A 42460-nucleotide genomic window follows, 5' to 3' on the forward strand; every position below is an offset into this window, starting at 1 on the left:
CCGGTGATACCGGAGCAACTGGCTCGACCGGATCGACAGGTTCGACCGGCTCTACTGGGGCAACAGGTTCGACCGGAGCAACCGGCTCGACCGGCGCCACAGGAGCAACCGGTGATACCGGAGCAACTGGCTCGACCGGATCGACAGGTTCGACCGGTTCGACTGGAGCAACAGGCTCTACAGGTTCGACTGGCTCGACCGGAGCCACCGGTTCGACAGGTCCGACAGGTGCGACTGGCTCGGGCGGCGGGACCGGTGACCGCGACCATGGCAACAACGGTGGCGGCAACGATCCTGATGGAAGCGACAGCAGCAACCCAGGCAAGGGGCATGGCAATGACGGGTCCGACAACGATGGTTCGCCAGGTAACGGCAACCACGCCAAGGTCTCGGCCGATACGATCGGACTCAAGGACTCCAAGCAGTTCTTGCAATCGGGCCCGGCCGCCAGCAGCGACACCGATAGCCAAGCCTCGTTCCGGCAGCTCGTTGGCCTGGCTGGGGGTTCGGTGACGAGCGATCTCTTGAACGTTCTCAATACGATCAAGGGCCTTAGTCCGAACCAGAACAAGACATCCGGTGCAACGTCCGACTTGACTTCTGACAAGGGCAAGCAAGGCGCCGGATACACTAACACCGACGACACGCTGAAGAAGGCAATGAAGGATATTCTGAAACCTAATGACTGAGTCCAGGTTGAAGAAAGAACGCGCGGCCCTTGCGGGAACGCAAGTGCCGCGCGTTCACCATTTCCAGGCGGGCAAAGGGCCCGTGCGGCTGGCCTATTTGGAATATAGTGGGTTTTGTCAGCAGTCCCGGCTGGGACGGCTTGCCCGGAGCATCCTTGAACCCTCGCTTGTGGGCCGGAGGGGAAGTGCATGGTGAGCATACCTCTGAACGCCGATGCACGGCCAACCTCGATCCGCGTGGACGCGGAGGCGACTGGCAAGGTTGGCAGCCAGAGCGAGGCGGGGAGGGCACCCGGCGGACCCGCCGAGTTCGACCGGATTGCCCCGCGCCTCGAGGCGGTGCTACGCGTCGCCCGCTATCATGGCGTCGAACTCGACCCGAACGAGTTCAAGGTGGCGAGCGCAAGCCCGGTTCCAAACGCGACCGATCTCTCGCAATGGGCCCAGAACGGCGGCATGTGGTCGCGTGCGCTTCGCATCCGCTGGTCGCATCTTCTGCGCTTCGAGCACACGGGACCGGTCGTCCTGCTGTTCAATGACGGTGGCGCAGGTCTCCTGACCGGGGCCAGTCCAGAGCGGAATGTCGTCTTCCTCAAAAGTGCGGACGCGCCCGAGGATGCCGAAGCCATCGCCATCGACGAGTTGCGGCTGTCGCAGGTGTGGGCGGGTGAGGCCGTGCTGTTGCGTCCAGCGCGATCCTATATCGCGGCCGATGCGCCTTTCACCCTCGGTTGGTTGATCGACCTGGTACGGTTCGAAAGCCGTTCTATGCGTGACATCGGTATCGCCTCGTTCACGCTCAGCCTCCTTACCGTTCTGCCGCCTCTCATGGTCATGACGCTGGTCAACAAGGTGCTGCAGTTCAACAGCGTTTCAACCCTCGTGCTCCTGTCGGCCACAATTGCCGTCCTGTTCGTTTACGAGACGCTCCTCGGTCACGCCCGACGGCTGATCATCAACGTCGTCGGCGCCCGCCTGGATGCCAAACTGAACTTGCATGTTTTCAGCAGGCTCCTGCGTCTGCCACTTGATTATTTCGAGCGTCATCCGGCCGGCGAGACGATGTACCATCTCGCGCAGATCTATCGCATCCGCGAATTCCTCACCGGAAAACTCCTCAGCACGTTCCTGGATCTGATCACGCTCTGCGTGCTGATCCCGGTGATGTTCTATATCAACGCCACGCTGGGCTGGATGGTGCTTGCCTGCGCGGGCGTGATTATGTTGATCATCTTCGCCTTTCTCGCGCCGTTGCGCCGCCGCTACCAGCAAGTGGTCGATGCCGAGACCTGGAAGGCGGCGGCGCTCGGCGAAACCGTCGTCGGCATCAAGACGGTGAAGGCGCTCGGTCTCGAACCGCAACGCAGGGCGCTTTGGGACGAGCGGGTGGCGGAAGCGGGCAGGGCGCGCCTTGCCTTCGGGCAGCTTGCCAACTGGCCGCAGACGCTTGTCACGCCAATCGAGCGTGCGATGGTCCTCGGCACCATGCTGATCGGAGCTTATCTGGCGATGAGCGACACGTCTGGCTACATGGTCGGCAGCTTGTTCGCATTCATGATGATCGCCCAACGCGTCGCACAGCCTCTCGTCGGTCTTGCTCGACTGGTCGAGGACTTCGAGGAGGTAGGGGCGGCAATCAGCGAGGCAGGATCCGTCCTCAACCGACCCCTGGAAAGCAGTTCGAATTCCACAGGCCTGAGGCCGAAGCTCGTTGGCGAGATCAGTTTCCGTGATCTGACCTTCACCTACATCGGCACCAACACGCCAGCGCTTGACCGGGTCAACTTCGACATTCCAGCAGGGACGATGTTCGGCATCGTCGGGCGCAGCGGTTCAGGGAAATCGACAATTGCGCGGCTTCTGCAGGGGATCAATCGCGATTACAGCGGTTTTCTCAAGCTGGATGGCGTCGACCTCAAGGAAATCAACCTGCGTCACCTTCGCCAGGGGCTCGGCGTGGTCCTCCAGGACAATTTCCTTTTCCGCGGGTCGATTCGAGACAACATCATCGCCGGGCGCCCCGGCCTGACCCTTTCCGACGCCATGCGAGCCGCTCACCTTGCCGGCGCCGAAGAATTCATCGAACGCATGCCCAACGGCTATGACACCTATATTGAGGAAGGTTCGCCCAACCTGTCGGGTGGTCAAAAGCAGCGGCTGGCGATTGCGCGCGCGCTCATCCACGATCCGACCGTCATGATCCTTGACGAGGCGACCAGCGCGCTTGACCCGGAGAGCGAGGCGGTGGTCAGCGCCAATCTCATGCGCATCGCCAGGGGCCGCACGATGATTATTGTTTCGCACCGGCTTTCCTCGCTGACCGAATGCGACCAGATCCTGGTCATGGATCAGGGCCAGGTCCTCGATGTCGCGCCGCATGCGACCCTGCTCGAACGATGTGCGCTCTACCGCCAGCTTTGGATGCAGCAGAACCGGCATCTTGACAACCGCCAAGCTCGTCTGGCCGCTGTGCCGCCGAGACTTGTGTGAGCATCGGCTTCGGGGCGCCCATGAGCAGCATCACCCATTCCAGTCTTCCCGTCCGGCGCCGGACAGAGCCGAGCGATCCGACGATGCCCGTCATCCTGGAATTCCAATGGCCGTCGACGGCCATCGCCAATGCGCCCGTCCCACGAATGGCGCGCGGCATGGTCTGGATCATCTCAAGCATGGTCGTTGCCCTGATAACACTCTCAGGGCTCATACCGGTCGATCAGGTCGTCTCCACCAGAGGGCTCGTGGTGTCGCAATCGCCAAATATTCTGGTGCAGCCGCTCGAGACGGCGATCGTCCGCTCGATCGAGGTGCGCGAAGGACAGCGCGTGCGAGCCGGTCAAACGCTTGCTCGCCTCGACGCGACCTTCGCCTCCGCTGACCTTGCTGCGCTGACGACACAGGTCTCGACACTTGAAGCCGAAGTGGCCCGTTTGAAAGCGGAAGCCGACGGAAAGCCCTTCAGCTATGACGGTCTGGACCCGAGTTGGACCCTGCAGGCATCGATCTTCGATCGTCGAAAAGCCGTCTACGACGCCAAGCTGTCGAGTTTTGACCGGCAGAGCGATGAACTCAGTTCCGTGATCTCGCGTTCCCGGTCCGATGCTGACGGCTACCGCCAGCGACTGGCCGTCGCGGCTTCGATCGAACGGATGCGCAAGCAACTGGAAGCAAGACAGGTGGGCAGCCGCCTCAATACGCTTCTGGCCGAGGACAACTGGGCAGAGATGTCCCGGGCGCTCGGCAACGCCGAGCAGACATCGGAAGCTGCCAAGCGACAACAGGCGACGGTGGCCGCCGACCGCGATGGCTACATCCAGAGCTGGCGCGCGGAAGTCTCGCAAGGCCTGTCGGAGGCGGGCTCGCGTATGTCCGATGCCCGTGAGCTTCTCAACAAGGCAAAGCTGCGTAAGCAGTTGGTCGAGCTGAAAAGCGATGCAAACGCCATCGTTCAGTCAGTGGCGAAGGTTTCCGTCGGGTCTATCCTGCAATCGGGTGACCGGCTGATGACCCTGGTGCCGGACGACGCGGTGCTTGAAATCGAAACGAACATTGTCGGCCGTAGCAGTGGGTTCGTCCACGTCGGTGACCCCGTGGCCATCAAGTTCGACACCTTTCCATATTCGCAATATGGCCTCGCGCATGGCACTGTGCGCACGGTGAGCCCGGATTCCTTCTCGGCCCGGGAACAGGCGCGCGACCCGAACAGCTCGTTGGCCATGCTGCCCCCGGACGCTGACCTGTTTTACCGCACGCAGATTTCCATCGACGAGGTCGCCCTCCATGGCGTGCCCGCAAGTTTCACGATCGTCCCTGGCATGCCGGTAACCGCTGACGTCAAGGTCGGCCGCCGTACCGTGCTCAAGTATATTCTCGGCGCCATACTCCCCCTAGGCCAAGAAGCGATGAGGGAGCCATAGGCTCGGGCGCCGTGCGCGACAAACGGAGGTATGCGTTCTCGCATCGATGGCAATCCTTGACCGCCTGACTGCTTACGGTCCACCAGCGCTGGTATTGCGCCGGGCGATCCAGCTTTCTGACAGCGGCAAGCCTTTAGAAGCCTTTCCGCTGCTGGCAATTGCGGCACGCGCCGGGATTGTCGAGGCCGAATACCGCGTCGCTCGTTGCTATCTCGAAGGTTTGGGTGTGCCGCCAAGCCGGTCGGAAGGCGCGCGTTGGCTGCGGCGAGCGGCCGATCACGGCAGCCCCGATGCCCAGTCGCTCCTCGCCGCGCTTTACGTGGCTGGACTGGCGGCGCAGGAGCCCGACGGCAATGGCTTGGAATCGCAAAGCTTGTTCGAACGGGATTCCTCGCGGGAGCCGGAATTCGCGGCAGCGTTCGGGCTCGCGAAAAAGGCAGCCGAAGCTGGCTCCGCAACCGGGCAGGCAATTCTCGCCTATATCCTTAGCAGAGGCCCCGAAGCGATGCGGGACCTGGATGCGGCGCATGGCTGGTATGAGAAGTCTGCGGCAGCCGGCTGCCCTGAGGGATGCCTGGGCCTTGCTCTTTCCCTCGCCCGGCGCGGGCAGCCTGCGCAGACGGCCAAAGTTGCCGCCGAGGTTCGACGCGCTGCCGACGCCGGTCTGCCAACCGCAATCTACCTTCTTGGGGTCCTGACTGAGCATGGACGCGGCATGCCAGCTGATCGACCGGCAGCCGCGCGACTGTATCAGCTTGCCGCGGAGAAAGGCTTGCCCTCAGCCCAATTCCGGTTGGGATTGGCGCTCATCGAGGGTGGCCTTGCAGGTCAAGATATCGCCGCCGGCGAGGCGTGGATGCGGCGGGCCGCATTGGCAGGAAATATTGAGGCAGCCTATCGTCTGGGCGATCGGCATGTGAAGAGTTCGCCGCCAGACTATGCGGACGCCGCAACATGGTACCGACGGGCGGCAAATGCCGGCCATCAGGCTGCTGCCCGTGCGTTGGCATCGCTTTATCTTTCCGGAAACGGAGTCGCACGGGACGTCGAAGAGGGAGCGCGTTGGCTGCGTACGTCCGCAAATGCGGGAAATCAGCAAGCGCAGGTCGACTTTGCCAATCTGGTTATCGAAGGAGCAGGCGAGCCTGGCGACCGCGCCAGCATCGCTGGATGGTTCGAGGCGACCGCCTCATCGGGCGATCTGATTGCAGCGTTCAACCTCGGCCTCTGCTTTGCCGAGGGCGTCGGCGTGCGAAAGGACGAGGAGCAAGCTGCCCGATGGGTGAGGCGGGCAGCCGAAGGCGTGGCCGAAGCGCAATATGCCTACGCGCGAATGCTTCAGGATGGGCGCGGCGTGGCTGCCGATCTGAAACAAGCCCGTTGCTGGTTTGAGCGGGCGGCCAATGCTGGCATGGTCGACGCGCAGGTGGCGTTTGCCGAAATGCTTCTCAACGGACGTGGCGGCGCCTGTTTGCCTCAGGCTGCCGCGCAGTGGTTCAAGCGGGCAGCCGCAGCCGGGCACGCCGGGGCTATGTTTGCGATCGGTGCCCAGTACGCGAATGGCCAAGGTCTGTCCTTCGACCCGGTCGCAGCGCAGAAATGGTTCGCCGCCGCCGCCGAGCGGGGACATGGCTATGCCCAACTCATGCTCGGGGGCTATCTCTGCAATGGTCGTGCCGGGGAACACAACCCGGTAGCAGGCCGCCTTTGGCTCGAGCGAGCATTTGCGCAGGGTGTTCAGGAAGCGGCGAATGAACTCTCATAGTTTGCCTCGAAAGCTGGCTCTGCGGGGGCCATAGGTCTGGTGGAAGAGCTACGCTCTGTTTAGGATCCGAGCACCGAGCACCAATTATCGCTCCTGATTGTGGTCCTCAAATTGGGCCGAGCGGACTCGCCGCTGCAGCGGGACGCCAAGGACGGTGTCGCTTAGGCAACCGCGAGAGATCGCGCCAAGAAACCGAGATTGAATTGGCCGGCGCCTGGCCAGCGGACGCCAGTCGGAATAGGGAGCGGGCCACACGGAACAGATCCGCCGCCGGAAAGTGGATGCTGCCCGGAAAAGCCCGTTCTCGATCTTGCCCGATGGCCGCTACTGGGGAACAAGATTGCTTGCCATCGCATGCCGGGACGTCTCAACCGTCGACATATTCCTGCTCGAATCCAGCAAATTTAGTCAGGCCCTGCTGATCGAGCACACGAACGTGGCCCTGCCGAAATTCGAGAAACTTGCGCTCGCGCAGTTCCCGCAGCATCCGGTTGACATGAATGGGAGTGAGTCCCAGTGCGTCCGCCAGATCGTACTGGGTGAGAGGGCATTCATAGCTGTTGCGCGTGACAGAGCCGATTCGTTCCAGACGCGTCATCAGTTCGAGGAAGAGATGCGCCGTCCGCGCCAAGGCGCTGCGTCGTCCCACATTGGTGAGATGTTGAGCGACAACCGCTGCATTGTGCACGAGGGTTTCGAGAACAAGGGAGAACAGATGGGGCGACTGCATGGCCGCAACGGCAAATGTCTTGGTCGAAGCCACCAGAACTGAAATTTCGGTTTGAGCCACAAACGTTTCAAGAGCCCTGCCCGAGTAGGACTGAGGTAGGACGATGTCGCCTTTCAGTGCAAAATCTAGAATCTGTCGCTGCCCGCCGGCAAGTTCATGAGAAATGCACCCCCAGCCCGACTCGACAATGAACATGCGATCGCAATCCTCGCCCTGATTGACGATGACCGTCTCCGCCAGATAGCGCTTCGGCGTGAATCCCAGCCTTTTGATCAGCGCCGTATCGTCCTCATACGACAGGCGTTTTTCATTCCCGCGCAAAAATGGATGTGGCGTCATTCAGAAGCAACCCCGCCCAACTACTGCCCGAACTACCTCCCTCGCATACACCGTACATTAAAATTGATGTGAAGAATATGCTCCAATGCACTATCGATGACGTGGCAACGGCAGTTTTGGTTGAAGATAACAAGTTTTTCCCGGTCGGCCGATGGCGACAGGTTAAGTCTTATTTCTCTTGAAATTTTCCCGCATGGAATCGACTATTTCGCTGGCGACGAGGCAGCTGCGATTGTCCGCTTGCTCGGCGGCATTTCGTAACGTCATCGACGCGTCCTTAAGTAGCCCTCTAATCTCTGCTGCTGACAAAAGCTCGGACGCTTCGAGTTCCAGCAGCACGGATTCACTCACGTGCAGCGCAGCAAGCGCCACCGCTCTAGGCCTTGTGGCAAGCAGTTTCAGAAGGTCACTGCTGGGTCTCGCACGGACTTTTTTTTTGGCCATCGTTGCGTCTCAACCGTTCGGACAAGATGGTTCACGTCTCAAAGTTACAACGCCTTGACGAATTAACCGCATTTCCATGATCGGGAGAGGTCGTTCAATGTGGCGTCAGGCATCTTCCCAAAGCATACTATCCCGCTTTGAGGCAGCGACACAGAGGCAAGTGCTACCGAATTTGCCGTAGCTACGACGTCGCTATCACCTTGCGGTACCTTGCTGATAAGCGGCGCAGGAAGCATGCCTACGACCGAACCGGGGAGGGCATGATGGCAGGAATATGCATGCGGGGGGTGTGTGCGGGCAATTTGCTTCGGTGGCGAGCCGGCCTGGCTACTCCCTAAGGGTGTATGGAGATTGGCACATCCTCAGGTGATACTGCGACGATGAACCGGACGTTCTACGCCAAGCTCTATCACATTGACGGGCTCGCGCGCGCCATCGGCTGGAGGAAACTGGTCTCAGTACTCCTTCGCCGCGCACTCGGGATCGGCTCGGCGATGAAAGTTCGCTGTGGCGATCATGAATTGCTGATCAGGCCTACCGACAGCGACTTGTTTGTCATGTCACAAATTTTTGGGCACGGCGAATATGAAATTGGAAAGGGTGGACAGAGCGCGCTCAACCGGCTCGCGGCAGGATGGAGACGGAGGGGGATCATACCCGTTATCGTGGATGCCGGCGCTAACGTTGGCTACTCGTCGATTTTCCTCAGAGACCAGTATCCTGATGCTGTGGTGATGGCCATCGAACCGGATCGCCAAACGCATGAAGTCTTACTCTCGAACTGCGCCGGTCTAGAGCGGATCATGTCTGTTTACGGCGCACTCTGGTGCCACGAGGGCGAAGTTGCACTTGTCAACAGCGAGCGCCCATCGTGGGCACGGGGCGTGGCAGACGGAGAAGGCGTGCCGTCGGTCACCTTACGGGGCCTTCTTGCCAGACTGCCCAAGGCGAAATTGCTGATGCTTAAGATGGACATTGAAGGCGCGGAGCTGGAGGCAACGCGAGACTGCGGCAAGGTCCTCAAGCATGTGCCGTGCATCATCGTGGAACCACACGACTTTATGTTTCCCGGCCGAGGCTGCCTCACTTTCGTCTACTCGCTTTTGAGCGGAAGGAAGATCGACAGCCTCGTCAACGGCGAGAACCTCATATTCATTGCCTCGGAACTCCTGGCAGCACCGGCAGCCTCACGGCGGCCGACGACCGGGGGAAAGCGAGCGTTGCCGGTGCGCGCGGCCAAGGCTGTGCCTTAGCGGCCGCGCCAGGAGCCGATATCTGCGGTCGTCAAGGTTCGGTGCAGACGACCTTCGCCAACCACGGTTCGGCACGAACACCGTATCTCAGGATCGTCGCATCAGGAGCGACCCAGTACCTGCCTCAAACCCGTCTTGCTCACGTCCGAAGCAGGAAGCGGGAAAGGTTCGACTTGGCCCGCGGTCTTGTCCAGATACTGCATCAATGCCGTCACCAGATGGTAGAAGATGCTCGCCGGCACCTCCGTTGCCAGTGACCTTCCGCGCTCGTCAATCCTGTCGATCCACAAGCCAAGCGGCGCGGGATCGATGTGCCATCTGAACAGGCGCGCGACACGGGCTTCGATCTCAGCTTTCAGGTCAGGCCCGCCAATGCCATCCAAGGCTACGGCTGCCTTGACGGCTTCGCATTGCGGCCAGCTGCGGGAGAGCCGGTCGAGAGGAATTCCCTGCCGCGATACGGCAGCAAAAGCCAGACCTGTTGCCCGGTTCAATCCACTGGCGACCGCCGATGAATAGAGCTTCCTTGCGTAGGCTACCAAGTCTTTCTGGCCGCTCGCTCGTGCGAAATCGACAAGGAGCGAAGCCCATTCGAAGTGATGCCCCGGTTCGGTCCACTGTCCTTCATCTCCCTGCAACGGCAACCAATCGGCGTCGAAACGTTCCCCAACCGTCCAGCTTTCCTGGTCGAAGAAATGGCTTCGGAAGAGATCGATGATGCGTGCTGCCCGACGCAGATATTCACGGTCGCCCGTGGCGCCATACCAGGCAAGAAATGATTCCAGCATGTGCATGTGTGGGTTCGAAGACCGCGCACCGTTCCAGCCGGGGCTCTCGAGGAACCCGGTCAGACTGTCGTGCTCGAGATGGGCGTCGATGAAATGAAACGTCTGTTGTGCCAGTTCCAGGGCATCGTGATGTCCGCATCGGTGAGCTTGAGCCAGCGCCAGGAGCACGCAGGCATGGTCGTAGGCGTCCTCGGTCGGGTCGGCCACGCTGCCGTTGGCATTGAGAGTTCGCACCCACCCGCCGCGGTTCGTGCGGCCGAATCTTGCGATGAAGTCGATACCGTGTTTGATGAGTTTGTCCGCCGGACCAGTCCAGCCACGTTCCTTGGCGACTGCGAAAGCGTAAATCTGGCGAGCCGCAGTGCGCATGCGCTTGGGTTTGCCCAATGGCCTCGCATCGAAGCCCAGGGCCTCATGGAAGCCGCCGTAAACATCGTCGACGCCAGCGGTGGACCACAGCGGCAGGGTTTCTTCGAAGAGCCAGTGCTCCACGCGCTTGCGCCATGAGCCACTGATGATGATCCGGTCTTCGGAGGCAGTAAATTTCGTTTCGAGGCGTCCGCTCTTCTCCAGCTGTTCGACGATTTTTTTCACGTTCTGGCTGTGGCTGACGGGTGCGACGAATACCGCATCTGGCGTCGCCACGATCGCAACATCCTTCATCCCGACGACGGTCAGCAGTCTGCCCTGGCTTCTGAAGTAAGAGTCCTGGCAATCGATGGTGACGATATCGCCCATTGTGACATTGCCGTTGCTGTCCGTGGGGCTGGCCTCCATTAGGGATTGCCATGAGCCAAGGTCGGTCCAGTGGAACGAGGCCCTAACCATTGCGATGTCGCGCGCATGCTCCATGATTGCGTAGTCGATCGAGGTCGAGGGGACGGCCAAGTAGAAGCCTTGTGTCAAATAAAGGCCCGAGACGTCGGTCCGCGCTCCCTTGTAAGCCCGTTCCGCGGCGTCCCAGATGTCGGGCTGGAACTGGAGAAAAGCCTCCCGCATGGTGTCGGCTCGAAAGAGGAAAATGCCGGCGTTCCAGTAGAATTGTCCCGAAGACATGTATTTGCGAGCCGACTTGGCGTTCGGCTTTTCGACAAAGCGCGAAACCGAGGCTACTGCGTCAGCATCTGCCGTGGTCTCGATGTAACCATATCCGGTTTCGGGATGCGTCGGCTTGATCCCGAACACGATGATCTTTCCTGAATCGGCGGCAGGCACGCCGGCCTTGACGGTTTCCCAGAATTGCGTTGTCGTCGATATCTGATGGTCGGAGGGGACCACGAGCACAAGGGCGTCGGCTCCATATTCGGAGATCGTTTGCAGGGTGGCTATGGCGACGGCGGCCGCGGTATTGCGGCCGACCGGCTCGAAGATCGGTCTGCCGCCGTTCAGGCCGAGCGGTACTAGGTCCGAGATAACGCGCTCGGCATGCCGTTCGGAGGCTATCAGGTAGATCGGCGTCTCTCCGTCCGGCCGCGCCTTAAGGCGACGAACAGTCTTGGCAAGCATAGAGCCATCCCCCGAAAGATCGTGGAATTGCTTGGGGTTGTCTTCGCGCGAGAGCGGCCACAGCCGTGAGCCGACCCCCCCGCTCATGACAAAACTTACGATCCGGTCAGACATGGTCCAATTCCTCTCAGAATGTCTGGTTGTAGGCTCCGAACTCTGGATTGCCGCCCAGCACGCCATCGAGAGCCTCGAGTATCTCTCGGCGCCGCTCTGGCGACACAGGCTTTCCACAACCAGGACGATCTCCGCTTTGTTCGACGACGCCCAGGCCCCAGGTGCCGTCCTGAAAGCCCGTGGCTTTGATCGGGGCACTGGTTTTGAAGGCGAATGTGTTTGGACTCGCGTGTCCGACTATGTTCACGGTCACGATTTCCGCTCCGCAGTTTAGCGCAAACAGTCGTAGCACGCGCCGCACGTGGCCGCCTTCATGAATTCGAGTAGCCCTATCGCCCTAGCTGCCACCCCTCATCCAATATGAGCATGCCCGCCGATGACCGAAAGGATGTCTCGTGCAAGCATGAGAGTCTTGTATTCTGCAAGGTGCGTCCCCTCTCGGGTGCAACGAGAAAGATGGCTGCAACATGCCGCTGACCGCACTCAGGTTCCCATTCGGCCAGAATGTCGACCAACGGCGGTTCGGTCGCCTGACCCGTCTTCTGGAGGTCATTCAGATGGACATCGAGAAGGAAATCGCGGCACTGCGCCCTTGCGTGGAAAGGGTCACGGACTGTGCTGCGTTCGCCCTGGAAGCGATGGAAAATGGCGAGAGTCCCGAACGCATGTCCGCGCAGATCGGTACTCTCGAGCAGAACCTGGCGATCATCCGCGGACGGCAGGCCTTGCTGGAACAGCAGACGTCATTTGTCGACGCCGCGAGAGCAGCGCTGCCGCGCGTTCTACCGCCCCACGGGTCCTAAGTTTCGCATACGCCAATTGGCGGCATTTACCTTCCGGATCACGGGAGTAATCTTCCGCAGCAGTCTGGGATCGCGGGGCCTCGGCTTTCAATGCAAAGACCGGCCGCATGCAACGGCCGCCTGCATGGAGCGGGCTGCTCTGGGTGTCTGCGTATGCCTGCAGGAGAAGCTGAATGAATCGCATGTTCACCAATCAATGGCCCTCGATGACGGACCAGCAGGCTTCCGCCGGCCAAGAGTTCATTGGGCTCTCCGACATTACCGAATTTCTGCGCCGCTACGCTGGAACTATCATTGCCTGCCTTGCCATGGCTCTCTTGTTGGCGGGGTTTTACAATTCGAGCACCGACCCAACTTTCATCGCCAGCGCGCAGATTCTGATCGAGCCGAAATTGCCGCAACACCTGCAGGAGGGCGGCGAAGTGGATCTGTCACTGGATACTGCCCAGGTGGAAAGCCAGATCGCTGTAATGCAGTCGGAAAAAATCGCAGCGATGGTGCTCGACCAGTTGAAACTCGTCGACGATGCGCAGTTCAATCGTTCCCAGTCTCCGACTTTGCGGGACAGATTGACGAAGACCGGAGCTGTCCTGCTTGACGCCTTGGGGCTGCGGAAAAGCGCCTGGCTGCAGCATTTCGCTCTTAGCGAGCCTGCCGCACCCCCCATGCTGACCGATTTTCAGAAGTTCCGTCGGAGCATGTTGGTTTTCCGCAACGGCCTCGACGTCCGCCGAGTCGGCGTTTCCTACGCGATTGACATATCCTTCACCTCTCCTGATCCCGAGGGCGCAGCCAGGATTGCGAACGCCACGGCCGATGCCTTCGTACGTGAGCAGATCGAAACCAAGACTGACGCAGCCAAGGAAGGAGGCGCGTGGCTGGAAATGCGGCTTCAGCAGCTGCGAACTCAAATGAATGAGGCCATGGCAAAAGCGCAGCAGTTCCGGTCACGGCACGACTACAGCGTCGGCATTGAAGCCAAAGCAGACGGGACGAGTGCTGAGCCGACGCTCGAAGAACTTGAGGTGACGGCTGAAACCTACCAGAAGATGTACGAGAGCTTCTTGCAGGCCTACACCAACTCGGTAAGCCAACAGTCGTATCCGGTTGCCGATGCAAGGGTCATCACAGCTGCGACGGCGCCGCTCAATCCGAGCGCTCCAAGGCCGAAGTTGATGCTGGCCTTCGCGGTGGTTGCCGGTCTCATTTTCGGTATTGGACTTGCGTTTGTAAGGCACGCGTTTGACTGGACCATAAGGTCGCCACGACAGATCCGCGACAATCTGGGCGTCGAATGCCTCGGAGAACTGCCGCCGATCGGCAGAAGATCGGGCCTTGTCGACCAAGTGGCAAGATCTCCGCAATCCCGATACAGCCATAGCCTGAGAAAAGTGCGAACCGAGATAAGCCTTGCGGAAACCAGCCGCCCGATCAGGTTTCTTGGGTTGACTGCCGTATCCAACGACGGTTCGAAGAGTTCGGTGGCCAGCAATCTCGCTACGCTCTACTCGATGTCGGGCCTGAAGACGCTGGTGATTGACGCCGACATCCGGCGCCCGACCATGACCCCCTCGCGGCTTCTGAGCCAGTCGGGAGCCCTCGACCTACCGTGCCAGGACCCTGTCCGTCTCAACATCGTTCGTGCTGCGGGGCGGCCGTTCGACATCCTTTCCAGTTCGACCGTGGACGCCAGACACCTCCTGGCGCCTAGCAAGATGGAGGCGTTCCTCTCGGAGCTAGCCGCTAGTGACCTTGCCGCCAACGGACTTCCTGCCTACGACATTGTCATACTCGACCTGCCGACGCTTGCCTCGGGTGCCGACGAACTGATTGTCGGATCTGTCCTGGACGGCGTGGTGATCGTTGCCGAGTGGGGCAAGACACAGGTCCAGACGCTGCAGGAACTTGTCAAGACGTTGCAGGCCTGCAGGACCCCGATACTAGGCGTACTCTTGGCCAGGGTCCGCGCGCCCAAGCGCCGTAAAGCATGAAACCGTAGCGAGACATTCTCCTTCGGAAGTTGCAAAAAGTCTAGGAGGATCATTCCTTGGGATTAGGGGGATAGCCCCTGAGCGTCACGCTACCTCCTTTGCCCTTCTTGTCGACAACCTCCGACCTTGGAAGAGTGCAACAACAAGTCGAAACAGCGATTGTTCCATGACAACGAACGCCTTCGAGTCACATCAGGCAGCCCCGATCTGGGTTCAGCCATCTCTGCCTATCCCGTCCGACAGCCGAACGGCAGTCCTGCACGTCCTTCCCGCATCCGACAACAACGGTGCCGGGGCAGTGTTGACGGACCTTTCGCCTGCGCTCAGGTTGGGAACGACGAACCCTCCTGTGGGCGGTCTCCTGAAGCGCATCATGGATCTGGTAGTAGCATTCACGGCGCTTATGGTTGCCGCGCCGGTAATGATTGTCGTTGCTCTGCTGATCAGGATGACGGCAGGAGGCCCGGCAGTGTTCTCGCATAGCCGCATCGGCTTTGGCGGAAAGCCATTCGATTGCTACAAGTTCCGCTCGATGGTCACCAATTCGGACGAAGTTCTGAAGTCATTTCTCGACAGCAACCCTCAAGTCAGGTTGGAATGGGAGGAGACCCGCAAGATCAGGAACGACCCCCGCGTCACGGTGCTTGGGTGGATGCTGCGTAAGTCGAGCCTCGACGAACTCCCGCAATTGTTCAACATCATCCGCGGCGACATGAGTTGTGTGGGTCCAAGGCCCATCGTCAAGGACGAACTAAAATGCTACGGCGACCACTTAGGGGAATACCTTCGGGCAAAGCCCGGGCTCACCGGTCTGTGGCAGGTGAACGGAAGAAGCAGCATGGACTACGCCAACCGCGTGAAGCTGGACTGCCAGTATGTGCGGAACTGGTCGGTTTGGCTCGATATCGTGATCCTGTTCAGGACGGTTTTCGCAGTCATACGTTTCGACCGGGCTTCCTGAAGTCCCGCCGTGTCACCTTTCCTTGCGCTTCCGGTGGACGGACAGGGACAGACCGATGATATAGGCGCCAGCCAAGACGAATGACAGTATCAGGAACTTAGTGACGGTCACGTAGCCCGGCAACCCGAGCCCATTCCAGGCAAAGCTTCCGACCACAAGCAGCGCAGTCGCCGCGATCAGCGCAGGAGCCTTGAAGCGCAGTCCCATCAGAACGCCTGCCGCCGATATAGCGATTACACTCATGAGCACCGACATCTCCAGTGATACCCGCAGGAACTGATCGCCTCACTGCGGCAGGGAAGGCATCGTCAGCGTGCCCACTGATATGCGGCCTCAAAGTGCAAGGCAAGTGCCGCCGGAAATTGCTAGCATGGTCGGCCAGATCATTGAACTTGAAGCGAACCAGTTCAAAGAAAGGTGCGCGGCGGTTTTCCGTGTGGAACAGCAGAAAAACAAGCACCTGCAGCGAGCTGGCAGCTCCGCCCACTCTGAACCGCTCTGGCCATGACGCCGGCGCGTTCTTTACCCGTCCAGGCGGCCACCAACGGTCTCGGGTTCGGAGGTCATGTCGAAGGCGTTGCGAGCCGGCACCCGCGCCAATCATGAAGCCTGTCAATTGGTACCTTGAACAGAAACCGTCCCTGCCTGGACGTCGTCCTCTACAGGTAGAGCAGCCAAGCCGGACGGCGGGGCGGGGATATCGATCTTCACGGTATCGCCTGGCTCGATCGGCGTCGTTTCCTCAGCCGTGAGTTCTTGCGAGCCGCTGTCCGTCGTCCTCACGATCTTGAAGATCGGCTTGGCCCTTTCGGCGCGCTCTCTAAGGGCGAGCAGAGCAGGGGCCGTGACCTCGGTATCGTGCAACAACTGCACCGCGGTGTTGGCCTTGCTGGTCACTTCATTGAGCTGCAGTTGCGTCTCGCGCAAGGCAGCAGCGACTTCGCTGGCTTGGCTATTGCCGAGGTTGAGGATCTCGATGTCGGTCTTGCTTATCTCCTGCCTGACTCGCAAGAGCGAGGTCTCGGCAACCAACCTGTCGCTCTGCATCTGTGCGACCGTTCCCTGTAGAGAGAGTTCCCGCGGTGCAACCGCCAGCCCCTTCTGGACAAGGGCCGAAACACCCGCGAGTTCCTTCTGGATAAGTTCGATCTGTTGGTCGTGGAAGGCCATCTGCTGGCCGAGCGAGGTCAGTTCCTTTTCGAGGAAATCCTTGAGTTCGCGCAGGGCACGGAGTTGCGTCGCCATGGCGTCCTTGCGGACGGCGAAGATCTTGCGCTCCTGCTCCATCGCCACCGCGACCGTCTCGTTCGAAGCTCTGTCCTTCAGTTGCGCAGGGAAGGCGATGTCGTCGCTGCCAGCTAGTTCTGATTCCAGCCGTGCTTTGCGAGCGAGCAGACTGACGTTGCTCAGCGCCAACAAACCCACATCGCCCTGACCCACGATGACTTCACGCTCGAGCCTCGACATGTCTTCCTCGCGTGTTCGCAGGCCGCCGGCGATTCCCAGCGCCTGCAGCACCGTCAGCCCGGGCCTGTAGGGGAACTCGCCTGGCTGCGTGACGTAGCCGACAATGTAGAACGGCCTGTACTGGACAATCTCGACAGCGACATCCGGCTGGCGGCCGAGGCCCATGTGCTGCATCAGGCGGTCGCCGATCGCGCGGGCGAGGTCGCCGGGGGCGGTGCCCTGCGCGCGTATCTGGCCGACAAATGGAAGGAAGAGCGTGCCGTCGGCACCGACGACGAAACTGTCGTTGAGAGCCGTCCATTCGAAAATCACGTCGCGTGATGCGCGCCATTCGTAGACCTTGAGCCTGACCTTGTCCTGAGGTCCGAGGAGGTACTCGGCAGCCACCGTCGGCAAGGGGCAGGCAGCCGCCGCCAATGAAGCCGCCGCCACTGTCACAAGCCATTTCCGCATTGTCTTCCCACCTTCAGATTTTCAGGATGTATTCGGGTTCGATTCGTCCCATGGCGATGTGCCGGATCGCCAGCATGTTACCCCTGAGCCTGCCCCTGCGATCGATATACGGCTCAGGCCGCAGGCTCTTTGCGAGATTCGCGGCGATATTCCTGAACATCAGCGGAAGAGCGAAAGAGGCCGGAACGGAGCCCTTCCTGATCAGATAGATCGCATTCGCAACCTGGGAGTAGCCGAACCGCTCGCCGCTGACCCGCCCTGTCTTGATACCGAGATGGACGCCCGTGATCGCGGTCACGCAGACCACGCGGCCTTTGGATCTCATTTGGCTGGTGAAGTCGATGTCTTCCTGCCAGCCGTACAAGACGAGGCGCTCGTCGAAGCGCAAATCGCCCACAAGCGAGGAACGCAAGGACATGTTGCATCCGTATGCTCCGACATGGTCGACCACCGGCGGTCCATCATGTTTTTTGCCCTCGTTTTCCCGCAAGGCGGCTTCGGCATTTTCCCAGGTGAGGCCAGCATTCGTGGCACCGTCCCTGACGACCGTGCCCATCACCACCGCCCATCCATCATTTTCCACGAAAGCTTTCTCGACCTGCTGCAGATATTCGGCGGACGGAACGAAATCATCGTCGAAGAATGTGATGATGTCGAAGCGCCCCAGGGAAGGTACGAGAGCCCTGTTCCGCTGGGCAGCCAGTCCTTTCGGTCCGAAAACGAGTGACACCTGGAAAGGACAGCTTTCCGGCAGGCCGACATGCGAGGCGTCGGGCGCCGACACTATGACCTCATCAGGAAGCCTCGTCTGGCCGCCCAAATATCCAAGCAAACGCCCGACCTGTCCGCTGCGGCCAAGCGTCGGGATGATCACTATGAGTCTCATGCTCGATCCAGCTTCGGTTCCGCCGAAACCTAGACCGACGAGTGGACCGACACAGCCTGCATAAAAGGAGACGGGAGGAGCCTGGCCTACCGCCGGACACAGGCTTTCGGAGTATCCCGGTGACGGACCACATCCGCAAGTATTAGATGGCCATGCGCCCGTAGCGGTGTGTAGCCGATCGGACAGCTTGCCGGAGCAACGACATGGAATGGAGACTGCCAGCCTTATGAGGCTAGGGGGAACCATGCTCCACGAACGCTCTTCCGATTTGGCCGTCGCTGCCAAGATCGATGTATCCATCGAAGAATTGCCGGCCGCGCCGGGGCCCGGCTTCGACAGCAATGCCAGGATAGCGATCGTTCATGACTGGTGCCCGAATTTCCGGGGAGGGGAAAGGGTTCTTGCGCAAATCTGCAAGCAGTTCCCCAACGCCGAGGTCTTCACGCTTTTCGATTTCCTGCCACAAGAGGTGAAGGAGCAATATTTCCACGACGTGGAATTCCATACGTCTGCGGCCAACCGGATACCGATGGTCCATAAATTCTATCGATCCCTCTTCTTTTTCTGTCCCTTTCTGATCGAGCAATTCGACGTGACGGGCTACGACGCGGTGATCTCGTCGTCGGCCGCCTTCTCGCGCGGCGTCATCACCAGGCCGGACCAGCCGCATCTGTGTTATGTGCACAGTCCCGTCCGCTACGCCTGGGATGAACAATTTTCCTATCTTCAGCAGGGACGGCTTGGTTTCGGCCCCAAGGGAATGCTCTATCGCTACATGCTCCATCGCCTGAGGACATGGGATACGAGAACCGCGCACGGTCCGGACCTGATGCTGGCGAACTCGAATTATGTCCGCTCCCGTATCCAGCACATTTACGGGCGCCAGGCGCGCGTCGTTTTCCCCCCGGTCACACTGGGCGAATTGCCTTGTGTGGAGGATAAGGACGATTACTACGTTTCAGCGTCCTTCCTCGCCCCCTACAAGCGCACCGACCTTGTCATCCGGGCCTTCAACGAAATGCCGTCGCGGCGACTGGTCATCGTTGGCGAAGGGCAGCAATCAGCCTGCTTGCGGGCGCTTGCCGGTCCCAACGTCACCTTCTCGGGCTACCTGCCCCGGAAAGACTATGTGGACACCCTGGCGCGGGCGAAGGCGATGGTGTTTGCGGGCTGCGAGGATTTCGGCATAGCGCTGGCCGAGGCACAGGCCTGCGGGACGCCGCTGGTCGCCTTCGGTCGCGGCGGCGCCGTCGACATCGTACAGCGGCTAGGATCATCCTCCGAGCCGACAGGAGTGCTGTTCAAGGCTCAAACGGTCGATCACCTCAAGCAGGCAGTGGAACGGTTCGAAGAGAATAGCCATGCCATTGCGCCGCGCGCTTGCGCCAGAAATGCAGGACGTTTTTCAGAAGAGAACTTCGACCGCGCGATCCTGGAATCGCTAGACGCCGTCCAGGCACTTCACGAGATCATGTGAATTCGGGAGCCCTGACGATCTTCGTTTCCGTATCGACGCCGTCTGCGGCCGCCATCGCCTGGAGATAACGCAGGCCCGTCGCCCTCCAGCTGTATTCCGCGGCTCTCGCCTTTCCTTTGCCCATCATCTGAGCGCGCAGGGCCTGAGAAGTGCGAAGCTGCACGAAACTGTCGAACCATGCGTCCTGGTCGTCTGGGGATGCAAACAGCGCTGCATTGCCGCAGACTTCAGGCAGGCTGGCGCGGTCTGAAACCACGACAGGACAGCCGACGGCCATCGCCTCGAGGGCTGGGAGACCGAAGCCCTCCGTGAGCGAGGGGAAAGCCAGGCATAGCGAGTCCCCGAGGAGGGCCGCCAACTCGCCATCCGAAATGCGGCCGAGCCAGTGGATGTTTCGCGCTTCGGTCCTGGCGGATCCTGACCTAAAGACGCGCGAATCCGACATGCCGACAATCGCGATTCTGAGTCCGGCTTCGCCAAGACGATCAGCCATGTTCAGGAGGAGATCCAGATTCTTGTGAGGTGCGGCACTGCCGATCAGGACAACGGTTTCCCGCGAGGCCGCCAGCCGCGTCTGTGCTGAGTGTTCAGGCTCCCACCGCAAGGCATGCTCATGGCCGTTCGGCGCCACGAAAGCCCGCTCTGCCGGGATGACGTCGCGGCGAACCAGTTCATCCAAGGAGTAGTTGGAAACGGTCGAAATACCGCACGCCGTCTTGCCGAGGGCGGGCAACAGATTCCTGTAAAGAAGTCTAAAGGCAAATGAATAGCTCTGCGGGGCATTCCAGACGTTTGCATCATGGACGCAGACGATATGCTTGCGGGAAAGCAGCGGCCCTGTGTTGCAGAGGCTGAGCAGTCCGCTGCCATCCAGGGATGAGGGGAGCTGCACCTGTTCCCAGGCATGCCCGTTCATGCCGCCGATCTCTCGACGCTCGATGCAAGCCAGGGGGAAGTCTCCGGACCCTGGAGGGTGGAGCAGTGCAAGCTCGAGGCCGCGGGTCAGCGGGTTCTGCTCGGCCAACAAGGTGTCGAGAGCGCGCACGACCTCGCGCGCGTAACGCTGAACGCCTGTTGTCGGCTGCGAAAGAAACCGCCCATTGATCGTCCAACGTCGCGCCATGTCGTCCACCCCTTGGAACTTTCAGTGTGGAACCGTCAAGACGCCAGGTCACCATGGCCATCGGGTCATTCGGCTAAGTTGCAATCATCCGGATTGGCGACGTCGGACAGCGTACCTACCTCGAACGTTTAAGGGCCTTGGTGTTCCTGGGAATGCTAGTCTGCCTAGGGTGCCGGAAGGTCGGGGAAGCTGGACATGGCCAAGCTCGGGTTCGATACGAGGGAGTCGCCGCAACCAAGATCGGCCTGGCCGGCGAACAGACACCGTGCCGACACGCCCTTGGCCAGATCCGCTGTCGCCGGCGCCGACTTCCTGATCGGCCATCCCGCTGCGGTGTGCGCGGACCGGGAAGCGCCGAGACGGCGCTGGACGATAAATGGAGACTTCACGACGCTTCGGCCAACCGGTGTGGCCCGTTACGCCCGCGAGGTCACCTTGGCTCTCGACGCCCTCATTTCAGAAGGGCATCCGCTCGGTCGCGACCTGGAGATTGATCTCGTGGTGCCGCGTCCGCTTTCGGAACCTTTGCGCCTCGATGCCATCCCCGTCCGGGTCGTTCCTGAATTCAGCAGGCCGCGACTGCCGCAATTTTGGGTGCAGGCGCAGTTGCCCTGGCATGTGCCTGGAGGATTGCTGAGCTTCTGCAATCTCGCTCCCGTCGCGCTGAGGCGCCAGATCGCGTGTATCCATGACATGCACACAAGGCTCATGCCGTCGAGCTACGCGCGAGGATTCCGCTGGGCGCACCGCTTGATCCTGCCGGCACTTGGCAGGCAGGCCGCCCGCATCACGACCGTCTCGCAACTCTCACGCAGCCATCTGATCAAGTTCGGAATCGCGCCAGAAGAAAACATCGTCGTCACCTACAACGGCAGCGACCATGCGAACCGGTGGGATGCGGCGAGATCAACTCTGGCCGTCGACCGGAGCAGGCCGTATGTCCTCTGCTTGGGGAGGCGGGACCAGGAATATAAGAACATGGGGCTTCTCGCCAGGCTGGCCCCACACCTCGACGCGATGGGTCTTGACCTGTGGATGCCAGGCGATGTCGACGAGGCCACGCTCCTGAGGTACATCCCGCAAATGCCCGGAAACATCGTCCTTCCTGGCCGCATAGGGGACGACGACTTCAAGAAGGCGCTCGAAGGCGCCCTGTGCTTCCTGTTCCCGTCACGGATCGAGGGCTTCGGGCTGCCGGCGGTCGAGGCGATGGCTTCGGGCTGCCCGGTCGTGGCCTCGACCTCGCCATGTCTTCCCGAAATCTGCGGGGATTCGGCCCTTTATGCCGATCCCGACGACGTCCAGTCATGGGCCGAAGCCATCCGCCTGTTGATGCTAGCCCCAGACTTGCGGCAGCGTTTGGTTACCAAGGGGAACGCCAGGGCGAGCAGTTATTCCTGGCGGTGGATAGCGTGGAAATACCTCGAACTCATGATTCAGGTCGACGCCGATTTCGGGGAGTTCGGCGATTGACCGGCGGCCAGTCTTCGGATTGACCTCCAGGAGAGCACGATGGACGAGAACGACTTGCGAGCATTGGTGGCAGCCGCTCATCGCGCGCGCCGGCCTCGCCGTGTAACCACCGATCCTGGCCGCAGACCGAAACCCGTGCCGACCATTTCGATCTGCATCCCGACTTACAACCGCTCGTCCATGCTGGCGGAATTGTTAGACAGCATCATCGCCCAAGCTTTGGAGGACGCGATCGAGGTCGTGGTCAGCGATGATGCTTCACCGGACAATACGGTCGCCGTGGCCGAAGGCTATAAGGGTCGCATCAAGCACTACACCTTGCTTTCCCAGCCGAAGAACTTGGGAGTGGACGGCAATTTCCTGGCGGTCGTGGAGGCGGCGAAGGGCGATTACATCTGGCTGATGGGCGACGACGACCATCTGGAACCGGGCGGGCTAGCACGGGTGCTGGAAGCGATCCGGCGTTGGCCCGGCGTAACCGGTCTAACGCTAGGCGTGATCGACTATGACGTGACGATGACGCGCCGGACCGGCATCCGTCGGATCCCGCCTACACAACTGATCGCCGATGCCGGTACGCTGTTCGCGACGATGGGTGATCTGCTGGGCTTCATGTCCGCCCTGGTGATAGACCGTGCCAAATGGAATGAGATCGCATCCGAGCCTAATGTCTCGGAATTCAAGAATTACTACGTCCAAGTTTATATCATCGGCCGTGTTGTCGAACGGTTTGGAAAATGGGGCGTGGTCCAAGAACCTTGTGTCGGCTATCGGTCGGGCAACGACCAGTTCAATATCAAGTTCGGATGGCTGGATCGCCTGAAGATCGACGTTGCCGCCTATGATCAGATTGCTTTCGCGTTGTTCGCGGACACACCCGCTGTGTGCGAAGCGTTTCGCCGCCGGATATTTGATACGCACGTGATGGCGCGGTTGAACAACGCTAAAACTGCGGGGGGACGGACCATCGCGGTGAGCGCAGCGATCAGGTACCTGTACGGCCGTTACCATGGAATGCCGCACTATTGGACCCGCGCAGTGCCGACGCTCCTTGCGCCGCAATGGATCCTGCGGAACGCGCGGTCCGCATACAAGCGGCTGTCGCCCAACTCGGGCGCGTTCCGAGCGCGTGAAATGTCCAACTGATAGATAGCGGCAGCGGGGGGTGCTACCAGATTGAGGATCGCGTCAATGGGCGCAAAGGATGAAGATCGTGCAGAAGAACGGACAGGCCACCGCGAGGCCGACCTCGTAACAGAACGGTTGAGGGCTGATCGCCGATGCATTGGACCATATGACTCAAGGGGATGCTGGGGTCCCTGGGGTGGGGCGATCTTCTCAACAATAGGCACGGTCAGCTTCGGACTGATAACCCGGGTGAACGCGGAATACCATCCGGCCGCCCGGACTGCTGGGGCAAGGAGGTTCTGGCACAATCCTCAGCTTTTGAGGCTCATATCCGCCTACGCCATCGGCTACATCCACATGTCCGGAGTGGTGAGCGCCGCCCATATTGAGCCGGGTGTCTTGGACATTTTCCGTTTCGGGACGGATCTGTTCATGGTTCTGGCCGGTTTTCTTACCGCGCATGTGCTTGGGAACAATGGCAGGTCGGCCGGCGCCTATTTGCGAACGAGGCTCATTCGAATCGTGCCCTTGTATTGGGGCGTCACGATTCTCGCATTTCTTGTCGAGAACTACGCGATGAAAAGCCATCAGAGGACCTTGTCCGAGCTTTTCATGTCGCTCGCCTTCGTCCCCTTCGGACCCTACCCCATCTTGTATCCGACGTGGACCTTGCTGGTAATCGTCGAATTCAGCCTGATCATCGCAGCTTTCCAACTCGTCAGCGTGAAATATGGGATCCTCTATTCCGCCGCCTTCGCGGTTCTTCTTGCGGTCGCGGGCGAGACATCAGGCATTGAGAACCCCATTTTCGTATTTTACACCAATCCGATCCTGATCGATTTCGCTTTCGGCATCGTCATCTTCAAGCTTTCCAACTCCGGGCTGTTCCCTTTCAAACTGCCGTGGAGCGGGGCCGTTACCCTCGCGGCGGCGGCAGTCGCCTTCGGAGCCTTAGCAGCAGTCTTGCGTCCTTTCTGTTGGCCGGCGCTGCCCCGTCTCCTCGCGCTCGGCATGCCGATGTCGGTCCTGTTGCTGGGGGTTGTCGCTCTGGAGCAGCTCGGTGTCTTCAGCGACTCCAAGCTCTTGAACTTTCTCGCCAAATGCACTTATGCGATCTACTTGACCCACTGGTTCGTGGCTATCGTATCCGAGAAGCTCGTTGCCGAAAGCGGAGATTCGGCGCGGCTCGCCTCGGTGCTGTTGTTCGTGACGCCCATGGCCGTCACCTGCGTTTCGGTGCTGGTTTATCTTTTTGCTGAAGTGCCGCTGACCCGATATCTCTCCGGCCGCTTCACAGGCAGCTGAATGAGACGGAGAGGCTGGCGATGAGGTTGCACCTGCCCCTACGCCTTTGGTCGATTGTCATCCCCTAGCCTTTTAGACGGCATGACCTTCCAGCCGATTTGTTGGAGGATGGGCCTGGAAACCAAGTCTTTGTCCTCGATCGTGGCGTGGTGCCTGTGCTGGCCCACATCAGGTCGCTCCGATAACCGAGGCGACCAATCAGGTAAGGGGAGCCTGTGCTGATGCCCAGCATCAATGTAGTCATACCCTGCTACAACGCTGATCGGTTCCTCGCGCAATGTATACGCAGTGTGCTTTCGCAAGGCATCGACGATCTCCGGATTGTTGTTATCGATAACGCGTCAACAGACGACAGCGTGGAAGTGGCACGCCGACTTGCCGCCCAAGACAGCCGGGTTGAAGTCGTGTGCCACGCCAGGAATGTAGGGCCAATTGCGTCCTTCAACGAAGGCGTCGAGCTTGCGCGAGGAGACTACTTCATCCTTTTGTGCGCCGACGATCTCCTGACAGACGGCTCGCTCCAACGCGCCGTTGATGTCCTCGAAAGCAATCCTGGGGCTGCTTTCGCCATAGGGTCTGATCTCAGCATGATCGAGGGGAAGGATTTTGCCGAACCAAGTCAACCAGATGGATGGCGCGTAACGGCGGGTGCCCGGTTCATTGAAGACTGTTGTCGTCATCTGGGCCATCTGGGAGTGTCCCTGGCCTTGGGAGCGGTGCTGGTCAGGATGACTGCGCAAAAGGCGGTGGGTCACTACCGTGCGTCACTCGCGCACGCGCCCGATTTGGAGATGGTGCTTCGCCTCGCGCGGTTGGGTTCAATCGTGGAATTCGAGGGCGCGCTCGGTATCCGACGCGTGCATGCAGCACAAATAACGGTGGTCCACTTTTCGGACAAATTAACGCAATTGAAAGAACGAGAGGCGGTATTCGCCAGCTTCTTCTCGTGCGAAGGCGCTGCCATGCCGGCGGCATCGGGGCTTCGTCGCATGGCAATGCGCCGGGTTGCCGATGCCGCTTATTGGTCGGCAGTCTCTCATATTGTCCGAGGAAGGACCGCTTGTGGCGTCGAATTGCTTAGATATAGCTTTTCGCTGTCTCCGATATTGAGGCTGTTTCCGCCGCTGGGCCATCTTTATCGAACGAAGGGCGCCGTCAGACGGGCCTTGGCAGTGGTTTCCGGTCGGTCGGGCTCGTCCACCCGCCAAGTGGAGCATGCGGATACAGCATAGTGCTGATCAAATCCTGTCGAGTGCCACTTTAGAGAGGCGCCCGCCTCCCTACACCATTTGTGATGACAAGCTGCTATCAGCCACCTGGCCTGCCTTGCGGAGCCAAGACAGGAACGGGCCATAGCACACATCGCAGGAAAAGAGGCTGGCGAATACATGCGCGGTACCCTCGGATTTCTGACGCCGAAGTTCCGCATTGCTCAACAGCGCGATGACCGCCTGTGCAAAGTCTGCACCACCATTGGCCACGATCGCTCCCTCATCAAGTTGGTGGGGGTCACCTGCGTCCACACCTATCGAGGTCGTCACGAGGGGGCGGCCGTAAGACATGGCCTCGGCCACCTTTATCTTGACGCCGGCGCTGCCGGAAACGAGCGGGGCCACGACAAGCTGGGCGCGCCTATATTCGGGAGCGAGGTCCGGGAGCGCTCCCACACACTCCAGGCCGGCCGCCGGCGTAACCTCACATGTGAAGGCGGCGGTTCCGACGATGCGAACCCTTGCCGTGGGGCATGAGGTTCGAACAGTTGGCCAGACCTCCTTCAGGAACCACGACAGTGCGGCACGATTTGGCTCTGTGGCATTCCCGACGAAGAGAACGATGGGCTCATTGCTGTCGGGTTGCTTTTCGTGATTGTCGAAGCCCATGCCAAGAGAGATCACGCGTGTCACCCCGAGATGGTTGCGGGCGTAGGAGGCGTCATCCTTGCTGTTGAAACCGACACACTCTGCCGCCTTCAGCGAGTTTGACAATCTCTTTTCCTCAGTCCAATTCTTGTCCGGGCCGGGGGTTGCGCCGGCCTCCCAGCGCGCTGCCCCGTTGCGGTGCTGAAGATGGCCAACAAGTGAGAAAACCCTGTGACCGTTGCAGGAGAGGCAAGGAGCGAAATGCACGGCATCGTGGAACAGTATGACGGCGTCCGGCCGTCCAGCTTCGATACGGTCAAGCACCCACTGAGTCTCTCCCTTGGAAAAGTTCTGGTCCGTCATTGGGGAAACAGGTGCGGTCTTCCGTCCAAGGAACGATCCGGCCAGATGCCCGGACCGAAGCAACTCTGTGGATAGAAATGTTCTCTGGCCCAATCTGATACTTCGACGAACCTGCCACGAAGAAAACTGCTCTATTTCATATACACTCCTACAGACTGGACTCCTTCGGCCGCGCGCTATGTTGGATACATACCCGTGTACCTCGTGGCCGGACTTCAGGAGATATCGCCCGAACGCCTGGATATAGGCGCCGTCTCCGCCGAAGAACGCGTCGTACGGATAGCTATGGACGATTGCTATACTGGCCATTTGCCCTCCAAATAGCTTCTCTCTCGGGCCTTCGCCGGTCGAAGTCGCGGGCTGCGTCAAGCGCCGGCCCGCGCCTCGCCTCGAAAGCCCAGCAGCACATCCTGAAACAGCTTGAGCTGCCCCAAGACGAACAGCAAGACGAATGCATAGATACTGATCAGAACCAGCCCGCCAGCCGCGAGCCGCAGAAGCGAAGGAACCTCCGGGCCGAGATAGCGCTGCACTGCCAGCGCACCCACCGAGGCCACGATGCCGGCCATCCATGGCCTCATGATCGTCCGCAACAGATCCCCGACTGAAACCGGCGTTCCGTGCAGGCTCCACACCAGGTGTGGATAGAGCCAGAGCACCAGCGCCGTCGAGTAGCTCAGTGCAACGCCCTCGGGGCCGAAGGAGATTCCTGCGCAGTAGGAAGTGATGACGAGAGGGGCGATGGCGAAAGCCAGATACAGGCTGCGCTTCTGCTTGCCGGTCGAGATGAGCAGCCAATATGTAGGGTTGATGATCCCGAACACCAAGATGGTAGGCGTGAGCAGCCGGAAGATGGTCGCCGCCCCCGTCCATTGCGAGCCCAGCACCACGGTGATGATCTCATGTGCGAACAGGAACGAGAACATTGTGATGGGAACCGTCACCGCGATGACGATCGAATATCCCTTGAGGTAGAAGTTCCGCAACCGCGCGGGATCATGCTGCATTCGTGACAACGCCGAGAACAGTACCGCACCGACGGCGCTGTTGATGGTCGCCGTAGGGATGCCAATCAGCTGGAAGGCCCGGGTATACAATCCGAGCGACGCAGCGCCCCAGAGCCGCCCGAGAAGGATTTTCTCCACATTGTAGCCAATATAGACAACGAGGTTGTTCAGCGTGACGATTCCACCGAAATGCAAGAGCGAGCGAATATTGGCGCCGCGTCGAGGCCATCCAGGAATCCACCCGGTGGCGATCCAGCAGCCCAGGCTGTTGATTGCCGGCGAGATAAGTGTCGGGGCGATCAGTGCCCAGTAGCCGTAGCCACGCAACGCGAGCAGCACACCGGACAGGATGCCCACGCACAGGGCACCCGTTTCGATCGCGCTGAGTGTGACATAACGCAAGTCGCGCTCGATCAGAGCGGCATGTTGCACGCCGGCCGCGTTAAGCAGGAAAGCTGGAGCGACCGCGATGGCGATCCTGAGTAGACGCGGCTCATGGTAGAAGGCTGATATCGTGTAGGCACTCGCGGCGCAGAGCAGCGCGAGAAAGACCCCTACCAGTATGTTGATCCAGAACAGTGCCGAAACCTGGTCAAACGAAATCTCATGCTTTTGGATGGTAGCGGAGGAAAGCCCGGCGGTGGTGAAGACGTCGAAAATGCCTGTGAGTGCCACCACCATCGCGACCAGGCCGAAATCGTCAGGGCTGAGCAGGCGTGCCAGGATGGCAATATAGCCCACCCTGAGAATCAGGTTCACCCCCTGGCTCACCATCCTGGCGACGCCACTTTGAATGGCTTCCCTTTTAAGGTTGCGGGGTTCGCCTTTGGCACTGAGGGCCTTGTGGGTCATGTATCACTGGCTGCATACGCGCTTGTTTCCGTTTGAGCTGCCGTAGCATGCCCCATGTGAGCGATTGCCTCGCCAGGCACCCGTTCCAGCCAAATTTCTCGCCACCAGGGATAGACGGCTCTTGGGCACTGCATCCGGCAATCGCTATATCTCGAATTGCACCAGACTTTTTCCAGGATGACCGCCGGTCCCCTGAGCCGGTTGAGAAGTCCGGTCTTTTCATTGACAAACGCTGTTACTCGCGACCGGACCCTGAAAGTATGGTCGCAATAGGGGACCATCTCGGCGTCGAAATACAGGCCACGGTTCTTATTATCCGTGTCTAGGGTCTTGAGGATTTCTTCATAGGACTTAACCCTGATCAGCTCCCCCGGTTGGAGATCAAGCTTGATGGTTGGAACCGGCTGGCCGGCAGGTATCGATCCCCGATATCGTGGGAATGAAACGCCACCGTAAATGTGCTGCACCTTGTCATACAGCCAGCTGACAATCACGGAGAGCCTCCCGAGATGCAGACGGCCCATGTAGTGATAGATACTGAATACTGCTGCATAGATGAATCCGACCAGGAGACGCTTTTTGCTGGCATTTCCCGATGCATAGTCTTCCACATACTGCCGGGCATCCCACCAAGAAAGTGGGGTGGTCGCATCCAGAAGTTCTGTGGCTTGGCATGAGTATCTCGGACCACCTGAAAGTGGCTGGCTCTTGGCGCGCGTACCAGCCAGCACGTCGCTTTCCGTGCAACCTTTTCCATTCGCCGCGTTGGTTCGCGGCGCGATTGCCTCGTCCGAGGACGCCACAGGCCTGAGCCATGCCTCTTTCCAGAAGACCAGGCACGCTGCCTGACAACCTCCAAACGCGTTGCCGTCGCACCTCAGGTTTTCAAGATGGATGCCTCCGGATAACTTGCGTCCGCCAGCAAAATTGATCGTGTCACATGTCTTGTGCGCGCGCTTGTAAACACGAAAGCGGTGACCACAATATTGAAACATCTGTGGCATGAAAGGAAGCTCCTCAAGTCGACCATTTCTGTCGAGCGTAAGAAGGATTTCTTCCTTGGACCGAATCTCTACCCAGTCGCCGACCCTCAGTGACATGCAGCACTCCCGTCCACAGCGCGCTCCGCAACCAATGTCATTTGCCTAGTGCCGTACCATAGCATCCCTGGAATCCGACAGCCGTCCCCGAATTAGCGGTAGCTACCTTCCACTTTTGACGGAGTGGAGCCATGGCTGTCACATCACTACGATCCTTCTCTCGGACCCGAACGGTCTCCGAGGCATTTGGGCGGGCTGGTAAGGGTTAGGTGCGGTCGGGTGGAGGCCAGTCCAAATAGGCTGTGCCATGACCACCGTCTAAAGGGGTAACGAGAGCCCGCGCTCAACCGTATGGGCAAATTGCGCGAAGTGTGTGCAGTCCCCACTATCCCGGATCTCGAAATCGGGCAGGGAGGCTTGTTGCCGTGTCGTTTCGTCTCGCAATCGTTGCAGCCTGCCTGCTGGCAACAGCCGCGCCTGCATCAGCCGATTTCCTCTGGGGCATCAATGGCCATCCAATAGTCTCCTATCCGGGCATTCCGGTGGAAAGGCAACTCGACTTCATCAAGGATCTCGGCCTGAAATCGTACCGCGTCAACGTTTCAGGCGTGGACAACGCGGATATGCTCTCCAACCTCGTCGACGCCGGGAAGGCGAGAGGGATCGAGATCCTGCCCGTCATCACGCCTGCGGTCGCCGATCTGGACAAGGATAGTCCGGAAGAGCTCTACGCGAGCACCCGGAAACTGGCGGTCACCCTTGCTACCAGGTTCAAGAACGACATCCGTGTTTGGGAACTCGGCAACGAGATGGAAAACTATGCCATCATCAAGCCCTGTGAGAAACGCGACGATGGTTCGCAATATCCATGTGCATGGGGACCTGCGGGCGGAACAGGACCGCTCGATTACTACGGCCCGCGATGGGTAAAGGTGAGCGCTGTCTTGAAGGGCCTGTCCGACGGCATGACAGAGGTCGATCCGAGCATAAGGAAGGCGATGGGCACCGCCGGTTGGGGCCACACCGGAGCGTTCGTGCGGATGAAGCAGGACGGGATCGCCTGGGATATTTCTGTGTGGCACATGTACGGCGATGACCCGGAATGGGCGTTCCGTGAAATCTCGAGATACGGCAAGCCGATCTGGGTCACCGAATTCAACAATCCTTATGGAAGTCAGCGCAGCGAGCGCCAGCAGGCTGACGGCATCAAGCAGACGATGACGCGGCTTAGCGAACTCAAGGACAAATATAAGGTGGAGGCCGCGCACATCTACGAACTGCTCGATGAGGCCTACTGGGCCCCCGGCTTCGAAGCCAATATGGGATTGGTGAGGCTCGTGGCTCTCTCAGATGGCAAATGGCGGACCGGCGAGCCTAAGCCTGCCTACAAAACGGTACGGGACTTCACCCGCGGCCCCCTGCCGATACCCAAGCCCCATCGGGACTGCGACCCCGAGGCCGCGGCTGCGGACCAGTCCCTACCGGCGCGGCAGGCAAGTTTCGTCTACTGCCTCATTCTTGGCCGCAAGGGCGACACGGCCAGCGTCAATCAGTGGTCGGCGGCACTTGAAGACGGAGCGACCAAACTCCCCGACATGATCATGGAAATGATGCGCTCGCACGAATTCGAAACCAGATATGCCACGATCGGCCTGACAGACCGCGCCTATGTCGGGTTTCTATATCTGTTGCTTCTGAACCGGTCCGCGGACGGCAACGGGCTTGAAACCTATACCTATCAACTGCGTCAAGGCTCAATGACGCGTGAGGCCGTGGCCTTCGGAATCGCCACGTCGGCGGAGTTCAACACCGGACACGCCGCGATGCGCGAAACATCCGCGGTCGCGGGGCCTGGCTGAAATCGAACCAACAAGCGCTAATTGAGTCTCGGATCGGGAATGCTGATGACGAGGCCGATGGAAGCATCAGCGACGGTGATCAGAAGAAAATCCTCCGAAAGGATTAGGCTCGGACCACCCGAAAGGTGCACTGGCGGCAAAGGCTTCGTCCAACAGGGCATCCTGATCGCCTATTGGCGTTCTCCCTCACTGTTTTCAGCCCAAGTAGCCTTCTGGCGATCACTATCGGCTTGAGAGGTGCGCGATGAAAGTCATGGTAACCGGCCATCAAGGCTATATCGGCTCGGTGATGGTGCCGATGCTGTTGCGTGCAGGGCACTCAGTGACGGGCTATGACAGCGATCTCTACCGGCGCTGCACCTTTACAGCAGGGGGCCAGCGGGCTTCAATTGCTTCAATCCAAAAAGACGTCAGGGACGTAGATGCGCGCGACCTCGAAGGGGTCGATGCCGTCATCCACCTGGCGGCTCTTTCCAATGATCCGCTGTCCGACCTTGATCCGGACATCACTTACGAAATCAACCACAAGGGCAGCGTCCGCTTCGCGAAGGCGGCCAAGGACGCCGGCGTGTCGCGCTTCCTGTTCGCCTCATCATGCAGCAATTACGGACAGGCCGGCGACGGGATGGTGGACGAAACGGGCGAACTGAAGCCGGTCACGCCCTACGGCTGGTCCAAGGTGCTTTCGGAACGGGACATTTCTGAACTGGCCGACAGCAGCTTCTCTCCCACCTATTTCCGTCCCGCCACGGCCTATGGCCTCTCTCCCCGGCTCCGCTTCGACATCGTGCTGAACAATCTCGTGGCCTGGGCGGTCACCAAGGGCGTCATCCTGCTGAAATCCGATGGAACGCCGTGGCGGCCGATCGTCCATATCGAGGACATTTCCAGGGCGTTCATTGCCGGGCTGGAAGCGCCCCGCGAGACCATTCACAACGAGGCCTTCAATGTGGGGCAGACGGACCACAACTACAGGATCCGCGACATCGCCGAGATTGTCGCCGAGGTCGTGCCGGGCTGCCGGCTTGAGTTCGCGTCCGATGCCGGACCCGACAAGCGCTCCTATCGCGTTAACTTCGACAAGATCGCGCTTGCCCTTCCTGCCTTCAAGCCGCAATGGGATGCGCGCAAAGGGGCCGAGCAGCTCTATCATGCCTACCGAAAGTCGAATGTCACTCTCGACGAATTCGAGGGGCCGCGCTTCCAGCGTATCGGCCACATCCGGTATCTTTTGGCCAACGGACTTCTGGACGGTCGGATGCGGGTGGCCGAAGCCTCGAAAAGACTGGAGGTAGCGGCGGGATAAGCGGTGTGGAACAGGTGAATCCCGGCGGACTCGGCTCGCCGCCAGCGTCCGTCAGCCTCGGCCATGAAATCTATGCCTTGGCCGAACGTCTGTTTCCGATCTGCAGGAGCATCACCGGAGATGGTGTGCGACAAACGCTGGACGTCTTGTCGGGGCACATCGATTTGGAACGGCATGAAGTGCCGACCGGGACGCAGGTTTTCGATTGGACCATTCCCAAGGAATGGAACATCCGCTCGGCAAGCATCACAGGCCCGGACGGACAAACGGTCGTGGATTTCGCTGACTCCAACCTGCACATCGTCAACTACAGCTTACCCTTCAAGGGGATACTGCCGCTCGAAGAATTGAGGCCGCATATCCATACGCTGCCGGAACAACCGAAGGTGATTCCCTACCGCACTTCCTATTACACCCCGACATGGGGCTTCTGCGCAGCCCATGACCGTGTGGCCAACATGCCCGACGGTCTCTATCGGGTGGAGATCGATGCCGAATTCAAAGACGGCAGCCTCGCCTACGGAGAATACCTGCACCGCGGGCAAACAGAACGGGAATTCCTGCTTTCGGCGCACATTTGCCATCCCTCACTCGCCAACGACAACTGTTCGGGCCTGGCCCTGCTGGCAGCGCTCGCAAGAAGCCTGAAGGCAAGGGAAACACGATACAGCTATCGCTTCCTGTTCGCCCCGGGCACCATCGGCGCGCTCGCGTGGCTGTCGCGCAACGAGGACCGGACATGTCTCATCGACCATGGTCTGGTGCTGTCATGCGTTGGTGACGCAGGAAGCCCGGCATACAAGCGCAGCCGCCGCGGTGACGCGCTCGTCGATCGCGCCATGGCACACGTGCTCGGGCGTCTAGCTGGGGCAAAGATGCTGGATTTCTCCCCTTACGGTTATGACGAGAGGCAATATTGCTCGCCGGGCTTCGATCTTCCGGTCGGCATGTTCCAGCGGAGCGTCCACGGCACATTCCCCGAATACCACACGTCGGCCGACAATCTTGACTTCATCAGGCCGGAGCATCTCGAGGATTCCTTCCGCATCCTGACGGACGTAATCGACATCATCGAAGAGGACTGGACGCCGTTGAACCTCTTGCCTAAAGGCGAACCGCAACTCGGCAAGCGCGGCCTCTATGCAGCCCTGGGAGGGCAGAAGTCGTCGGGCGCAACGTCGATGTCGCTGCTTTGGGTGCTAAACCTTGCCGACGGGCAGCATTCGCTTCTGAGCATGGCGGAGCGTTCGAACCTGCCGTTCAAGGAACTCGCCGCCGCCGCCAGACTGTTATCGGAACATGGTCTTTTGGCAGCAGCCTCATGAGGCCGACGCGCCGGTTCGCCGTCTGACAAGGGGCCAGGACTTGTCCCTTTCCGACATTGCTGTCGGCATCAATGGCCAACGGATCGAAAAGGCCGGGTCATTGTAGAGGACGCCCGTCGACGCGTGGGGCGCATAGAACTGCGATATGAGATAAGAGACCTCGGTGCCGTCCGTAAGGGTCTGCAGGCCGTGCGCGAATCCGGCGGGGATATAGACCTGCTTCATGTTCTCGGATGTCAGCTCGAAGCCAAGCCACTTGTAGCGTGTCGGTGAATTCGGGCGCAGGTCCACGACGACATCAAAAATAGCGCCGCGGACACAGGAGACCAGCTTGACCTCGGCGTAAGGCTCCTCTTGGTAGTGTAGCCCCCTGAGAGTTCCCTTTTGGACCGAACAGGACCGGCTGTGCTGGACAAATCGGGTCGCCAGACCGCAATCCGCCATCTCCTTTTCGCAGAAAAGACGGGTGAAAAAACCACGGTCGTCAACCATCAGTGTAGGCTCGATCAGCCAGACACCTTGAAGCTCCGTTTCGGTAAACAGCATGCACTTGGATCCCCCGTGCCGAGCAAGACCGGCGCGGCAATTGTCAGCGTCGCCAGCCGACGCTGGAAGGGCTACCTAAGCCTTAGGTGGCCTCTTCGATAGGGGTATATCCGGATGACGGCTTTACCCGTTCGGCGGGCCTCGCGCCGGCATTGCCGCCGCCCGCTCGCTATTAGGATTAAGGCACCCGACGGATTGGCAAATCGAACCAGGGGGGGCTGTATCCTAACCTGTGGCCATCTGCCTGCGGAGGCGCGGCAGGCATCGGTTCTGCGTAGCGCGCCGCGTCTCCGTTTTCAAACCAGCAGACAGGAGCAGGGGGAATGAACATTCAGGCAGTCGAAATCGTCCGCGATCATAGTGCGGCAAGCCGGAATGTCGGCTGCAGGCTCTGCGGGTCGCGCCTGCGCCACACCCTGGTCGATCTTGGCATGTCGCCGCCGTGCGAGAGGTTCCTGCAGCCCGACCAGCTCGACCAGATGGAACCTTACTACCCGCTCAACGTGCTTGTCTGCGACACGTGCTATCTGGTGCAGCTCAAGGAGTATATGAGCCCAGAGACCATCTTCAGCGAATACGCCTACTTCTCTTCGTTCTCGACCAGCTGGGTGGCTCATTCGAAACTTTATTGCGAGACGATCACAGGACGCCTTGGGCTTGGCCCTGACAGCCTTGCGGTGGAACTCGCAAGTAATGACGGTTACTTGCTGCAGCATTTTCTGCCACTCGGCGTTCCTGTGTTGGGCGTCGAGCCGGCAGCCAATGTCGCGCGCGCCGCGATCGAGAAGGGGGTGGCCACCTGGGTCGACTTCTTCGGCGTCCGGCTGGCAAATCAAATGGTGGGCGAAGGACTTCGCGCGGACCTCATCATTGGCAACAACGTCCTGGCGCAGGTGCCAGACCTCAATGACTTCGTCGCCGGGGTGGCGATCCTGCTCAAACCGGAGGGCATGGTCACTCTCGAATTCCCACACATCGAGCGGCTGATGGCGGAGAACCAGTTCGACACCATCTACCACGAGCATTTTTCGTATTTCTCACTGTTGACGGTCGACCTGATGGCGGCCCGTCACGGGCTGCGGCTGATCGATGTCGAGGAACTTCCCACCCACGGTGGGTCGCTGCGGGTCTATCTCTGCCACGAAGGCAGTGCCTGGCCGAGGAAGGACAGCATCGCCCAATTGCTCGAGCGCGAAACCAGGCATGGGCTTGGAGAGATGTCGACCTACGCCTCTTTCGGCTACAAGGCGCAGCGCGCGAAGCGTGATCTCTTGGCATTCCTGATTTCGGCCAAGGAAGAGGGCAAGACGATTTGCGGTTACGGCGCGCCTGGCAAGGGAAACACGCTGCTGAACTACTGCGCCATCGGCACCGACTTCCTGGATTTCACAGTGGACCGCAACCCGTACAAGCACGGGCGTTATACACCTGGAATGCACATCCCGATCAAGCCCGTCGACGCAATCGACGAGGCTAAGCCAGACTACATCCTCATCCTTCCGTGGAATCTGAAGGACGAGATCATTCAGCAGATGCGCCATGTCGCCGCTTGGAACGCGAAATTCGTAGTGCCGATTCCTTTCGTGACCGTAATCGATCCGTCGGAGTACGAGAAATGAAAGTCATTCTTTTCTGTGGCGGTCGCGGGACCCGCATTCGCGACTATTCCGAAAGCATCCCAAAGCCGATGATACCGCTCGGCCACCAGCCGATCCTGCGCCATGTCATGCAATGGTATAGTGACTATGGGCATGACGAGTTCGTGTTGTGTCTGGGCTACAAGGCCAACGTGATCAAAGACTTTTTCTTGAACACCCGGCCGCAAACGTTTTCCGATTGCGTGGTTACGCGAGGAGGCCAGGACGTCAAGCTCCTCGGCGACACAATCAAGGACTGGAGCATCACTCTGCTCGATACCGGTATTTGGCGCAGCATTGGAGAGCGCCTGTGGGCTGCGCAGGATCACGTCAGGAACGAGAAGATGTTCCTGGCCAACTATTCCGACGGCCTGACCGATGTCGACTTGGACGACATGATCGGAAAATTCGAGGCCAGCGGCAAGATCGGGTGCTTTCTGGCAGTGCACGCGCCGCTGACTTACCATTTGGCCGACATCGCGGAAGATGGCCGCGTGCGCGAGTTTCGTGCGGCCGAGACATCGGAGATCTGGATCAATGGCGGCTACTTTATATTCCGTCCGGAAATTTTCAACTACATGCGCGACGGCGAGGAACTCGTTGTCGAGCCGTTCAAGCGTCTGATCGATGACAACATGCTGATGGCGTACAAGCACGAGGGTTTCTGGCGTTCAATGGACACGCTGCGCGATTGGCAATCCCTCGAAGACATGGTCGAAAAGGGCGACATGCCCTGGAGTATGATAGCCACCGCCGAGAAGAATAGGCGTAGTATGGGGTTGGCCGCATCATGAAGGGGCTTGGTCTCGCGCGTGGCGGCGAGGAACTCTCGATTCTGTGCGTCGGGGCCCATTCCGACGACATTGAGATCGGCGCGGGAGGCACAATCCTCAGTCTGATCGCGTCGGAGGTCAAACTTCACGTCTACTGGTGCGTCTTAAGCGCCGGCGGCCAGCGGTCGGCCGAAGCCAGGGCTTCGGCCGAAGCCTTCCTCGAAGGATCCCATTCGTCCACGATCGACGTTGCGGATTTTGAAGACGGCTATTTCCCAGTTCACAGCCGATCGATAAAGCATTGGCTGATGGACGTAAGATCAAGGGTTCATCCCGACGTGATATTAACCCATGCCAGGTTCGACGCCCATCAGGACCATAGGGAGGTCAACCAACTGACCTGGAACGTTTTCCGCGATCACCTTGTGCTCGAATACGAGATTCCGAAATGGGACGGCGATCTTTGCCAACCCAATGCGTATGTGCCGATTGCAGCCCACGTGCTGGAACGCAAGATCCAACTCCTTCACGAGCACTTCGGGACACAGCGCTCAAAGGACTGGTTCGATCGGGAGACATTCGCCGGGCTTGCGCGGTTGCGTGGAATGGAATGCCGGGCACCCGAGCACTTTGCGGAGGCCTTCACGCTTAGGAAGGTCAAAATATTGTAGCGATAGCCCTCCGGGGTCGCTGTCGCAAGGATTGGTCCCCCAGGACGGCACGACCAGTTCCACGAGAGAGCAGCAACCTGGTCCTCGCCATTGACGAAGTGTCACTTCCGGCTGGTTGCTGGACAGTGAGGCAGGCGTGCTTTGGACGCCTCGCAATGGTTAGTCTTTAGGAACAGGACATATGGGAGCTGGCTATATGCGGGGCGCCCACCACGGGTGTCCAGCGGGACGGAGGTCCCTCAATTGTGCAGCAATCATCCCCCAGATCAGACGCTACGCGAGAGCAAAACGGTCCGCACGATTTAACCAAAGTTAGCGTCTCATTTGCTTCGTCACTCCACAGCCAGAGATCCTTCAGCGAAGAGATCGTTGACCTTGTAAGCGACTTCCGTCCGGTTGGTCGCCTTAAGCTTTTTCATGATGTTGCGGATGTGCACCTTCACGGTGCTTTCTCTCAGGTTCAGCTCATAGGCGATGATCTTGTTCGCCTTGCCGCGTCGGAGCGCCTGGGCGACCTCAGCCTGTCTGAGCGTGAACATGCCTGTCAAAGGTGTTTCAAGGCTGCCTGAATCTATCAGGTGCCGCATGGACAGGACACTACTTGCAGGAACGAAAATGCCTCCTGCCACCGCAAGATTGATCGCCTCGACACAGACGTCGATCCCGACAGAGGTCGGAATGTAGCCACGTGCGCCACATTCGAGAGCCGCCAGTATCTGTGCAAGGTCTTCTGTGTCGGCCAAGATCACCACAGGCACCGACCTGAACTCGGACGAAATGCGCCTGATCTGATCCGCTATGCCATGGTCGGTGACTTTCCGGCCGCCCAGGTTGAAAAGAATGGCTGCAAGGATCATCCCCTCTTTCACGCGCCATTCGTCTATCGAACCCTTGGCCTCGACGGCCATGCCGAGTTCGTGGTCTTCCAAGGCCGATGCCAGACATTCGCGATCTAGCGCCCTTCCGTCCAAGATGAGGAGGCATTCTCTGCCTACTTGTTCATGGACCGTTGCTTTTCCGCCGGACGGAATTCCTGCCGGCTCTACCGAAGTGTATTTATGCAGTTCTACTGTGGAACTCATACTCTTACCCACCCTTTTCCCAACAAAATCCGCCCTAAGGCGGCAATTAGCCCCTCACTCGTCAGTTTCTTCAGAAAGTATAGTAATGCCCACCCGTTCTGAGAGCCTGGCTGGAATTGTCCAACCTGGTGCACCCGCTGTTCCTCATTCCCAGCCAGAACAGCGTGAGTAGCTTATGGGCTATTCACAAGCGGGCGCTAACATAAGTTAATTTTCGGTAAATTTTTGAGCCACGAAATCCCGACGCCTACCGGGAAACGCGAAGCCAGGGCGGCCGCGCCGCGCTTGTGCCGACACAGATACGCGTTGCGAAGGCTCGGGCTGAGGTGGCCACCTGAGGACCATCCTCCGTCAGCAAACACATATCCAGAACGGATCCGGCATTCTGGATCTCGGCTTCCAGCGCGTCGATCAGTCTTTCGACGGCTTTGCTGGCAATATGGCTGTCAGGGTACTTGGCTTTCACAGTGGCGCACTCGTAGATTTCCTTGAATTGCCTGACCCTGCTTGGGTCCGAACATGCGATATACATCGCGGGTGTCATATCGCCTCTCCTCCTTATGGTGGATTCTAGACAACCCGCCCGTTGCCAGCCTTCGGTCCATCACGCGCATTTCTTAGTGCCGACATAGATGCGGCCATTCAGCCCAGGATCGCATTTTGCGCCGGCCACTGCCTTCACCATCAAGGGCAAGGGCGATGGAGACGAGCGCGTCCGCTACCTCCCTTCGCGGGTGAAGGCTACCCCCTTTGACTCTCTTGCGGGGGATACTCACCTGCCGAAAGATTGGCCATCGGACAGCTTGCTGTATCCGCTCACCGGGAACTCGATCGGCATGCAGGTGTCTTTGCCGGGACTGCTAGTATGCGCGGCTATTTTGCTTGTTGCGTACTATTCAAGGGGAATGCTGATCATAGGCTTGATCGCTTCCCAGGCTTTCGGTGCGACGGCCGTGATGACCCTGAGCTTTCTGGGTGGCTCATCCCCCTTGATCTACACCTTATTCGCGGGCCTGCTCGTCACGGCCGTCGCCGCGAGACGGCGTATCTGGTTTGATCTTGGATTCGTGTTCGGAAGCATCGGGTCGATCTGGGTCCTTACAAGCCTTATGCTTTACGCAATCATCGGATCATGGCTGTTTCCGAGGTTCTTTGCGGGACAGACGACCGTATTCGTGCAGTCCAAGAACCGTGGAACAGTCGTAGAAGATTCATTGGCGCCCGTTTCAGCCAACATTTCGCAGACGGGCTACTTTATTCTTGGTGGCCTCGCCGCGATAGCACTTTGCGCCCTGCTGCTGCACTCCAACCGGATCGATCAAATCAGGCGCGGCTTCTTTTTGTGGTGCGGCCTGCACGCGGGAATGGGGCTGATCGATTTCATTGGCAAGACCGCGGGGGCGGGAGACTTTCTGGCCCCGATCAGAACCGCCAACTACGCGATTATATCGAACGCGGTCGAGGCAGGCTTTGTGCGGATCACCGGGCCTTTTTCGGAGGCCTCTTCGTTCGCCAGCGTTTCTCTCGCCTGCCTGGCATTCTGCTACAGCTACTGGAGAAAGACCAAATCACCGCTTGCGAAATGGCTGGCCGGAATCCTGCTCTTCTTGTCCATTCTGTCGACTTCATCGACGGCTTACGTCGGGCTGACACTGCTATGCATCCCCGTTGCGTTGTCCATGCTACAGTCGGTCATCAGGGGAAAAGTTGCGCGCGAAGAGATACTGATAATAGCTCTCATGGTGGTGGGCGGGACCGCCGTACTGGGCATTAGTCTTTACAAAGCCGAGGCGTTGGACCCGTTCGTCAGACTGATCAACAGCACCATCATTAACAAAGCGGATTCCGGGTCAGGCCATGAGCGCACTTATTGGAATGTAAAGAGCCTGCAGTCGTTTCTCGATACGAGCGGACTGGGCGTTGGTTTCGGCAGTTCAAGGGCATCGAGTTGGCCGATCGCTGTCCTGTCGCAGTTGGGTCTGTTTGGATCGCTGATGATAGTGGCCCTGCTCTATGTCGTGACCAGAGGCCTGGGCGCGGTTCGGGAACGGGTGGATGCAGAGACAGATGCAATCGTGACGAGCGTCAGGAATGCTGCCCTTGCAAGCATAATTGCAATGTCGGTGTCGGGTGGCAGCGCTGATCCAGGCATCCTCTTCTTCATCGCACTTGCAGTTGTTTGCGCCACGAGAGCCCGTGCTCGGCGCGGCGTAGCCGCCTTGGAACGAAGCGTTCCGGCGCCGGGCCACGCCACCGTCAACGTCCTGTAATCCAGTTCCGCCGAATTGGCTTCGCGGTGGCAAAGGTTCCTGGCGATGTGCCAGGCCCCCGTCCTGTGCAATATCGGCAGCGAAGTCGAATAAGGGACGGTCGTCGCGATCGAGCGTGCGACAGTACCGCGGCGGTCGCTTGCGAACGAGTAGAAGGGCTGCCGGCAATGTGCATTCGAAGCTTGCGTGGCTGTATCGAGGAGGTGCAGCAGCATCGTGCGGCCTTCTCCGCTTACGTGGTCTCGGGGTATAAAAGTGATCAGAAGCCGCTGCCGTAAGTCAAGTGCGGCCAGGACAGCTGCACAAAGCTTGCTGCATCCCGACGGAGCCAACTAGGTCCAGGGCTATCGGGAATTTGTCAAAAGACTTTTATGCTGCAATCGATATTTGCTTCCATAACGGGCCGACGACTTTCGTCAGAAACAGTCACCGAAAGGTTGCTTTGTAACCCGCCCTGAACTTCGTCCTGTGCCATGGCGACCAGCATTTTAACCGCATCTACCCGGGCCTCGAGCGCACCAACGTAGTGGGTGCCCTCTGTATCGGGAGAATGGGATTTGCCGTCCCGGATATCAAAAAAAAACAGCGGCATTTTTGCGCCCGTGCTTAAAGCTGTGCGTTCGTCAGAGCAGAAGACTTGCTTCTTGCTCACGGCTGCTTAAGGCATTCCCCTGGGGGATTCTAGCAACCGCAGATGGTCAATGGGACGCGGCTGTGGAGAACTCGAATGGCGGCGATCACAAAATATTACAAGGTTTATTAACGTCAGGAAACGCTCCTTATGGGTGGTCCTGGAGGTCGCAATCCAGCCTACGTTGGAACGCGGCACGGTCGTCGATCAGATCGCGGCATCACGACATTCAGCGGTATTCGGATCTTTGCGGGCATCAGGGCTTGCAGGGCACCGCGGAAATAGCCCGACAACGATGCTCGCCGGCTTTCCATGTCGTGAAAGGGATCAACCAAACTGATAGATAGGCCGGAAGAACGGTTCCGGTAAGCTACCGCCTCGACAACCGCATTTGTGTCGTTCGGAGTGTCCTGTCTTGTCGCTGAATTTCGTTGACGAAGCCCGGCCCAACACGTTCGAGTTTGAAACCTCGGCGCTGATAAAGGCGTCCGGGTTTAGGGAATATGATGCGCGCTGGTGGTTTGGCCAGGTCGCGCCCGAACTTAACCTGATCGGCGTCCAGGCGCTCGGAATGGGGCTTGGCACGCTGATCCGCCGTGTCGGTGCCGGTCCCGATATCGTCACCGGGCA

Annotated in this window: 35 protein-coding genes and 2 pseudogenes; 22 read left to right on the forward strand and 15 right to left on the reverse strand. The window is 59.4% G+C overall.

From position 1 onward, the window contains the following. The 4 genes and pseudogenes from AC0L2D_RS30600 to AC0L2D_RS30615 all read left to right on the forward strand — a co-directional run. A pseudogene (locus AC0L2D_RS30600) lies at positions 1–689 on the forward strand (hypothetical protein); the annotation flags it as partial. A gap of 189 nt (positions 690–878) precedes the next feature. Next, positions 879–3179 carry a peptidase domain-containing ABC transporter gene (locus tag AC0L2D_RS30605; protein WP_027163625.1) on the forward strand — a complete coding sequence of 767 codons (2301 nt, stop codon included), beginning with the start codon at positions 879–881 and terminating at the stop codon, positions 3177–3179. A 20-nt stretch (positions 3180–3199) separates the two neighbouring features. Further along, a complete protein-coding gene (locus AC0L2D_RS30610) occupies positions 3200–4603 on the forward strand; it encodes an HlyD family type I secretion periplasmic adaptor subunit (RefSeq protein WP_027163624.1) in 1404 nt (467 codons plus the stop codon). A 46-nt stretch (positions 4604–4649) separates the two neighbouring features. Beyond that, positions 4650–6368 carry a tetratricopeptide repeat protein gene (locus AC0L2D_RS30615; RefSeq protein WP_027163623.1) on the forward strand — a complete coding sequence of 573 codons (1719 nt, stop codon included), beginning with the start codon at positions 4650–4652 and terminating at the stop codon, positions 6366–6368. Positions 6369–6735: 367 nt separating this feature from the next. Here AC0L2D_RS30615 and AC0L2D_RS30620 read toward each other — a convergent pair whose 3' ends face one another. After that, positions 6736–7437 carry a Crp/Fnr family transcriptional regulator gene (locus AC0L2D_RS30620; RefSeq protein ID WP_024505426.1) on the reverse strand — a complete coding sequence of 234 codons (702 nt, stop codon included), beginning with the start codon at positions 7435–7437 and terminating at the stop codon, positions 6736–6738. Between the two features lie 162 nt (positions 7438–7599). Continuing rightward, positions 7600–7881, reverse strand: coding sequence for a hypothetical protein (locus tag AC0L2D_RS30625; RefSeq protein ID WP_024505425.1), 282 nt, complete (start codon positions 7879–7881; stop codon positions 7600–7602). 380 nt (positions 7882–8261) lie between these two features. Here AC0L2D_RS30625 and AC0L2D_RS30630 point away from each other — a divergent pair, with 380 nt between their 5' ends. Then, entirely contained in the window at positions 8262–9134 is an 873-nt protein-coding gene (locus AC0L2D_RS30630; RefSeq protein ID WP_024505424.1) for an FkbM family methyltransferase, read from the forward strand. 101 nt (positions 9135–9235) lie between these two features. Here AC0L2D_RS30630 and AC0L2D_RS30635 read toward each other — a convergent pair whose 3' ends face one another. Together AC0L2D_RS30635 and AC0L2D_RS30640 are read right to left on the reverse strand one after the other, a co-directional pair. Beyond that, positions 9236–11542, reverse strand: coding sequence for a mannose-1-phosphate guanylyltransferase/mannose-6-phosphate isomerase (locus AC0L2D_RS30635; protein WP_473543910.1), 2307 nt, complete (start codon positions 11540–11542; stop codon positions 9236–9238). Between the two features lie 13 nt (positions 11543–11555). Beyond that, positions 11556–11795, reverse strand: a complete 240-nt coding sequence (locus AC0L2D_RS30640) for a hypothetical protein (RefSeq protein WP_127385353.1) — start codon at positions 11793–11795, stop codon at positions 11556–11558. Positions 11796–12009: 214 nt separating this feature from the next. Between AC0L2D_RS30640 and AC0L2D_RS30645 the strand changes: the two genes are divergently transcribed. From AC0L2D_RS30645 to AC0L2D_RS30655, 3 genes are all read left to right on the forward strand, one after another. Next, positions 12010–12345 carry a hypothetical protein gene (locus AC0L2D_RS30645; protein WP_027163619.1) on the forward strand — a complete coding sequence of 112 codons (336 nt, stop codon included), beginning with the start codon at positions 12010–12012 and terminating at the stop codon, positions 12343–12345. 173 nt (positions 12346–12518) lie between these two features. Continuing rightward, on the forward strand, positions 12519–14336 hold the full coding sequence (locus AC0L2D_RS30650; RefSeq protein ID WP_050596371.1) for a GumC family protein: 1818 nt from the start codon (positions 12519–12521) through the stop codon (positions 14334–14336). A gap of 166 nt (positions 14337–14502) precedes the next feature. Continuing rightward, a complete protein-coding gene (locus tag AC0L2D_RS30655) occupies positions 14503–15297 on the forward strand; it encodes a sugar transferase (protein ID WP_024505420.1) in 795 nt (264 codons plus the stop codon). Between the two features lie 12 nt (positions 15298–15309). Here the strand turns inward: AC0L2D_RS30655 and AC0L2D_RS30660 are convergent, their stop codons facing one another. Then, a complete protein-coding gene (locus AC0L2D_RS30660) occupies positions 15310–15540 on the reverse strand; it encodes a hypothetical protein (RefSeq protein ID WP_127219079.1) in 231 nt (76 codons plus the stop codon). Positions 15541–15667: 127 nt separating this feature from the next. Here AC0L2D_RS30660 and AC0L2D_RS30665 point away from each other — a divergent pair, with 127 nt between their 5' ends. Further along, the gene (locus AC0L2D_RS30665) at positions 15668–15805 is read left to right on the forward strand and encodes a hypothetical protein (protein WP_155924994.1); all 138 of its coding nucleotides are present in this window, start codon (positions 15668–15670) and stop codon (positions 15803–15805) included. 104 nt (positions 15806–15909) lie between these two features. On the opposite strand, the gene AC0L2D_RS30670 is transcribed toward AC0L2D_RS30665, so the two are convergent. Then, the gene (locus AC0L2D_RS30670) at positions 15910–17181 is read right to left on the reverse strand and encodes a polysaccharide biosynthesis/export family protein (RefSeq protein WP_245267659.1); all 1272 of its coding nucleotides are present in this window, start codon (positions 17179–17181) and stop codon (positions 15910–15912) included. A gap of 49 nt (positions 17182–17230) precedes the next feature. Then, positions 17231–18103 (reverse strand): glycosyltransferase family 2 protein, encoded by an 873-nt coding sequence (locus tag AC0L2D_RS30675; RefSeq protein ID WP_024505417.1) that lies wholly within the window; start codon positions 18101–18103, stop codon positions 17231–17233. 244 nt (positions 18104–18347) lie between these two features. On the opposite strand from AC0L2D_RS30675, the gene AC0L2D_RS30680 reads away from it, so the two are divergent. Continuing rightward, complete coding sequence (locus tag AC0L2D_RS30680; protein WP_024505416.1) at positions 18348–19580, forward strand: glycosyltransferase; 1233 nt, start codon at positions 18348–18350, stop codon at positions 19578–19580. Here the strand turns inward: AC0L2D_RS30680 and AC0L2D_RS30685 are convergent. After that, on the reverse strand, positions 19573–20703 hold the full coding sequence (locus AC0L2D_RS30685; RefSeq protein ID WP_024505415.1) for a glycosyltransferase family 4 protein: 1131 nt from the start codon (positions 20701–20703) through the stop codon (positions 19573–19575). The genes AC0L2D_RS30680 and AC0L2D_RS30685 overlap by 8 nt on opposite strands. A 195-nt stretch (positions 20704–20898) precedes the next feature. On the opposite strand from AC0L2D_RS30685, the gene AC0L2D_RS30690 reads away from it, so the two are divergent. The 4 genes from AC0L2D_RS30690 (at position 20899) to AC0L2D_RS30705 (ending at position 25841) form a co-directional block, all read left to right on the forward strand. Continuing rightward, a complete protein-coding gene (locus AC0L2D_RS30690; RefSeq protein ID WP_024505414.1) occupies positions 20899–22176 on the forward strand; it encodes a glycosyltransferase family 4 protein in 1278 nt (425 codons plus the stop codon). A gap of 39 nt (positions 22177–22215) precedes the next feature. Continuing rightward, positions 22216–23322, forward strand: coding sequence for a glycosyltransferase family 2 protein (locus AC0L2D_RS30695; protein WP_196815422.1), 1107 nt, complete (start codon positions 22216–22218; stop codon positions 23320–23322). A gap of 231 nt (positions 23323–23553) precedes the next feature. Further along, positions 23554–24609, forward strand: coding sequence for an acyltransferase family protein (locus tag AC0L2D_RS30700; protein WP_164752850.1), 1056 nt, complete (start codon positions 23554–23556; stop codon positions 24607–24609). A gap of 221 nt (positions 24610–24830) precedes the next feature. Continuing rightward, positions 24831–25841 carry a glycosyltransferase family 2 protein gene (locus tag AC0L2D_RS30705; protein WP_024505411.1) on the forward strand — a complete coding sequence of 337 codons (1011 nt, stop codon included), beginning with the start codon at positions 24831–24833 and terminating at the stop codon, positions 25839–25841. Between the two features lie 48 nt (positions 25842–25889). On the opposite strand, the gene AC0L2D_RS30710 is transcribed toward AC0L2D_RS30705, so the two are convergent. From AC0L2D_RS30710 to AC0L2D_RS30720, 3 genes are all read right to left on the reverse strand, one after another. Beyond that, on the reverse strand, positions 25890–26792 hold the full coding sequence (locus AC0L2D_RS30710; protein ID WP_164752851.1) for a glycosyltransferase: 903 nt from the start codon (positions 26790–26792) through the stop codon (positions 25890–25892). A gap of 404 nt (positions 26793–27196) precedes the next feature. Then, positions 27197–28690, reverse strand: a complete 1494-nt coding sequence (locus AC0L2D_RS30715; RefSeq protein WP_473543914.1) for a lipopolysaccharide biosynthesis protein — start codon at positions 28688–28690, stop codon at positions 27197–27199. After that, positions 28687–29790 (reverse strand): hypothetical protein, encoded by a 1104-nt coding sequence (locus AC0L2D_RS30720; RefSeq protein ID WP_024505408.1) that lies wholly within the window; start codon positions 29788–29790, stop codon positions 28687–28689. The genes AC0L2D_RS30715 and AC0L2D_RS30720 overlap by 4 nt, the downstream gene beginning before the upstream one ends. A gap of 365 nt (positions 29791–30155) precedes the next feature. Between AC0L2D_RS30720 and AC0L2D_RS30725 the strand changes: the two genes are divergently transcribed. The 3 genes from AC0L2D_RS30725 to AC0L2D_RS30735 all read left to right on the forward strand — a co-directional run bounded on the left by AC0L2D_RS30725 (position 30156) and on the right by AC0L2D_RS30735 (position 34220). Then, positions 30156–31589 (forward strand): DUF4214 domain-containing protein, encoded by a 1434-nt coding sequence (locus AC0L2D_RS30725; RefSeq protein WP_024505407.1) that lies wholly within the window; start codon positions 30156–30158, stop codon positions 31587–31589. A gap of 244 nt (positions 31590–31833) precedes the next feature. Beyond that, positions 31834–32895 carry an NAD-dependent epimerase/dehydratase family protein gene (locus tag AC0L2D_RS30730; RefSeq protein ID WP_024505406.1) on the forward strand — a complete coding sequence of 354 codons (1062 nt, stop codon included), beginning with the start codon at positions 31834–31836 and terminating at the stop codon, positions 32893–32895. 5 nt (positions 32896–32900) lie between these two features. Beyond that, positions 32901–34220 (forward strand): DUF4910 domain-containing protein, encoded by a 1320-nt coding sequence (locus AC0L2D_RS30735; RefSeq protein WP_024505405.1) that lies wholly within the window; start codon positions 32901–32903, stop codon positions 34218–34220. Here AC0L2D_RS30735 and rfbC read toward each other — a convergent pair. Then, entirely contained in the window at positions 34215–34766 is a 552-nt protein-coding gene (gene rfbC, locus AC0L2D_RS30740) for a dTDP-4-dehydrorhamnose 3,5-epimerase (RefSeq protein ID WP_024505404.1), read from the reverse strand. The genes AC0L2D_RS30735 and rfbC overlap by 6 nt on opposite strands. Before the next feature lie 323 nt (positions 34767–35089). Here rfbC and AC0L2D_RS30745 point away from each other — a divergent pair, with 323 nt between their 5' ends. From AC0L2D_RS30745 to AC0L2D_RS30755, 3 genes are read left to right on the forward strand one after another with little or no spacing between them, the layout of a single operon-like run. Further along, complete coding sequence (locus AC0L2D_RS30745) at positions 35090–36385, forward strand: class I SAM-dependent methyltransferase (RefSeq protein ID WP_027163612.1); 1296 nt, start codon at positions 35090–35092, stop codon at positions 36383–36385. Beyond that, entirely contained in the window at positions 36382–37197 is an 816-nt protein-coding gene (locus tag AC0L2D_RS30750; RefSeq protein WP_027163611.1) for a sugar phosphate nucleotidyltransferase, read from the forward strand. The genes AC0L2D_RS30745 and AC0L2D_RS30750 overlap by 4 nt, the downstream gene beginning before the upstream one ends. Beyond that, positions 37194–37847, forward strand: coding sequence for a PIG-L deacetylase family protein (locus AC0L2D_RS30755; RefSeq protein WP_024505401.1), 654 nt, complete (start codon positions 37194–37196; stop codon positions 37845–37847). The genes AC0L2D_RS30750 and AC0L2D_RS30755 overlap by 4 nt, the downstream gene beginning before the upstream one ends. A 332-nt stretch (positions 37848–38179) precedes the next feature. On the opposite strand, the gene AC0L2D_RS30760 is transcribed toward AC0L2D_RS30755, so the two are convergent. Both AC0L2D_RS30760 and AC0L2D_RS30765 read right to left on the reverse strand, forming a co-directional pair. Beyond that, positions 38180–38929, reverse strand: a complete 750-nt coding sequence (locus AC0L2D_RS30760) for a response regulator transcription factor (protein ID WP_024505400.1) — start codon at positions 38927–38929, stop codon at positions 38180–38182. A gap of 247 nt (positions 38930–39176) precedes the next feature. After that, on the reverse strand, positions 39177–39473 hold the full coding sequence (locus AC0L2D_RS30765; RefSeq protein WP_024505399.1) for a hypothetical protein: 297 nt from the start codon (positions 39471–39473) through the stop codon (positions 39177–39179). A gap of 292 nt (positions 39474–39765) precedes the next feature. Here AC0L2D_RS30765 and AC0L2D_RS30770 point away from each other — a divergent pair, with 292 nt between their 5' ends. Further along, positions 39766–41199, forward strand: a complete 1434-nt coding sequence (locus tag AC0L2D_RS30770) for a hypothetical protein (RefSeq protein ID WP_024505398.1) — start codon at positions 39766–39768, stop codon at positions 41197–41199. Positions 41200–41557: 358 nt separating this feature from the next. Here the strand turns inward: AC0L2D_RS30770 and AC0L2D_RS30775 are convergent, their stop codons facing one another. Beyond that, positions 41558–41851 carry a DUF6894 family protein gene (locus AC0L2D_RS30775; RefSeq protein ID WP_127218776.1) on the reverse strand — a complete coding sequence of 98 codons (294 nt, stop codon included), beginning with the start codon at positions 41849–41851 and terminating at the stop codon, positions 41558–41560. Between the two features lie 394 nt (positions 41852–42245). On the opposite strand from AC0L2D_RS30775, the pseudogene AC0L2D_RS30780 reads away from it, so the two are divergent. Then, positions 42246–42460: pseudogene (locus tag AC0L2D_RS30780) on the forward strand (phosphomannomutase/phosphoglucomutase); the annotation flags it as partial.

This window comes from Mesorhizobium sp. WSM4833, assembly GCF_055811095.1.

What these genes read in the sequence shown, in the direction of transcription:
- AC0L2D_RS30655 (WP_024505420.1), top strand. Translation starts at nt 14,503, where the DNA reads ATGACAACGAACGCCTTCGAGTCACATCAGGCAGCCCCGATCTGGGTT.
- AC0L2D_RS30650 (WP_050596371.1), top strand. Translation starts at nt 12,519, where the DNA reads ATGAATCGCATGTTCACCAATCAATGGCCCTCGATGACGGACCAGCAG.
- AC0L2D_RS30770 (WP_024505398.1), top strand. Translation starts at nt 39,766, where the DNA reads ATGCAGGTGTCTTTGCCGGGACTGCTAGTATGCGCGGCTATTTTGCTT.
- AC0L2D_RS30730 (WP_024505406.1), top strand. Translation starts at nt 31,834, where the DNA reads ATGAAAGTCATGGTAACCGGCCATCAAGGCTATATCGGCTCGGTGATG.
- AC0L2D_RS30625 (WP_024505425.1), bottom strand. Translation starts at nt 7,881, where the DNA reads ATGGCCAAAAAAAAAGTCCGTGCGAGACCCAGCAGTGACCTTCTGAAA.
- AC0L2D_RS30745 (WP_027163612.1), top strand. Translation starts at nt 35,090, where the DNA reads ATGAACATTCAGGCAGTCGAAATCGTCCGCGATCATAGTGCGGCAAGC.
- AC0L2D_RS30660 (WP_127219079.1), bottom strand. Translation starts at nt 15,540, where the DNA reads ATGAGTGTAATCGCTATATCGGCGGCAGGCGTTCTGATGGGACTGCGC.
- AC0L2D_RS30705 (WP_024505411.1), top strand. Translation starts at nt 24,831, where the DNA reads ATGCCCAGCATCAATGTAGTCATACCCTGCTACAACGCTGATCGGTTC.
- AC0L2D_RS30715 (WP_473543914.1), bottom strand. Translation starts at nt 28,690, where the DNA reads ATGACCCACAAGGCCCTCAGTGCCAAAGGCGAACCCCGCAACCTTAAA.
- AC0L2D_RS30760 (WP_024505400.1), bottom strand. Translation starts at nt 38,929, where the DNA reads ATGAGTTCCACAGTAGAACTGCATAAATACACTTCGGTAGAGCCGGCA.
- AC0L2D_RS30685 (WP_024505415.1), bottom strand. Translation starts at nt 20,703, where the DNA reads ATGGCGCGACGTTGGACGATCAATGGGCGGTTTCTTTCGCAGCCGACA.
- AC0L2D_RS30695 (WP_196815422.1), top strand. Translation starts at nt 22,216, where the DNA reads ATGGACGAGAACGACTTGCGAGCATTGGTGGCAGCCGCTCATCGCGCG.
- AC0L2D_RS30605 (WP_027163625.1), top strand. Translation starts at nt 879, where the DNA reads ATGGTGAGCATACCTCTGAACGCCGATGCACGGCCAACCTCGATCCGC.
- AC0L2D_RS30620 (WP_024505426.1), bottom strand. Translation starts at nt 7,437, where the DNA reads ATGACGCCACATCCATTTTTGCGCGGGAATGAAAAACGCCTGTCGTAT.
- AC0L2D_RS30615 (WP_027163623.1), top strand. Translation starts at nt 4,650, where the DNA reads ATGGCAATCCTTGACCGCCTGACTGCTTACGGTCCACCAGCGCTGGTA.
- AC0L2D_RS30665 (WP_155924994.1), top strand. Translation starts at nt 15,668, where the DNA reads ATGGTCGGCCAGATCATTGAACTTGAAGCGAACCAGTTCAAAGAAAGG.
- AC0L2D_RS30720 (WP_024505408.1), bottom strand. Translation starts at nt 29,790, where the DNA reads ATGTCACTGAGGGTCGGCGACTGGGTAGAGATTCGGTCCAAGGAAGAA.
- rfbC (WP_024505404.1), bottom strand. Translation starts at nt 34,766, where the DNA reads ATGCTGTTTACCGAAACGGAGCTTCAAGGTGTCTGGCTGATCGAGCCT.
- AC0L2D_RS30690 (WP_024505414.1), top strand. Translation starts at nt 20,899, where the DNA reads ATGGCCAAGCTCGGGTTCGATACGAGGGAGTCGCCGCAACCAAGATCG.
- AC0L2D_RS30680 (WP_024505416.1), top strand. Translation starts at nt 18,348, where the DNA reads ATGCTCCACGAACGCTCTTCCGATTTGGCCGTCGCTGCCAAGATCGAT.
- AC0L2D_RS30765 (WP_024505399.1), bottom strand. Translation starts at nt 39,473, where the DNA reads ATGACACCCGCGATGTATATCGCATGTTCGGACCCAAGCAGGGTCAGG.
- AC0L2D_RS30630 (WP_024505424.1), top strand. Translation starts at nt 8,262, where the DNA reads ATGAACCGGACGTTCTACGCCAAGCTCTATCACATTGACGGGCTCGCG.
- AC0L2D_RS30610 (WP_027163624.1), top strand. Translation starts at nt 3,200, where the DNA reads ATGAGCAGCATCACCCATTCCAGTCTTCCCGTCCGGCGCCGGACAGAG.
- AC0L2D_RS30645 (WP_027163619.1), top strand. Translation starts at nt 12,010, where the DNA reads ATGCCGCTGACCGCACTCAGGTTCCCATTCGGCCAGAATGTCGACCAA.
- AC0L2D_RS30635 (WP_473543910.1), bottom strand. Translation starts at nt 11,542, where the DNA reads ATGTCTGACCGGATCGTAAGTTTTGTCATGAGCGGGGGGGTCGGCTCA.
- AC0L2D_RS30755 (WP_024505401.1), top strand. Translation starts at nt 37,194, where the DNA reads ATGAAGGGGCTTGGTCTCGCGCGTGGCGGCGAGGAACTCTCGATTCTG.
- AC0L2D_RS30750 (WP_027163611.1), top strand. Translation starts at nt 36,382, where the DNA reads ATGAAAGTCATTCTTTTCTGTGGCGGTCGCGGGACCCGCATTCGCGAC.
- AC0L2D_RS30675 (WP_024505417.1), bottom strand. Translation starts at nt 18,103, where the DNA reads ATGAGACTCATAGTGATCATCCCGACGCTTGGCCGCAGCGGACAGGTC.